At 50.8% G+C, this 57,289-nt stretch carries 47 protein-coding genes, 17 tRNA genes and 2 pseudogenes (1 of these 66 cut by a window edge); 23 read left to right on the forward strand and 43 right to left on the reverse strand.

Going from position 1 to position 57,289, the window contains the following annotated elements; translation table 11 throughout:
* The 6 genes from CX650_RS01610 to CX650_RS01635 form a co-directional block, all read right to left on the reverse strand.
* Positions 1-72: transfer RNA gene (locus CX650_RS01610), tRNA-Asn, on the reverse strand.
* A 21-nt stretch (positions 73-93) separates the two neighbouring features.
* Positions 94-169, reverse strand: a tRNA-Asn gene (locus CX650_RS01615).
* Positions 170-201: 32 nt separating this feature from the next.
* Positions 202-277, reverse strand: a tRNA-Asn gene (locus tag CX650_RS01620).
* A 52-nt stretch (positions 278-329) separates the two neighbouring features.
* A tRNA-Asn gene (locus CX650_RS01625) sits at positions 330-405 on the reverse strand.
* Between the two features lie 52 nt (positions 406-457).
* A tRNA-Asn gene (locus tag CX650_RS01630) sits at positions 458-533 on the reverse strand.
* Positions 534-585: 52 nt separating this feature from the next.
* A tRNA-Asn gene (locus tag CX650_RS01635) sits at positions 586-661 on the reverse strand.
* An 890-nt stretch (positions 662-1,551) separates the two neighbouring features.
* On the opposite strand from CX650_RS01635, the gene uvrB reads away from it, so the two are divergent.
* On the forward strand, positions 1,552-3,564 hold the full coding sequence (uvrB, locus tag CX650_RS01640; RefSeq protein WP_101094851.1) for an excinuclease ABC subunit UvrB: 2,013 nt from the start codon (positions 1,552-1,554) through the stop codon (positions 3,562-3,564).
* Between the two features lie 135 nt (positions 3,565-3,699).
* Here the strand turns inward: uvrB and rrtA are convergent, their stop codons facing one another.
* Together rrtA and queC are read right to left on the reverse strand one after the other, a co-directional pair.
* A complete protein-coding gene (gene rrtA, locus CX650_RS01645) occupies positions 3,700-4,242 on the reverse strand; it encodes a rhombosortase (protein ID WP_229799967.1) in 543 nt (180 codons plus the stop codon).
* 29 nt (positions 4,243-4,271) lie between these two features.
* Positions 4,272-5,018: a 7-cyano-7-deazaguanine synthase QueC gene (gene queC / locus CX650_RS01650; RefSeq protein WP_101094853.1), complete on the reverse strand. Its 747-nt coding sequence runs from the start codon at positions 5,016-5,018 to the stop codon at positions 4,272-4,274.
* A gap of 180 nt (positions 5,019-5,198) precedes the next feature.
* On the opposite strand from queC, the gene queE reads away from it, so the two are divergent.
* Complete coding sequence (queE, locus tag CX650_RS01655) at positions 5,199-5,867, forward strand: 7-carboxy-7-deazaguanine synthase QueE (protein WP_101094854.1); 669 nt, start codon at positions 5,199-5,201, stop codon at positions 5,865-5,867.
* Positions 5,868-5,929: 62 nt separating this feature from the next.
* Here queE and CX650_RS01660 read toward each other — a convergent pair whose 3' ends face one another.
* The 11 genes from CX650_RS01660 to CX650_RS01710 form a co-directional block, all read right to left on the reverse strand.
* Positions 5,930-6,994: a PLP-dependent cysteine synthase family protein gene (locus tag CX650_RS01660; protein ID WP_101094855.1), complete on the reverse strand. Its 1,065-nt coding sequence runs from the start codon at positions 6,992-6,994 to the stop codon at positions 5,930-5,932.
* A gap of 179 nt (positions 6,995-7,173) precedes the next feature.
* Positions 7,174-7,258: transfer RNA gene (locus CX650_RS01665), tRNA-Tyr, on the reverse strand.
* A 32-nt stretch (positions 7,259-7,290) separates the two neighbouring features.
* Positions 7,291-7,375 (reverse strand) — tRNA-Tyr (locus CX650_RS01670).
* 32 nt (positions 7,376-7,407) lie between these two features.
* Positions 7,408-7,492 (reverse strand) — tRNA-Tyr (locus tag CX650_RS01675).
* A gap of 32 nt (positions 7,493-7,524) precedes the next feature.
* A tRNA-Tyr gene (locus tag CX650_RS01680) sits at positions 7,525-7,609 on the reverse strand.
* Between the two features lie 32 nt (positions 7,610-7,641).
* Positions 7,642-7,726, reverse strand: a tRNA-Tyr gene (locus tag CX650_RS01685).
* A 32-nt stretch (positions 7,727-7,758) separates the two neighbouring features.
* Positions 7,759-7,843: transfer RNA gene (locus CX650_RS01690), tRNA-Tyr, on the reverse strand.
* Positions 7,844-7,875: 32 nt separating this feature from the next.
* Positions 7,876-7,960: transfer RNA gene (locus tag CX650_RS01695), tRNA-Tyr, on the reverse strand.
* 32 nt (positions 7,961-7,992) lie between these two features.
* Positions 7,993-8,077, reverse strand: a tRNA-Tyr gene (locus CX650_RS01700).
* 38 nt (positions 8,078-8,115) lie between these two features.
* A tRNA-Tyr gene (locus CX650_RS01705) sits at positions 8,116-8,200 on the reverse strand.
* A gap of 38 nt (positions 8,201-8,238) precedes the next feature.
* Positions 8,239-8,323 (reverse strand) — tRNA-Tyr (locus tag CX650_RS01710).
* Positions 8,324-8,448: 125 nt separating this feature from the next.
* Here CX650_RS01710 and CX650_RS01715 point away from each other — a divergent pair.
* From CX650_RS01715 to CX650_RS01725, 3 genes are all read left to right on the forward strand, one after another.
* A complete protein-coding gene (locus CX650_RS01715; protein ID WP_101094856.1) occupies positions 8,449-8,937 on the forward strand; it encodes a VC2046/SO_2500 family protein in 489 nt (162 codons plus the stop codon).
* Between the two features lie 69 nt (positions 8,938-9,006).
* Entirely contained in the window at positions 9,007-9,297 is a 291-nt protein-coding gene (locus CX650_RS01720) for a DUF406 family protein (protein WP_039033988.1), read from the forward strand.
* Positions 9,298-9,499: 202 nt separating this feature from the next.
* Positions 9,500-11,674, forward strand: a complete 2,175-nt coding sequence (locus CX650_RS01725; protein ID WP_101094857.1) for a putative bifunctional diguanylate cyclase/phosphodiesterase — start codon at positions 9,500-9,502, stop codon at positions 11,672-11,674.
* A 63-nt stretch (positions 11,675-11,737) separates the two neighbouring features.
* Here the strand turns inward: CX650_RS01725 and CX650_RS01730 are convergent, their stop codons facing one another.
* A complete protein-coding gene (locus CX650_RS01730; protein ID WP_101094907.1) occupies positions 11,738-12,217 on the reverse strand; it encodes a YchJ family protein in 480 nt (159 codons plus the stop codon).
* A gap of 609 nt (positions 12,218-12,826) precedes the next feature.
* Between CX650_RS01730 and CX650_RS01735 the strand changes: the two genes are divergently transcribed.
* From CX650_RS01735 to corA, 6 genes are all read left to right on the forward strand, one after another.
* Positions 12,827-13,402, forward strand: coding sequence for a YceI family protein (locus CX650_RS01735; RefSeq protein WP_039033990.1), 576 nt, complete (start codon positions 12,827-12,829; stop codon positions 13,400-13,402).
* 141 nt (positions 13,403-13,543) lie between these two features.
* Positions 13,544-13,894, forward strand: a complete 351-nt coding sequence (locus CX650_RS01740; RefSeq protein ID WP_039033991.1) for a DUF3802 family protein — start codon at positions 13,544-13,546, stop codon at positions 13,892-13,894.
* Between the two features lie 24 nt (positions 13,895-13,918).
* Positions 13,919-14,284 carry a SpoIIAA family protein gene (locus CX650_RS01745; protein ID WP_039033992.1) on the forward strand — a complete coding sequence of 122 codons (366 nt, stop codon included), beginning with the start codon at positions 13,919-13,921 and terminating at the stop codon, positions 14,282-14,284.
* Between the two features lie 83 nt (positions 14,285-14,367).
* Entirely contained in the window at positions 14,368-15,249 is an 882-nt protein-coding gene (locus CX650_RS01750; RefSeq protein WP_101094858.1) for a putative ATP-dependent zinc protease, read from the forward strand.
* A gap of 516 nt (positions 15,250-15,765) precedes the next feature.
* Positions 15,766-16,131: a hypothetical protein gene (locus tag CX650_RS01755; protein WP_039033994.1), complete on the forward strand. Its 366-nt coding sequence runs from the start codon at positions 15,766-15,768 to the stop codon at positions 16,129-16,131.
* A gap of 98 nt (positions 16,132-16,229) precedes the next feature.
* Positions 16,230-17,177 (forward strand): magnesium/cobalt transporter CorA, encoded by a 948-nt coding sequence (corA, locus tag CX650_RS01760; protein WP_101094859.1) that lies wholly within the window; start codon positions 16,230-16,232, stop codon positions 17,175-17,177.
* A gap of 27 nt (positions 17,178-17,204) precedes the next feature.
* Here corA and CX650_RS01765 read toward each other — a convergent pair whose 3' ends face one another.
* Both CX650_RS01765 and CX650_RS01770 read right to left on the reverse strand, forming a co-directional pair.
* The gene (locus tag CX650_RS01765; RefSeq protein WP_101094861.1) at positions 17,205-17,516 is read right to left on the reverse strand and encodes a DUF3135 domain-containing protein; all 312 of its coding nucleotides are present in this window, start codon (positions 17,514-17,516) and stop codon (positions 17,205-17,207) included.
* A 123-nt stretch (positions 17,517-17,639) separates the two neighbouring features.
* Positions 17,640-18,899, reverse strand: a complete 1,260-nt coding sequence (locus tag CX650_RS01770) for a cyclic di-GMP phosphodiesterase (RefSeq protein ID WP_101094863.1) — start codon at positions 18,897-18,899, stop codon at positions 17,640-17,642.
* 115 nt (positions 18,900-19,014) lie between these two features.
* Here CX650_RS01770 and CX650_RS01775 point away from each other — a divergent pair, with 115 nt between their 5' ends.
* Complete coding sequence (locus CX650_RS01775; RefSeq protein ID WP_101094908.1) at positions 19,015-19,713, forward strand: 2OG-Fe(II) oxygenase; 699 nt, start codon at positions 19,015-19,017, stop codon at positions 19,711-19,713.
* Positions 19,714-19,716: 3 nt separating this feature from the next.
* On the opposite strand, the gene CX650_RS01780 is transcribed toward CX650_RS01775, so the two are convergent.
* The 5 genes from CX650_RS01780 to CX650_RS01800 all read right to left on the reverse strand — a co-directional run bounded on the left by CX650_RS01780 (position 19,717) and on the right by CX650_RS01800 (position 24,137).
* Entirely contained in the window at positions 19,717-21,066 is a 1,350-nt protein-coding gene (locus CX650_RS01780; protein WP_101094864.1) for an ATP-binding protein, read from the reverse strand.
* On the reverse strand, positions 21,057-21,731 hold the full coding sequence (locus CX650_RS01785) for a response regulator (protein WP_101056831.1): 675 nt from the start codon (positions 21,729-21,731) through the stop codon (positions 21,057-21,059). The genes CX650_RS01780 and CX650_RS01785 overlap by 10 nt, the downstream gene beginning before the upstream one ends.
* A 235-nt stretch (positions 21,732-21,966) precedes the next feature.
* Positions 21,967-22,302 (reverse strand): hypothetical protein, encoded by a 336-nt coding sequence (locus CX650_RS01790; RefSeq protein ID WP_101094866.1) that lies wholly within the window; start codon positions 22,300-22,302, stop codon positions 21,967-21,969.
* 151 nt (positions 22,303-22,453) lie between these two features.
* Positions 22,454-23,206, reverse strand: a complete 753-nt coding sequence (locus tag CX650_RS01795; RefSeq protein ID WP_101094867.1) for a LysE family translocator — start codon at positions 23,204-23,206, stop codon at positions 22,454-22,456.
* 106 nt (positions 23,207-23,312) lie between these two features.
* Positions 23,313-24,137, reverse strand: a complete 825-nt coding sequence (locus tag CX650_RS01800; RefSeq protein WP_101094869.1) for an AraC family transcriptional regulator — start codon at positions 24,135-24,137, stop codon at positions 23,313-23,315.
* Positions 24,138-24,261: 124 nt separating this feature from the next.
* Here CX650_RS01800 and nadE point away from each other — a divergent pair, with 124 nt between their 5' ends.
* Positions 24,262-25,092 carry an ammonia-dependent NAD(+) synthetase gene (gene nadE / locus CX650_RS01805; RefSeq protein WP_039034002.1) on the forward strand — a complete coding sequence of 277 codons (831 nt, stop codon included), beginning with the start codon at positions 24,262-24,264 and terminating at the stop codon, positions 25,090-25,092.
* 45 nt (positions 25,093-25,137) lie between these two features.
* Here the strand turns inward: nadE and CX650_RS01810 are convergent, their stop codons facing one another.
* Positions 25,138-25,614: a DUF6942 family protein gene (locus CX650_RS01810; protein WP_101094871.1), complete on the reverse strand. Its 477-nt coding sequence runs from the start codon at positions 25,612-25,614 to the stop codon at positions 25,138-25,140.
* A 90-nt stretch (positions 25,615-25,704) separates the two neighbouring features.
* Here CX650_RS01810 and CX650_RS01815 point away from each other — a divergent pair, with 90 nt between their 5' ends.
* A complete protein-coding gene (locus CX650_RS01815; RefSeq protein WP_101094872.1) occupies positions 25,705-27,165 on the forward strand; it encodes an alpha/beta hydrolase in 1,461 nt (486 codons plus the stop codon).
* Here CX650_RS01815 and CX650_RS01820 read toward each other — a convergent pair.
* On the reverse strand, positions 27,131-29,299 hold the full coding sequence (locus CX650_RS01820; RefSeq protein WP_101094874.1) for a diguanylate cyclase: 2,169 nt from the start codon (positions 29,297-29,299) through the stop codon (positions 27,131-27,133). The genes CX650_RS01815 and CX650_RS01820 overlap by 35 nt on opposite strands.
* A gap of 286 nt (positions 29,300-29,585) precedes the next feature.
* Positions 29,586-30,614: a nucleoid-associated protein YejK gene (gene yejK / locus CX650_RS01825; protein ID WP_039034005.1), complete on the reverse strand. Its 1,029-nt coding sequence runs from the start codon at positions 30,612-30,614 to the stop codon at positions 29,586-29,588.
* Positions 30,615-30,693: 79 nt separating this feature from the next.
* On the opposite strand from yejK, the gene CX650_RS01830 reads away from it, so the two are divergent.
* The 3 genes from CX650_RS01830 (at position 30,694) to CX650_RS01840 (ending at position 33,025) form a co-directional block, all read left to right on the forward strand.
* Positions 30,694-30,906, forward strand: coding sequence for a YejL family protein (locus CX650_RS01830; protein WP_025011457.1), 213 nt, complete (start codon positions 30,694-30,696; stop codon positions 30,904-30,906).
* A 102-nt stretch (positions 30,907-31,008) separates the two neighbouring features.
* On the forward strand, positions 31,009-32,790 hold the full coding sequence (locus tag CX650_RS01835) for a DUF3413 domain-containing protein (protein WP_101094875.1): 1,782 nt from the start codon (positions 31,009-31,011) through the stop codon (positions 32,788-32,790).
* Between the two features lie 158 nt (positions 32,791-32,948).
* A tRNA-Pro gene (locus CX650_RS01840) sits at positions 32,949-33,025 on the forward strand.
* 152 nt (positions 33,026-33,177) lie between these two features.
* Here CX650_RS01840 and CX650_RS01845 read toward each other — a convergent pair.
* The 6 genes and pseudogenes from CX650_RS01845 to CX650_RS01870 all read right to left on the reverse strand — a co-directional run.
* Positions 33,178-33,317, reverse strand: a pseudogene (locus CX650_RS01845) (IS5/IS1182 family transposase); the annotation flags it as partial.
* A 299-nt stretch (positions 33,318-33,616) separates the two neighbouring features.
* Entirely contained in the window at positions 33,617-34,180 is a 564-nt protein-coding gene (locus tag CX650_RS01850) for a hypothetical protein (RefSeq protein WP_101094877.1), read from the reverse strand.
* 166 nt (positions 34,181-34,346) lie between these two features.
* A pseudogene (locus tag CX650_RS01855) lies at positions 34,347-34,739 on the reverse strand (IS3 family transposase); the annotation flags it as partial.
* A gap of 48 nt (positions 34,740-34,787) precedes the next feature.
* On the reverse strand, positions 34,788-35,441 hold the full coding sequence (locus CX650_RS01860; protein ID WP_039036134.1) for a helix-turn-helix transcriptional regulator: 654 nt from the start codon (positions 35,439-35,441) through the stop codon (positions 34,788-34,790).
* Positions 35,442-35,485: 44 nt separating this feature from the next.
* Positions 35,486-36,760, reverse strand: coding sequence for an L-cysteine desulfidase family protein (locus tag CX650_RS01865; protein WP_101094878.1), 1,275 nt, complete (start codon positions 36,758-36,760; stop codon positions 35,486-35,488).
* A complete protein-coding gene (locus CX650_RS01870) occupies positions 36,757-37,092 on the reverse strand; it encodes a hypothetical protein (RefSeq protein ID WP_101094880.1) in 336 nt (111 codons plus the stop codon). The genes CX650_RS01865 and CX650_RS01870 overlap by 4 nt, the downstream gene beginning before the upstream one ends.
* A gap of 13 nt (positions 37,093-37,105) precedes the next feature.
* Between CX650_RS01870 and CX650_RS01875 the strand changes: the two genes are divergently transcribed.
* Entirely contained in the window at positions 37,106-38,413 is a 1,308-nt protein-coding gene (locus tag CX650_RS01875; RefSeq protein WP_229799970.1) for an amino acid permease, read from the forward strand.
* A gap of 119 nt (positions 38,414-38,532) precedes the next feature.
* On the opposite strand, the gene CX650_RS01880 is transcribed toward CX650_RS01875, so the two are convergent.
* From CX650_RS01880 to CX650_RS01890, 3 genes are all read right to left on the reverse strand, one after another.
* The gene (locus CX650_RS01880; RefSeq protein ID WP_101094882.1) at positions 38,533-39,618 is read right to left on the reverse strand and encodes an AI-2E family transporter; all 1,086 of its coding nucleotides are present in this window, start codon (positions 39,616-39,618) and stop codon (positions 38,533-38,535) included.
* A gap of 228 nt (positions 39,619-39,846) precedes the next feature.
* Positions 39,847-42,684, reverse strand: coding sequence for a TonB-dependent receptor domain-containing protein (locus CX650_RS01885; RefSeq protein WP_101094884.1), 2,838 nt, complete (start codon positions 42,682-42,684; stop codon positions 39,847-39,849).
* A 657-nt stretch (positions 42,685-43,341) separates the two neighbouring features.
* Positions 43,342-46,176, reverse strand: a complete 2,835-nt coding sequence (locus CX650_RS01890; RefSeq protein WP_071476187.1) for a TonB-dependent receptor domain-containing protein — start codon at positions 46,174-46,176, stop codon at positions 43,342-43,344.
* A gap of 570 nt (positions 46,177-46,746) precedes the next feature.
* On the opposite strand from CX650_RS01890, the gene CX650_RS01895 reads away from it, so the two are divergent.
* Positions 46,747-46,944, forward strand: coding sequence for a PA3496 family putative envelope integrity protein (locus tag CX650_RS01895; RefSeq protein ID WP_093982874.1), 198 nt, complete (start codon positions 46,747-46,749; stop codon positions 46,942-46,944).
* Positions 46,945-46,996: 52 nt separating this feature from the next.
* Here CX650_RS01895 and CX650_RS01900 read toward each other — a convergent pair whose 3' ends face one another.
* The 3 genes from CX650_RS01900 to pdsR all read right to left on the reverse strand — a co-directional run bounded on the left by CX650_RS01900 (position 46,997) and on the right by pdsR (position 51,149).
* On the reverse strand, positions 46,997-48,175 hold the full coding sequence (locus CX650_RS01900; protein WP_101094885.1) for a cystathionine beta-lyase: 1,179 nt from the start codon (positions 48,173-48,175) through the stop codon (positions 46,997-46,999).
* Between the two features lie 113 nt (positions 48,176-48,288).
* Positions 48,289-50,460 (reverse strand): proteobacterial dedicated sortase system histidine kinase, encoded by a 2,172-nt coding sequence (gene pdsS, locus CX650_RS01905; protein ID WP_025009525.1) that lies wholly within the window; start codon positions 50,458-50,460, stop codon positions 48,289-48,291.
* On the reverse strand, positions 50,457-51,149 hold the full coding sequence (pdsR, locus tag CX650_RS01910; protein ID WP_025009526.1) for a proteobacterial dedicated sortase system response regulator: 693 nt from the start codon (positions 51,147-51,149) through the stop codon (positions 50,457-50,459). The genes pdsS and pdsR overlap by 4 nt, the downstream gene beginning before the upstream one ends.
* Before the next feature lie 218 nt (positions 51,150-51,367).
* Here pdsR and pdsO point away from each other — a divergent pair, with 218 nt between their 5' ends.
* The 3 genes from pdsO to CX650_RS01925 are packed head-to-tail and all read left to right on the forward strand — an operon-like array spanning position 51,368 to position 55,118.
* Positions 51,368-52,135 (forward strand): sortase-associated OmpA-like protein PdsO, encoded by a 768-nt coding sequence (gene pdsO / locus CX650_RS01915; RefSeq protein ID WP_101094910.1) that lies wholly within the window; start codon positions 51,368-51,370, stop codon positions 52,133-52,135.
* Positions 52,136-52,149: 14 nt separating this feature from the next.
* Complete coding sequence (locus CX650_RS01920) at positions 52,150-54,477, forward strand: marine proteobacterial sortase target protein (protein ID WP_101094887.1); 2,328 nt, start codon at positions 52,150-52,152, stop codon at positions 54,475-54,477.
* Between the two features lie 32 nt (positions 54,478-54,509).
* Positions 54,510-55,118 carry a class GN sortase gene (locus CX650_RS01925; protein WP_037436504.1) on the forward strand — a complete coding sequence of 203 codons (609 nt, stop codon included), beginning with the start codon at positions 54,510-54,512 and terminating at the stop codon, positions 55,116-55,118.
* Here CX650_RS01925 and CX650_RS01930 read toward each other — a convergent pair.
* Positions 55,110-56,135, reverse strand: coding sequence for a GGDEF domain-containing protein (locus CX650_RS01930; RefSeq protein ID WP_101094889.1), 1,026 nt, complete (start codon positions 56,133-56,135; stop codon positions 55,110-55,112). The two genes, CX650_RS01925 and CX650_RS01930, sit on opposite strands and share 9 nt — an antisense overlap.
* A 162-nt stretch (positions 56,136-56,297) precedes the next feature.
* On the opposite strand from CX650_RS01930, the gene CX650_RS01935 reads away from it, so the two are divergent.
* Positions 56,298-57,289, forward strand: partial view of a M28 family metallopeptidase gene (locus tag CX650_RS01935; protein ID WP_101094891.1) — the 5' portion only. The gene runs 598 nt beyond the window's last position; the window shows 992 of its 1,590 coding nt (coding positions 1-992); the start codon lies at positions 56,298-56,300; its stop codon lies off the right edge, out of view.

The following is a 57,289-nucleotide window of genomic DNA, read 5'->3' on the forward strand; positions in this document are numbered from 1 at the left end:
TCCCCTGACTGGATTCGAACCAGTGACATACGGATTAACAGTCCGCCGTTCTACCGACTGAACTACAGGGGAACAGATTTCAACTAATTAAATTGGCTCCCCTGACTGGATTCGAACCAGTGACATACGGATTAACAGTCCGCCGTTCTACCGACTGAACTACAGGGGAATNCCTATTGTTTTCAGGTGACTTGCGTAAATTGGCTCCCCTGACTGGATTCGAACCAGTGACATACGGATTAACAGTCCGCCGTTCTACCGACTGAACTACAGGGGAATAATTTATTTAGCTAGGATTAACCTATTGTTTTCAGGTGACTTGCGTAAATTGGCTCCCCTGACTGGATTCGAACCAGTGACATACGGATTAACAGTCCGCCGTTCTACCGACTGAACTACAGGGGAATAATTTATTTAGCTAGGATTAACCTATTGTTTTCAGGTGACTTGCGTAAATTGGCTCCCCTGACTGGATTCGAACCAGTGACATACGGATTAACAGTCCGCCGTTCTACCGACTGAACTACAGGGGAATAATTTATTTAGCTAGGATTAACCTATTGTTTTCAGGTGACTTGCGTAAATTGGCTCCCCTGACTGGATTCGAACCAGTGACATACGGATTAACAGTCCGCCGTTCTACCGACTGAACTACAGGGGAATCGTTATTTATTGCTTGTCTCGCTGAGAACGGAGCGCATAGTAAATCGCTCTGTGGGTAGAGTCAACTCGCAGCCCCAAAAAAAGTGTCATTAAGCTGTTAATTGCTTATCTAATGCTCATAGTGATGGATAAAACTGCTTTGTGGAGATTTTTTGCTTAAAAAATAACGGCTAAACACAGATATTCCGTGTCATTTCAATCAAAGCGGGTTTCATTGGAAGGCCAAGGTGCGTGAGTTTCGGCGGCTTTTGCCTGTCCACAGGGCTGAAATCTGACAAGCAGGAGGTTTTTGAGCAATTTACCTGGAGTCTAACTCGTCATGAAAGCGGCGCAAAAAGGTGCAATTCAGCTGCTTTGAGTTCATTTTGGTGCATCTTACCTTTCAAGGTGAGTGCCACACTTTCATATGTTCTTTTATTACAAAAGATCCAGCAACATGCATTGGCTTACACTGCTTGCCGCAATCCCTCATGGTTACAGGGTTAGACTGACTTATCCACTAAATCTGTGGATAAACCTGTGAGCTTCCCGACTTTATGGGCTGCAAACCCTTGTGGCATCTGCATTGAACTTAAATTGGTCAGTTTGAATGGTTAAAAAATAAATTCAATAAAAACAATTAGATGTGAAAGTCAAGCCGCTTGGGTTTGCTTGGTGTTTTTTGTAACAAAGCTGTAAGGAAGTATCTGCCGATCCTTGTGCATTAAATCTACCTGTTTGACTTATTTGGGTGGAATTCCCGCCTTCGACCGCCACATCTGTCGTCTTGTTGCTGAGTTTCAGCACAAGCTGCTACTGACATCATGTTGGCAGGAGTCTTGTGGCTTTTGGCTTGGCCTTATCTGGCTCAATGGGTAAAATAAACGGCTTAACCGAAGGAGCATTAAAGTGTCAGCTACGCCGTTTCGCTTGGAGTCTCAGTATTCCCCTGCAGGAGATCAGCCCACCGCCATTGCCAAATTGATTGATGGACTGGAATCCGGGCTCGCTAATCAGACTTTGCTGGGGGTAACCGGTTCAGGAAAAACTTTCACTATTGCCAATGTGATTGCTAATCAGGGGCGGCCAACTATCATTATGGCCCCCAACAAGACGTTGGCGGCGCAACTCTACGGCGAGATGAAAGAGTTTTTCCCCCATAATGCGGTGGAATACTTTGTTTCTTACTATGACTACTACCAACCGGAAGCCTATGTGCCTTCGACCAACACCTTTATTGAGAAGGACGCTTCGGTCAACGCTCATATTGAGCAGATGCGACTCTCTGCCACCAAGGCCTTGCTGGAGCGGCGTGATGTGGTGTTGGTGGCCTCGGTCTCAGCCATTTATGGTCTTGGCGATCCCGACTCTTACATGAAGATGCTGCTGCATCTGCGCCAGGGCGACATCATTGGCCAGCGGGATATACTGCAGCGGCTCAGTGAGTTGCAATACAGCCGCAACGATATTGAACTGCAGCGCGGTACCTTCAGGGTGCGCGGTGAGGTAATAGATATCTTCCCGGCCGAATCGGACCGAGACGCCATTCGGGTCGAGCTATTCGATGATGAGATAGAGCAGCTGTCGCTATTTGACCCTTTGACCGGCCAGGTACGTAAACGCATTGCCCGGGCCACGGTTTACCCCAAGACTCACTATGTGACCCCGAGAGAAAAAATATTGGCGGCCACAGAGCAGATAAAGGCTGAGCTCAGAGAACGGCGCCAGCAGTTACTGGACGCCAACAAGCTGATTGAGGCACAAAGGATCAGTGAGCGGGTGCAGTACGATGTGGAGATGATGACAGAGCTGGGTTATTGCTCCGGTATCGAAAACTACTCCCGTTATCTCTCCGGGCGTGCACCGGGAGAAGGGCCGCCGACTTTGCTGGATTATCTGCCGCCGGATGGTCTGCTGATCATCGACGAGTCCCATGTAACAGTGCCGCAGATAGGTGCCATGTACAAGGGCGACCGTTCGAGGAAAACCACCCTGGTGGAGTACGGTTTTCGCCTGCCATCGGCACTGGATAACAGACCGCTCAAGTTTGAAGAGTTCGAGTCCTTGATGCCGCAGACGATTTATGTGTCGGCCACACCGGGCAGTTATGAACTCGAACGCAGCGGCGGCGATGTGGCCGAACAAGTGGTCAGGCCTACAGGTTTGTTGGATCCCGAGCTGGAAGTGCGGCCGGTGGCGATTCAGGTGGATGATCTGCTCTCCGAGGCCAATAAACGCATTGCCGTTAATGAACGTGTGCTGGTGACCACGCTGACCAAGCGGATGGCGGAAGATCTTACCGAATATCTCGATGAACACGGGGTTAAGGTGCGTTACTTGCACTCGGATGTGGATACCGTGGAGCGGGTGGAGATCATTCGCGATTTACGTAAGGGGGTCTTCGACGTGTTGGTCGGCATCAACTTGCTCAGGGAAGGGCTGGACATGCCGGAAGTGTCTCTGGTGTGTATTCTCGATGCCGATAAAGAGGGTTTCCTGCGCTCCGAGCGCTCACTTATCCAGACCATAGGCCGCGCCGCCCGTAACATTAATGGCAAGGTGATCCTCTACGCCGATAAGGTGACCCCTTCGATGGCCAAGGCCATGGATGAAACCAATCGTCGCCGCGAGAAACAGCACGCCTTCAACCTGGCCAATGGCATAGTGCCCAAAGGTTTGGTGAAGAAGATAACAGATGTTATGGATGTGGGAGATTCCCCTTCATCGGCAGCGCCGCAGCCGGGTGCCCGTAAGGTGGCAGAGCGCAGGTCGGCTTATCAGGTGGACGCTGCCAATCTGGCGCATGAAATCGACAGGCTGGAAAAACAGATGCACCAGCATGCCAGGGATCTGGAGTTTGAGCAGGCCGCTGCACTGCGTGATGAAGTGGCAAGGCTCAGAGAGGAGCTTATCAAGGCCTAAATCCCTAAAATTGACCCATTGACAAAGAACCCGGCAAAAGCCGGGTTCTTTGTGCTGTTTATCTATCAACGGCTTTAAAAAGCCTTATTTAAAAGTCTAATTTAAAAAAACCTATTGAAATGCTTGAGCTTGGTATCAAAGTTTCGGTGCTTTATAGGTACTCTGTCGCCATAAACCAAACAGTGCGATACCGCCAATCAGGCCAACAAGATGCGCCTCAACTGCGACTCTGGCGCCAATCAGGGCGCTGACTTCAGCGGCCGCGCCTTGCCATTGCTCCCAGCCGACTTTGGCAATAACGCCAGCAAGCAGCAGGTAACCTGAACTGCGACCGCTGCGAATATCGGCCAGGGCGCCGAAGGCGAACAAGCCGTGCAGTATGCCACTTAGCCCCACATACCCCATAAGCTCAGGGTAGCAAAGATAAAGCCCTACGCCTTCAAACAGACACAGTGCCAGGGTCAATATCAATACGCCCAGGGCGTTATAGTGTTCCTTATGCAGATAAAGGATCACCCAAAACCCGGCGAGGTTCATCAGCAGGTGCCAGAAGTTAGTGTGTAGCAGATTGCCGCTGACAAGCCGCCAAAGCTCACCTTGTTCTATGGCGCTGCGGCGAAAGGCCAACAGCTCAGTGAGCGGCAGAGAATACAGCAGCAGCGCCAGGGCTGTTAACACAACACCTGAAAAATAAGCGGAACTCGGCTTCACGCTGTCTTGGCCGCCAGTATCGCCTGGATGCTGTCCGGTGTTGCCAGATACTCATCCAGCCCTTTTTGACGCAGTAAACAGGCGGGGCAGGTGCCACAGCCTTTGCCAAGAATGCCGTTATAGCAGGTAAGGGTTTCATCTCTTACCAGTGGCAGTTGCTGGTATTTATCTGCCAGTGCCCAGGTTTCGGCCTTGTTGAGCCACATGAGTGGCGTAACCAAACGCAGCTGTCTGTCCATGCCTTGTACCAGTGCAGATTCCATTGCCTTGATAAAGTCATTACGACAGTCCGGGTAGCCGGAGAAGTCGGTCTCGCAGACGCCTGTGATCACGGCCTCCGCGCCTATCTGATAGGCGTAGATCCCCGCCAGGGTCAGAAACAGAATATTGCGTCCGGGAACAAAAGTATTGGGCAGACCATTGTCCATCAAGTCGTTTGATACCGGGATATTGTCGCGGGTCAGGGCCGAGATGGCCAACTCATTGAGCAGAGTAACATCCAGCACCTTGTGACTGGCGGCGCCGAGTTTTTGCGCCAGTTGTTTGGCAACTTCAATCTCCTGGCTGTGGCGCTGGCCATAGTCGAAGGTGATGGCATGTACTTCATCATACTGGGCCAAGGCCTGAATAAGGCAGGTGGTGGAGTCCTGACCGCCGCTGAAAACGACTATCGCCTTGGAAATAGCTGGCTTAGTGCTTTGGGTCGGCTCTGCGGTTTGCGGTGCGTTTGATTCTGATGACATAAGCGATTGATTGGATGAAGACATAAGCGTCTATTCAAAGGGATGACTCAATCGTCACAGTTTACCCTAATTTGGCCGACTGTCAGCGCCGACTGGATAAAAAACGGAAAATTCGCTCATCCTTGCGCTTGGGGCTAAATTCCTCTATAAATGCCGCCCCGGCAAATATGAGGAACCCCGATGTACTACCCCGTCAACGAAGTCTTTGAAACCCTGCAGGGGGAAGGTGTATTTACCGGCGTTCCGGCCATTTTTGTGCGTTTGCAGGGTTGCCCTGTGGGGTGTCCTTGGTGTGATACCCGCCAGACCTGGGACAAGCTTGAGCACAATCAGGTGAAACCTGCCGATGTGATCCGCACCGATGGCAGTATCGGCCGCTGGGCCGAGCATGATGCCAAGTCGTTACTGGAGGCGTTTAAACTGCAGGGATTCAATGCCAGGCATATAGTGATCACAGGGGGTGAGCCTTGCCTCTATCCGCTCACTGAAATGACAGAAGCATTTAATGCCGCAGGCTTTGGCACTCAAATTGAAACCAGTGGCACCTTTGAGGTGAATTGCAGCGCAGATACCTGGGTCACAGTCTCGCCCAAGGTCGGTATGAAGGGGGGGATGCCGGTACTGCGTCAGGCGCTGGAGCGGGCAAATGAGATTAAGCATCCGGTGGCGACCGAGGCTCATATTGAGGAACTGGATCAACTGCTGCTGGGGTTGGATCTCAAAGACAAGACTATCTGCCTGCAGCCCATCAGCCAAAAGAGCCGGGCGACGGCGCTGGCGATGAAAGTCTGTATCGAACGCAACTGGCGTTTGTCTATCCAGACTCACAAGTATCTGGATATCGATTAATCCGTAGTGGTAATCGACAAAAAGCCGCATTGATGCGGCTTTTTGTTATCTGAAGCGCGTTGTTAGCAGCAGAGTTCACCCGTGGTTTCAAACAGTTTCAGTTTGTTTTGATACTGGCTGATATCCCCTATGTTGGCGGCTATCCACTCGGGGTTGTAATAAGTGTCCAGATAGCGCTCACCGGGATCGCAGATCAGGGTCACTATTGAGCCCTGGCGGTTGTTGCGTTTCATTTCGGCCGCCAGCATCAGGGCACCATAGAGGTTGGTGCCGGTTGAGGCCCCGGTCTTGCGGCCGATGATCTGTTCCAGCCAATGGATTGTCGCCACAGAGGCAGCATCGGGGATCTTCAACATGGAGTCGACAACCCCCGGGATAAAGGAGGGCTCAACTCTGGGGCGGCCTATACCTTCAATCTTACTGCCTTGCTCACAGGTGATGGCCGCATCTCTTTGTTGAAAATAGTCATAGAACACTGAGTTATCCGGGTCGACCACACACAGCTTGGTGCAAAGCCGTTGATAGCGGATATAGCGGCCAATGGTGGCCGAAGTGCCGCCGGTACCCGGGCTCATCACAATCCACTCGGGAATAGGGAAGGGCTCGCGCTGCATCTGATCGAAAATGGCATTGGCAATATTATTGTTGCCGCGCCAGTCGGTGGCCCGCTCGGCATAGGTGAACTGATCCATATAATGGCCATTCAGCTCCCGCGCCAGCCGTTCAGACTCGGCGTAGATTTCGCTGGAGTGATTGACAAAGTGACAACGGCCGCCGTAAAACTCTATCTGCTGTATCTTCTTGCGGGCGGTGGACGCTGGCATAACGGCAATAAAGGGTAGCCCCAATAGGCGGGCAAAGTAGGCCTCGGAGACAGCTGTGCTGCCGGATGAGGACTCTATGACAGGAGTATCCTGTTTGATCCAGCCGTTACACAAGGCGTACAGAAACAGTGATCTTGCCAAACGGTGCTTGAGGCTTCCGGTAGGATGGGTGCTTTCATCTTTAAGATAGATATCCACTCCGGCGACCGCCGGCAGTTCCAGTTTAATCAAATGCGTGTCGGCACTGCGCTGAAAATCGGCTTCGATTTTGGCAATTGCTTCGTTTACCCAGAGATCGGCCATTGTTGTTGTTCTTTCTTATAACAGGATGGTCTTAATCATAACCAAAGGTAATGACAATGGATAGCGAAAACTCAGGCGCATTTAGGCACAGATACAGGTTAGGTTATTGATTACTGTGGAGTTGATTAGTATAGGCGTAGATAAAACGCTTTGAGGTTTTACTAAAGAATAAAAAGAAATGGTGGAGGGAGAAGGATTCGAACCTTCGAAGGCGGAGCCGTCAGATTTACAGTCTGATCCCTTTGGCCACTCGGGAACCCCTCCACATATTTGGAGCCAGACATTGGAGTGAAAGATGGTGGAGGGAGAAGGATTCGAACCTTCGAAGGCGGAGCCGTCAGATTTACAGTCTGATCCCTTTGGCCACTCGGGAACCCCTCCACATATTTGGAGCCAGACATTGGAGTGAAAGATGGTGGAGGGAGAAGGATTCGAACCTTCGAAGGCGGAGCCGTCAGATTTACAGTCTGATCCCTTTGGCCACTCGGGAACCCCTCCACATATTTGGAGCCAGACATTGGAGTGAAAGATGGTGGAGGGAGAAGGATTCGAACCTTCGAAGGCGGAGCCGTCAGATTTACAGTCTGATCCCTTTGGCCACTCGGGAACCCCTCCACATATTTGGAGCCAGACATTGGAGTGAAAGATGGTGGAGGGAGAAGGATTCGAACCTTCGAAGGCGGAGCCGTCAGATTTACAGTCTGATCCCTTTGGCCACTCGGGAACCCCTCCACATATTTGGAGCCAGACATTGGAGTGAAAGATGGTGGAGGGAGAAGGATTCGAACCTTCGAAGGCGGAGCCGTCAGATTTACAGTCTGATCCCTTTGGCCACTCGGGAACCCCTCCACATATTTGGAGCCAGACATTGGAGTGAAAGATGGTGGAGGGAGAAGGATTCGAACCTTCGAAGGCGGAGCCGTCAGATTTACAGTCTGATCCCTTTGGCCACTCGGGAACCCCTCCACATATTTGGAGCCAGACATTGGAGTGAAAGATGGTGGAGGGAGAAGGATTCGAACCTTCGAAGGCGGAGCCGTCAGATTTACAGTCTGATCCCTTTGGCCACTCGGGAACCCCTCCACGATTTCACTTTCGTGTCTTTTTAAATTGTAGGCAAATGGTGGAGGGAGAAGGATTCGAACCTTCGAAGGCGGAGCCGTCAGATTTACAGTCTGATCCCTTTGGCCACTCGGGAACCCCTCCACGATTTCACTTTCGTGTCTTTTTAAATTGTAGGCAAATGGTGGAGGGAGAAGGATTCGAACCTTCGAAGGCGGAGCCGTCAGATTTACAGTCTGATCCCTTTGGCCACTCGGGAACCCCTCCTCAATTGCGGCCGCCATAGTAGTCAGAAACCTTTTTCATGTAAAGCCCGATTTTAAAAAAAGGGCTAAAGTTCCTGATCATTTGGTCGATTAACTAACAACGAGTTGTTTTGTTGATGTTTTTTTATGCGTACTGATGTTTCCTTAATCAATGAACTGCAATTGGGCGAACGGCTTAATCTGGCTGTTGAGTCCCATCGCCGGGGTGAGTTTGCCCTGCTTTTGGCGTTGCTGTCTCAGGATGTGCGCGATTGGCCTCAGTTTCACCTGCACGACGATATTGCACAGGATGCTGTCCTGCGGCAGCAATTTGACTTGCCTGAGCCTCAACCTTTGCTTGGGGACTTGAGTCAGGAGCCTTTGCCGGTAGACAACAGCTATCATTTTCTCAGTGACGGTGAACGTAGCTTTCAGTTGGCCCAGGCCCTGGTGCCCGAACCTTTGGTTATTCGGGGGAAGAGAGACAGCGGGATGCAGGAAGCACTGAATAATTGTGATTGGCACACAAGACTACGTACTGATGGCACCTTAAACCAACCCAAGGCGGTATTGATGGAGTTTGTTGATCAACTGTCGGAACAACGCAAACTGGCCGGTTTATATCAAACGGCGTGAGTCTTGCCTCAGTCCAGGTGTCGTCCATGGCTTATACTGATGGGTGACTCTCAGTATCGGAGACAAGAGATGAAGAGTATTGAACAGGCTCAGGCCGCCAATGTGCAGGACACTTGTGCCGAATGTGGCAGCTATGTGGATATAGGGACAGTCGTCGAAGAAGGAGACACCTTGCTTTCGTTGACTTTTCAAGGTGAGTCGGCAATGGTTGATGCCGAGGCGCTCAAGCAATTGGCCACAGACCGCTTCGCCGATGTCAAGGTAGAACTCAGCAACTCAGAGCAGACTGTGACCCTGGCGCTGACTTTTTCCTGCAGTGCCGAGAAAATGATTTTTCAGTTGGAAAACGCTTTGGCATAAGCTGTGCTTTTAGCCAAATGGTCAGTAGTGTTCTGTTCGTAAACCAAAGCTATAAAGCAAGATATAACAAGGTAAATGTAACAAAGTATGACTTGTCTTGCTGGGTATTATGTAAAAGTGTAATCTCGCGCAGAGATATGATGGCAGGCCCGCGCATTCGGCGCGGGTTTCTTTGAGCCCGAAAGGGAACCTGAGGATATGTGTGAAGCGACGTAGGTATCAGCGATTGCTGGAGTTGTTGACCAACTCGGTTGCCAAGCAACAGGGTGACTTCGCCAAGACGGCTGAACTGGCTACAGAACTCCTGTGTCAATATCTCGATGTGCAACATGCCAGTGTCTGGTCCTGGTCCAGGGATCAGCATGTACAGTTTGAAGTTGCCCGCTTTGGCTCGGGAAAGCCTCTTAAAACGCCGCGTCCATTACACCTCAATCAAATTCCATCTTATATCGACCAACTCAAGCAAAAACGCCATATTGACGCCAATGATGCGGTGGTTGATTGGCGCATGAGCGAACTTGCCGAAATCTATTTTAGCGTCAACGGTATTGCCAGTTCTCTGGATGTTGCTATCAGGATCAATGGTCATATTGAAGGGGTTTTGAGCCTGGAGCGAACCTCTACCGGGCATCACTGGAGTGATTTGGAAATCCATTTGGCATCGCAAGTGGCTGACCAGCTTGCGCTGACTCTGGCGACCCATGACGCCTACCGCAAAGACGAATTGCTGACGCTGTTTCAGTCGGCCGCTGAACAATCGGCCCAGGTCAGTATGCTGATCAATTTGCACACAGAAGCGATTGAATACATCAACAGCGCCCATGAACAGATCACCGGCATCCCAAAAGAGAAAATGCTGGGTGCCAGTCTAAAGCAGTTGTCCTTCTTCAAGCAGCAACCCAAACAGGCTGAAATGACCCTGGCCAAGGTGTTGCGTGGCGAAGTAGCGACGGGTGAAGTGATGCTTAATCGAGAGTCTGGCCAGGAATACTGGCTCAGATACCATGCCAGTCAATTTATTACCCAGCGTGGTAATCACTATGTGTTGGTATCCTGCGAAGATTGTACCGAGCAGCATAACTATCAGGCCGAACTTGAGCGCTTGGCCTGGCGTTGCAGCCTGACTGGACTATACAACCGTACCCATTTCAACCGCTTACTCGATAGAACCTATAGCGGGCAGTTGCTGCTGATCGATTTGATTGGTTTTAAACGCTTCAATGATACCTATGGACATGAACAGGGCGACGCCCTGTTGATTGAAGTCGCCCGCCGTCTGAAACATTTTGCTTCTCTTTATCCCGACTGCAGTATTGCCAGAGTAGGCAGCGATGAATTTGCATTGTTGCTTGATGATAGCGGCGATCTCGATATCGATGCCTGCTGTCATCGCCTCTATCAACAACTGCGAAACCCTATCAATATCGGCCGTGAGCAAGTGGATCCCAAGCCGGCACTGGCTGCGGTAGACATTGCCGAAGTCGCCGAGTTGGTCGCGCCGCTGACTTGCGCCGATATTGCGCTGCAATACGCCAAAAAGAAGCAGGGCACGGCCATTCAGTTTTTCAACAGCGCACTGCTCAAGGCGTTCAAGGATGATGCCCAGATAGAAAGAGATCTGCACGCTGCCATTCGGGGTAGGCAGTTTGAACTTTATTATCAACCGCTTAAAGATCTGCAAAGCTGCAGTTACATAGGCGCGGAAGCGCTGATCCGCTGGCATCATCCCAAGCGGGGAGTACTTTATCCCGGCGCCTTTATCGATATTGCCGAACAGTCGGGGCTCATCAATGCCATAGGCACCTGGGTACTGGAGGCTGCCTGTCGCCAGCTTAATTTGTGGCAGCACCACAATATCAATATTGCCATGCATGTGAACGTGTCGGCGCGGCAGTTTTTCGGCAGTAATCTTTATGAACAGGTTTGGCAGTTGCTCAACCGTTACCGCTTGAAACCCGGCACTCTTATTTTGGAGATCACCGAAACCGAATTGATGGAGGATATACGTTATGCCACCAATTTATGCCAGGAACTGGCTGACTTGGGGGTAGGGCTTGCCATTGATGATTTCGGTACGGGTTACAGTTCAATGCGCTATTTGAAACAGTTTCCCATCAGTAAGCTCAAGATCGACAGATCCTTTATCTCTGATCTCAGCATTAGCCGCGAGAGCCGCGAAATCGTCAGTGCGATTATCGCCATGGCCAAGGCGTTGAATATTTCCCTGACAGCTGAAGGGGTTGAAACCGCTGAACAGGAAAGCTTCCTTACTTCATGCATGTGTCATCAGGCCCAGGGGTTCCTGTACAGCCCGGCGCTCAGAGAGGCCGAATTCAATGCTTTTCTACAACAGAGTCAACCTGCATTGCTGCATTGATCAGCTAGTTTAAGTTTTTTAGGTTCCACACTTAAATCCGGCCTAAGTTAAATCCAGCCTAAGTTAAATTCGTTTCAGGCAGCAGTGTTTGAACTTGTTGCCGCTATTGCAAATGCAAGTGTCGTTGCGCTTGGGATAGCTGACCGCAAACTGCTTGCCCTCGGTGTAAAACCAGCGGCCGCCCTCAAATATAAATTCAGATTCTTCAAAAATAGCGTCCAACTGGCCATCGGCCAGATACCAGGCCTTGAAAGTGACTCTGGCCTTGGTTTGTCCAGCTGTCAAAGGCTCCCGCGCGACAATTTGCAGGCCCAACCACTGGGTCTTTGGCATCTGGGCCAGGGTTTGTGCGTTCAGTCCCTGGCGATAATCCCGGTGATGGGTATCGATAAGATAATCAAACTCTGCTTTAACAAAGGCGGCATAGCGGGAGCGCATCAATTGCTCTGGATTGGCGGCACTGTGCTGTTTGGTGTGAAGCGGCTGACAACATTCACTATAAGGGAGCTTGGAGTTGCAGGGGCAAAGGAGGTTCGCTGTCATCGAGGTTTTCAGTTTCAATTTGGGGCCGGTTAAACGGCTTGGGTTTGCATTGCCGGAGATCATAGCGCTTTGAGGCCTGGCTTGCATTGAAACAATTAATTTATTCGGGTGAATTTCGCAGTTTTCCGCAAGTGTTGGCAGGAACGGAGTCACTTTGTTTGAAGGGTAAGTAAACAGATTTGAAGGATAGGGTAAGCGGGAGCATGTATCGATATTCGGGGCTGGAATGGCTTGCAGAAGTGCGTCTGGGTGAAAGCCGCGTACAGGCTACTTCAGGATGAAACGACAGTCATTTCGGTTAAAAAATAGCGAACCTGTTTTATTGAATTGAACAATATGCTTTAGTAATGAGTAATCTAGGGAAGGTGCGAGTAAGTTCTCGTGGCACTATTGCCGTAAGAGCCCCGAAGGGCGTGGCTTATCGGCCTATCTGCTGTGTTGTTCTTGCAAAGGAGTAAGGCCATCTGCTGCAAGCCACGCCTTGCATTCAGGCCGGTAAGCCAATGCAGATCACAGATGGGCTTAATTGCCCTTTCTCTGGCGAAGTGTCTGTTTTTAAACATCTTAAATCCAGGCTCAGTTCACTTTATGCCCTACAAGGAAAAGAATATGCAGAAATGGATCCCTTTATTGGCGCTCGGCGCCTTCAGTAATCTGGCGCTGGCGGCTGACTGGCAGTTGGATAATGCCGATTCCAAGGTCAGTTTTATATCGGTTAAAAAAGGTGACATTGCCGAGGTACATGAGTTTAACCAGTTGAGTGGCACGCTTGCTGATAATGGCGAATTCAAGCTGGAAATTCCGCTAAGCGGGGTCAATACCGGCATAGAGATACGGGATAAACGGATGCAAACCATGTTGTTTGAAGTGGCCAATTTCCCGACCCTTACGCTGACGGCTCAAGTACCCGCTGAGTTGGTTGATAAGCTCAAGCCAGGTGAGTTGTTGAGTACTGAGATAGATGGCGTATTGTCACTGCATGGTAAGACCCAGAACAAACGTTTTGAACTGGTTGTGGCCAGGCTTGGGCCGTCGAGCCTTTTGGTCACTTCACAGAAAGCCGTCATAGTGAATGCCGAAGAGTTTGGTCTGACCGATGGGGTTGAAAAATTACGTGAAATTGCCGGTCTATCCAGCATCAGTAAGGCTGTTCCTGTTTCATTTGTTCTAAGATTAAACAAGTAACGAACGACAGCTTGATTTGAGGCAAGACTCAAGGTGGAATTTGTTTCATAATGTGACTTTCCGGTCGCGGCTTAATCGGCAATTAGACCGGAGAGTGTGCCCCTTATGGGTTGGCCTGAGACGTTGCACGCGGGAAGAAAGATGGTTACAGACAAAGACGGCTATATGCACCTCATTCAATTCCTGACTGAACACCTTGGATTGTTTGAGACCCCTGAGGGGGGATCTTTGAGCGACAGCAGCGTTATGGAGGAGTTCGAAGAGCAGCTGTCGGCACAGATTATTATGGTCTGTGGCCAAAACCCACAACTATCTTTCGTCCAACGCAACACAGTCATCCGTGAAATCGATGCCATAGTGTATGATCTGGAAGAGATCTTGGCCAAGGTGGCCAATCATAAGGCCACGGCAAAACAAACCTTATTTATCAGTGAGTTTGCCGGTTTGATCAAGAATCTGTTCGATCAGGAAATTGCCAAACTCCAGGTTTAATAATGCATAAACTGGAGGCTCAGGATGCTGACACTGCTTTCCGGGTTTGATGACAATACTGTGGCGGTTCGTGCCAGCGGTATTGTCAGTAGTGAAGATTATGATGCTGTCTTGCTACCGGCGGTTGAGTCCAAACTTAGGGAACATGTGCTCATTAAACTCTGGTATGAATACGGCGCCGACTTCGAGGGTATCTCTTTGCAGGCCGTATGGGATGATGCCTGTCTTGGGCTGTTTCATTTGCAAGACTTTTCCCGTATAGCTGTTATTACTGACAGCTCTGTGATTGAAGGAATGGCGCAAACCCTGGCGCTGATGATCCCTTGCCCGGTATTCGTGTTTCCCAGGACGGAATTGACTAAGGCTCGAGCCTGGCTCTCGGGAACCTGAAGCGTTAACATCTGTCTTATCTTTAAGTTCCGGTATTTCTGCCGGATTTTCATCTCGTTAGTTGAAATGAATGGAATAGTCCCATGCTTAAAAAACTTGGTCTTTGTTTTATGTTGCTTTCGACATCCGTGTTTGCCCAGGAAAAAACAGTTATAGGTCAGACTGAAATTATGACGGTCACCGAAGCCGGACTCAGTTTTGAGGCCCGAATTGATACCGGGGCGGCCAATACTTCTATGCATGCGGTCGGTCTCAAGGTGATAGGCGGCAGCGCCAAAAAGATGCAGGATAACGTGGGTAAAATGCTCAGCTTCACCACTGAGAATGAAAGTGGCGAGAAAAAGCAGCTCAAGGCAAAAATTGTCAAGACATCTACCGTCAGCAACTCTCAAGGGCGGGAGACGCGTTACATGGTGGAGCTGAATATCGCGTTCGGCCAACACAAGCGTAAGGTCAAGGTTAATCTCAGAGACCGCAGCCACATGGATTATAAACTGCTTATCGGCCGCAATTGGCTGGCTGATGACTTTCTGGTGGATGTGGCCGATAAACGCATTATAGGACCAGTTGCTCCTATCAGTGTGCGGGAATCCGGGCTGATTTTTCAAACCCGTATTGATACCGGCGCGGTAGAAAACTCGTTGCATGCCACAGATCTGAAAGTGGAGAATGGTGACGAGGATATGGAAAAGAATATCGGCAAGCAGCTGAGTTTTACGACAGAAAATGAAAAGGGTGAAAAGCAGCGTCTGCATGCCATGATTACCAATACCTCGTTGATTCGTAATGCTCAGGGCAGTGAAATCCGTTATATGGTGGAACTCAATATAGGTGAGCCGGGAAGGGAATATCCGGTCAAGGTTAACCTTAAAGACAGAAGCAAGATGACCCACAAACTGTTGATTGGGCGAAACTGGTTGCAGGGCCACTACCTGGTAGATGTCAGCCTCAAAGAAAATGACTGATATGCGTTGCCAATCTTCAATATTATTGATGTTATTTAATGTCGATGCATAAGACAGATACTGAGAGATCGTAACGGCTTTTGTATCAGTGGTGCTTGCCTAAAAGCCGTTGGTTATCGATTCAAGCCATAAATGGGGCTACTGCTACTGAAAGGGCGGTCGGTGGGAGAGTCTTGTTGCCGTCTTAGCTAGTACATCTTAGCCCCGTTTTTGAACATAGATTGATCTCAAACCCATCAAAGTAAGCCTTTCTGCGAGTTGCTCACTGCCGTTTGCAATATAATCCAGTATTGCTTTGCATGCGCTGGCGCCAGGCTTTAGTGCTTTATGGCTGCTGAAGCTGGCGGTGAATGGTGTCGAGACGATATGTAAGTTAGGTCATATAGTGTTAATTCAAATACTTTAAGATTTGGCAGGCAGCTTTATGATGCAGCTAACTGTCAAGGATGCGCTTTTCCTTTATAATTAATAATTTGATGCTTTGATAGATTTTTGGCTAAGAATGAGGAGTTGAGCTTGTTGACCAAAATCCTGCTGACAGCCCTGGTGTTGGCGCTGGCATGGGCCATGCTCAAACGAAGGTCAAGCCCTGAGGTAAGAAAGAAAGAGGTCGCTGAACCTTTGCCTTTGTTCAAACGCTTTTTGGTTCCTGGAGCCGTGGGTATTACCTTGATACTGGCCTGTGGCTTTTTTGCCTGGCAATGGTTTGATGGTTATCAGGTGGTTTCGGTGACCTTGGTTTCACCCAAGGAAGAACGACGGGAAGTCTATCAGGTGCGTAAGAAAGATATCTCGGCCAATGAACTGGTTACCGTGGACGGACTCAGGATCCGTCTCTCCACCGAGGAGCGTTTGATGATAGCCGAGAAAAGTGTCCCCTGACGCCACTGAACGCTTTTCATTGATGGCTTATCAGGTAAACTAGGCACATTTTTTGCCGGGCATTTCTTTCTACGGCATTGTTATCTTCAGGAGGCCCCATGATTACTGCATACACCTATCAGGATCAGCAGCTTAAAATTATTGAGCTGACCATAGAAGACGGTCTTCCGGAACAGACTCTGTGGCTGGATCTTTACAAGCCGGATGACGATGAGCGGGATTGGTTGAGCCGTTATTCTGTGGAAGAGGTGCCCGACGAGGAAGATATCAATGAGATTGAGGCCTCGGCACGTTTCTATCAAAACAAGGACGGCCTGCATATCAACTCTCTGTTTCCGCAGCGGGTTGGTCAGGATGTACGCGGGGTTAACGTTTCATTCAACCTGCGTAGCCGGTTTTTGGTCACCATACGCGAAGAGGATGTTGGTCTTATTCGCCTATTGCGCAACTATTTGCGCCTTGGGCGTATCATGGTGGCCACGCCTCAGGCACTGTTTATCGAGCTCTTTAACCTCAAGGTAGAATACCTCTCTGACTTGATTGAAGATGTTTACACTGTGCTGGAAAACGTCGGTGAGCAGGTGTTCGAGAGTAATGAACTCGATGATGTGTTTAAACTGATCACCTTGCAGGAAGACTCCAACGGCAAGATACGTTTGAGCCTGCTCGATACCCAGAGATCGCTGCGTTACATACAGAAGTATTACCGTAAGGAACTGGCTGAAGACGAACTCAAGGAAATTCGCGAGATGTTGTCGGACATCGAATCCCTGATGCCCCATAGTCAGTTTATCTTCGACAAACTCAACTTCTTATTGGATGCTGCCATGGGTTTCAGTGGCTTGCAGCAAAACAAGATCATTAAAATCTTCTCGGTTGCGGCCGTGGTCTTTCTGCCGCCAACCCTGATTGCCAGTAGTTACGGGATGAACTTCAAAGAGATGCCTGAGCTTGAGTGGTACTTTGGTTACCCTATGGCGGTGGTGATGATGTTGGCCAGTGCGGTAGGCACTTACCTGTTTTTCCGCCGCAAAGGTTGGCTGTAAATCTGGTTAAGTACTTTAGCACCTTGGTTACAGGGGCTTGCGCCTTAATGGTATAACCTGAGCCTTGTGATCTCTGTATTGGTCCGGAGCTTCCAACACGCTCGCCAACGTGGCGAACTTGTGGCGCATAATACGGATGCTGACCAGGCATCTGTGATAAGGGTTATTGCAGCGTGCCAGACTCTGTTGCAGGTGGTGTTTAATGGTTCTGAGCTGGTCCTGGTTGGAGTCGGAACCATTAATCAACTCATTACTCAAACGCTCCTGTAGCTTGTCCAATTCTTCCGGCTGGTTTTGAGCCAGCCACATCAAGGTGTCAAAATCCGGTAGTTCTGTCATTGCCGGCCTCCGCCTGTGAGGGGTGAGCCTGGTTTCAGGCTACCCAAATCCAGGTTGCAACAACAAGATTAGTTCAGTCTAACTATGATGGCGATAATGACTTTGGTTATATAAGCCGAGGGCTCAGCCTTTGCTTTCGCTGCCGAAGTAATAGCTGACCCGCTCTCTGGGATTGAGATACTTGAAGATTTTCTCCGGCAGGGCCGCCGGTGGCAGGCAGCGCACGATAGCAAGGCCTTCGGCTTCCAAGTCGATAATCGGCGCCTGATCTTTGGGCACCAGAGCGTCATATACCAGAATTCGCGGCAGCAGCAGCTTATCCAGGTTGACCGACATTACCAGCCCATATTGGCCGGAAGAAAGTTCGACCACGCTGCCGGGAGGATAGACCCCGAGGATCTTAATCATTTTGCCGACATATTCCTGATTCAGCTTTCCCTTGGAGTATTTATACAGATAGCCCAGAGCAGCATAAGGCGTCTTGGCCTTGGATTGCACTCCTGGATGGCAAAGAGAGTCATATTGGTTCACCACGGCCACCAACTGGGAAGCTTGACTCAGTTCATCGGCTTTCAAGCCTCTTGGGAAACCACTGCCATCAAGCAGTTCATGGTGATTGGTGATAACGTCCCTGGCATTTTTCGGAAATTCGACTGCCAGCTTGATGAACTCTGCGCCCATCAGCGGGTGCTGGTTCAGCAGGTTTTGCTCGGGTTTAGTCAAGGGAGCCTGCTTGCGCAGTATCTGGCTTGGCAGTTTGAGTTTACCTATGTCGTGGAATAGCGAACCCAGGCCCACGGCCTCAATATCTTCTCTGGGCCATTGCAACTCTTTGGCCACCAACATGGTGAGAATGGCAACGTTGAGTGAGTGAAAATAGATGCCTTCGTTTTTATCCGAATCGGCCATTAAATGCAGGATCAGGTTGTCGGAGGATAAAAGTTGCTCGGCAATGTCCCGCACCAAGTCCTGTGCTTCGGTAACCGCATTCAGAGGGCGGCTGCGCAGTTTGTTGACCAGATTGCGCATCCTTGCCAGTGAACGGTCGAAATGCTCCTCTGTCTTATGCAGTTCGCGACGCATTTTCTTGAGAATTTCGATCTTTTGTTGCTTGTCGCTTTCCATCTGTTGTTGCAGAGAGGTGACTTCCTGTGGATTTTCCATTGGGGCAGCTTGTTGATTGGCAGGCAGCGGCGGAGTATCACTGCGGTCCGGTACCACAAACACACTGTCTATGCCCAGCTTACGGATTAGCTCGATTTGCGCCTGTTGTTTGATACGGAAGCTACTGAAAAGAAAAGGATGATCTTTCCATGCCAGAGGAAGACGGACGAAGTTACCCACCTGCAGTTGTTGGACACTGACTCTACAGCTCTTGTTCATTCAAATCATCTTTTTTAAGCAATCGAATCATTTTATCGCAAAGAGTACGCTTTACAATTAGTTAGCTCACATGTAAGCATGTTTGGATAAAAAATATAAGCAAATCGAGATTTTTATGGACTTTATCGAAGTATATCCCAACGCTATCCCTGATGAGTTATGCGATCGTCTGATTGCCGCCTTTGAAGCTCATCCCGGTGTTACCGAGGGCCGCACAGGCCATGGTGTCGACAAGGAAAAGAAAATCAGCCGCGATCTGACATTGGATCAGTACCCAGAGTTGCAGCCACTGCGTAATGAGCTGCTGGGCCACACACTAAAGCATGCCGGACGATACTTTGATAAGTATGCCATGGCGCTGATGGGAGCCGTGGCCGTGCAGGTGGCTGATGAGTCCGGCAATGCAGTAACCCTGACACCGGATAACTATGCTCGCCTGGGAGCCCCCAGAGCTGAGGCGCTGGTACAATACCTTTATCGTAGTGGTACCATCAATTTGCAAAGGTATCAGCGCGATGTCGGCGGTTATCCCCACTGGCATTCTGAGCAGTTTCCCCAGGCCGGTCACAACGATGCCTTGCACAGAGTGGTGCTTTATATGTTCTATCTCAATGATGTGGCCGAAGGCGGGGAGACGGAATTCTTCTATCAGCAGCGCAAAATTGCGCCGAAGAAGGGCACCATGATGATAGCGCCGGCGGGATTTACCCATAGTCACAGGGGCAACCGTCCAAAGAGTGGTGACAAGTATATTGCCACTTCCTGGATCATGTTTAATCGCGCCGAGCAGCTTTATGGACCAACCCGGCGCTGAGGCTTATTGCATGGGAATCTGAATACGGAAGCAGGCGCCTTCCAGTGCTGAATCCTCAATGCTGAGGGTGCCGCCGTAACTGCTGACGATTTCATTACACACTGCAAGGCCAATTCCCTGTCCCGGTGACTGGGTATCGGCGCGCACACCGCGCTGGATGATCTTCTGTTTAAGGCTCTCATCAACACCAGGGCCGTCATCTTCCACCTGTATCTGTAGTATGTTGCCTTGATAACCGGCACTGACCCGAACGGTTGAAATACATAGGCGGAACGCATTTTCCATCAGGTTGCCGAACAGCTCCATTAAGTCGCCTTGATTACCGGGAAACTGCAGTTCGTCCTCTATTTTGGCGCTGAACTTCACCTGTTTGTCTCGGTATACCTTGAACAACATCTGTGCCAATTGCTCCACCAGAGGGGCAATCGGAGTCTGTTCCTGCTTGAGGCCCTTGCGTCCCAGCATGGCTCGCTTGAGTTGATATTTCACCAGCTGATCCATCTGGCTCACCTGTTCCATGATTTTTTCGCTGCTGGCCTGTTTATCCAGGCTGGCATCATCCGTGATGGCATGTACAGCGGCGAGACGGGTCTTGAGACTGTGGGCCAAGTCATTCATGGCATTTTGATAGCGCTGTTGCTGAGCACTGGATTGCTGCAGCAGTTGGTTGAGTGCCTGGGTGACGCCTTCCAGCTCCACCGGATAACCGCCGGAGAGTGACTTGGACTTGCCGTTGATGATGGATCTCAACTCATTTCGCATCTGTACCAGTGGCCGCATGCCCCAATAAGCGGCGCTGATCAGCAGTACCAGTGCCAGTGCCAACACCAGCGCCAGACGAATATAGGTGCGTTTGGCAAATTGGCTGTATTCCTGTTCCAGCTTGGCCGCATCCTTGAGCACCAACAGGTTGTAGTGAATACCGGCGATATCGACCGACAGTAGATAGGCAAAATAGGCACGATTGTCGGCCATGTTCAGGTAGTAGGGGGGCGCTTCGTTGCGGATTTCATTGAAACGTTCACAGGTATCAAACAGACCTCTGTCCACTGCCAGCGAAGAGGTCCATACCTGTTTGAACTTCTCGTCACAGGAGGCGATAACATAGCGCTCCTGTTTGTTGTTCTCCTCAAGCCAGGAGCTGGTATCCGGGATCAGGTCATGCTCCCTGAGCTCGGCAGCCACCTGAGGGATTTCGGCGATTAGCTGCGCCGTCTCTTCGTTGTAGCTGTTTTGCGCATGCAATATGTTGACCATCCAGGCCAAGCCAAAACCGACCACGGCTATGATAGACAACGAAGTGAGAAACATCCGCGTCAGCAGGCGTTTCTTGGGTTTTATTCTCAATTGCATGGCAGGTTGAATTTGTACCCCTGGCCTCTGATAGTCACTATTGGATTTTCGATGCCGTCACGGGTCAACTTCTTGCGCAGTCGGCTCACCATCACCTCAATGGTGTTGGGATCGCCTTCTTTGTCGCCATAAATAACGTCCAGTAAACGTTGCTTGGCGACCACTTCATGGTTGTGGCGCATCAGATATTCGAGAATTTGATATTCGAAGGCGGTGATCTCCATCGGCTCACCATTCATGGTGACCTGCTTGGCGGCGAGATCCAACGACAGGTCGCCGCTGTTGATCACCGGCTTGACGAAGCCGGCACTGCGGCGGACCAAGGCATCGAGTCGGGCCACCAGTTCCTCTTTTTGAAAGGGTTTGACCAAGTAGTCATCCGCACCGGCGTTGAGTCCTTCAACTTTGTCTTGCCAGTTGACCCGGGCGGTCAGGATCAGAATAGGGGCTTTGACGTCTTCATCCCGTAACTGTTGGATAAGTGCAATGCCGTCTTGATCCGGCAAACCCAAGTCCACAATGGCGACGTCAATAGGGTAGTTGGTTGCCTGGAAAAATCCCTCTTTGGCGGTTCCCGCCACCTGAACCTGATTCCCCAATTCTCCCAGTTGTACCTTGAGGTGGTGGGAGAGTAAGGGATCGTCTTCAACAACCAAAATTCTCATATTCTTTACGCCTTTAACTGAAATCAGAACAGTGTACGCAGTTCCCAGGAGCAGCTCAAGCCGAGGCTAAAGCAAAGGTATCAGTCATACAAGATTTAAACCTAAGACCTAACTCGCTAAAAAATAGGGCTATACACTGGCTCGAGTGTATAGCCCTATTACTTAACCTACGCTGACCTCTGATGTGGATTGTCGAGTCATTGGCCCAAGATGGAAATGTTGGCGGGTGTGACGACTAGGAGCCCCGGTTACGATTTCTGGCCAGTTTATTACCGCTCCAGGCGCTCAGCAGAGTAAACAGGGTGACCCCGCCCATAATAAATGCCAGCCTGAGCCAAGGGGCATCCATGGCCTGGCGCATGGCGACATATTCAAAGCCACTCTTGGCCCATACCAGCACGGCGCCGATCAAGAGACCGATTTGCAGAACGCGAACACCAACAGCGCTTTTCACAAACAGCAATGCCGGTGCCAGCAGGCAGATTGCGGCGGCGATGGTGTGCGAGTATCTGAGGAAATGAGCGCCCAGTAGCCAATAAGCAAGACAGAGTAAAACAACACGCCACCACATAGAGATACCTTGAATCAATTGAATTGAGGTCATTCTAGTCTGAATTTAAGGTGTATTCTATTTGCTGCTTCACAGTTTATCCCTGTAGTTAAAGGTTATAGCCCGTCTGGCTTAGGGTTTCATATGCAGCTTATTGTTTAATTTTATGGGGTTAAGCCGTTAATAGCCGCAGCAGTATGGCAACCGAGACAGTCAGGAAGATAGCGCCGCAAAGGTAATCTATATAGTGACCAAAGCGTAGCAGGCGTTGCTGCACCCGGGCGTGAGACAGCAGCATGGCCAGCATGGCAAACCAGATAACCGAGAGCAGCGGCAGTAATATAGCGGCCAACAGCTTGGTCTGATTGCTGACTTCTGGGGTGATAAGGGTGGAAAACAGCGTTAGAAAGAACACCAACGCCTTGGGGTTGAACAGGTTGGTCGATAACCCAAGCAGCAGCCCGGCAGTAGCCGACATAGTGTTATTGCGGGTGCTTTTGCCAAGGTTATTGTCTACCCTGTTGTTTAACTCCTCGGACTGCATGACTTGTGCATCATTGATTGCTTCCCGGCTGGTTGGTAATTCATTGGTTTGCGCTTCAGCGAGTGGCCTTGCCTTCAAGGCGCGTTTAAGCCAGGCCTGGGCACCAAAAGCTCCCAATCCCATCCAACCCAGATAAAGGGCGCCAAAGAGTTGCACCAGCACAAACAGGGTATGCGAGCTTTGAATGGCCAGGCTGACACCCGTGAGGCTCAGGACAGTGTGCACCAATATCGCCAGAGAGATGCCGACAGCGGCCGCCAGTGCGGTGTTGCGCTGCTCGCGGCTGGCGATTTTCAGGATCAATGCAAAGTCGGGTCCCGGGCTCGCCAATGCCAGTAGGTGAATGGTGCCCAGGGTCAGCAAAAGATGCAGATCTGTCATAGTCAACTCTATTCTGTAGTGCCTCACTAAGCCGAGGCTGAAAGTGTTTGGGTATATTTGGGTATAGGAGTAAAAAATGCTCAGCCATCAGAGAGGCGTATGGCGTTCACAGCATGCGCCGCTGAAATGCCTGCGGAGAAAGCAGGAAGGCACGTTTGAAGGCCTTGTTCAGATGGCTCTGATCGAAGAAGCCGACTTGCTGCGCCACCGAAATCACACTATCTCCCTTGAGCAGAGCTTTCTTGGCATATTCCAGGCGGATCCGCTTTAGGTAGGCATGTGGCGTCATGCCGGTTCTCTGTCGAAACTGCCTAAGCAGTTGGTATTGGCTGAGATCCAGCTCCTTGGCAAGCTGCGGCAACCGAAATGGCGCAGCGGGATCGGCATGAAAGGCTTCTCTTAACCTATCGAGTTGACTCTGACTCAAGGCGTGAGGCTGTCTCTCGGTATTGAGCTGGCGACCGTGCTGGCGCAGCAGCTTTTCCAAAAAGGCGATAACCGCGGTTTCGGAAACCAGGAGATCATTGGCGGCTATGGGTTGGGTCAGTAAATGGTGCAGCTGGCAAAATTCCCGATACAGCGCCGGATGATACAACAAAGGCGCGGCAAAACTGAAATATCCCAGGCCGAGATCCCGCGCCAGTTGCTGCAGCCAGTCATGGGGCAGGGACATTACCAGAGCACAATAGCCTTGCTGTTCGCTGCTCTGGCCATCATGGCTGCTGTCGGGATCCAGGGTCGATAACCAATGGGGTCTCAGGTGCCAGGTTTGGCCACGATAATGAAAGTCCTGGCCGCCGTGACTGACTACGCCGATATGAAAGTCCAGATGAACATGGGGCTCGAAGTGAAAATGTTGAAAACTGGCCCGACTGATCTCCAGTTCGGGATGGGATGGGGCGCGCCAGTAATGGATTTTCTCCTCGTGCATCTTGCTATCCTGGGTAAGAATTTATGTTATCTTAGCGGTCGGTTATCCAGGCCGCCTAGTAAATTATTGCACGGCCGGTATCAAAGTCAGACCTATAAACACCGATAACAGATTGGAGCCCACAGTGAAAGGACAGATCTTAAGAGAAATGAAAGTACTGAGTGCTATTGAACCTGAATATGAGGTGGAAAGACGGGTAGCATTTCTTAAGGCCAAACTGCAGGAGGCTCGCAGCCAGACGCTGGTACTGGGGATCAGTGGCGGGGTCGATTCTTCTCTGGCCGGGCGCTTATGTCAGTTGGCGGTAGATTCGCTCAATCAAGGCAAAGCCGAGGCTGAATACCGTTTTGTGGCCATGCGTCTACCTTATCTTGAGCAGCGTGATGAACATGAGGCGCAGCAGGCGTTGGCATTTATCCGCCCCAGCAAACTGGTGACTGTGAATATTCATGAGGGGGTGAGCGGCATTCATCAGCATGTACTCAGTGGCTTTGATCGCGCCGAGCTGGCGCTACCGGATGCCAAAAAGGTTGATTTTGTGAAGGGTAATGTCAAGGCCAGAATGCGGATGGCGGCCCAATACGAAGTGGCGGGGCTGCTGGGTGGCCTGGTGGTTGGAACAGATCACAGCGCCGAAAATGTTACCGGTTTCTATACCAAGTGGGGCGATGGAGCCTGCGATTTGGCGCCGCTTTTTGGCTTGAATAAGCGTCAGGTACGGCAATTGGCCGCCTTTCTCGGCGCCTCGGAAACCTTGGTATACAAAGCGCCAACGGCGGATCTTGAGTGTGACAACCCGGGTCTTGAAGACGAGGCTGCCCTGGGGTTGAGTTACGATCAGATAGACGACTTCCTTGAGGGGAAGCCGGTTTCTGCCGAGGTGGAAAGCAGGATTATAGCCATCTACAAGGCGACGCAGCATAAGCGCAGGCCTATCCCGACCATTTACGATTAACTGCTCAACTTGAATCGTAAAACGCCGCGTTGATCGCGGCGTTTTTTATGGCTGGCGTAGCGCCTGACGCAGCAGCAGAATACTGGCGTTGGGAAACTGGCGGTAATCCAGATAGGGGACTTTCCAGCGCCACTGATCCAGCCTTTGTATTCCGGGCGCACCGTTAAGACTCTGCCCGGCATCGCCGGCGATATTGAGTTGGCTGGCGGCTTGATTGCCGGCGATAAGTGCTATGCCGCTATCGGTTACCAACTCTGTCGCGCCTATCTCCAGTGCGACTTGGCAAAAGAGCCTCTGCTGCAGAAAACTACGCCAGTCGTCATCCGGGGCAAATATCTTGGCGCAGATCACCAGGATTTTGCGCCAGTGGTTGGAGTTGGCGGCTATCAAGGCCGCGGCGGCATCGTTCTGCTGCCAGTGCCAGTCAAGCGGCAGTGTTGGCGGGTTGGGTAAGTAAACCCGCGCTTTGGCCAGGTCGTTACCAATACGCGAAGGAAATGAAGGCGTTGAGTGTGCGTGCACGTTTGCTCTCTGTTAGACTTTTATGCCAATAGATCTCAGTGAAATGCCGTTTCAGCGCCGCCACTTTGGGGCAGTTCGAGGTAAAGGTCAATGAAAACTCTGCTTATCAGCTCGGGGAAACAGCTTACTATTGCGCTTTTTTATGCTTGTTTCGGTATAGGGCTGGCGCTGACTGTGACCGGGATCTGGTTACTCAATGATCGTGTTGATTTGAGTCCCTGGCATACTCACTTTCTGAGTCATGAGTTTGATCGTCACAAGGGCGTCGAAGACTTTAACGATTATCTCAAGTTGGAGCAGCAACTGTTTGCCGAGCTTGATCAGGAGCTTGGTAAACTTTCCGGTGGCATAAACTCACCGATAAATCGCTATCACAGCGGCAGCATAGCAGATCCCAAGCGCTGGGCTTTTCCCTGGAATCAAAGTTTCGAGTGGGCCAATGCCGATGCGCAGTTCGGGCTCTTGCTGCTCCATGGTATGTCAGATTCACCCTACGCCATGCATCAGTTTGCCCAGCAGTTTAAGGGGCGCGCTCATGTGTTGGCGCTGAGGTTACCGGGACACGGCACTCTGCCATCCGGCCTGGTGCGCTTGGAATGGCAGGATCTGGCCGCGGCCGTTAAGCTGGCCAGTCGCCATATGAGCCAGGTGCTCAATGGCAAACCTCTCTATGTGATAGGTTATTCCACCGGCGCCAGTCTGGCGCTCAACCATGAGTTGGAAAACCTTCATAAAGGCAGGCCTACTGATTATGAAAAGGTGGTCATGCTGTCGCCGGCCATAGGTTTGGCTCCTATGGCGGTCGGCGCGCAGTGGCAGTCGCAGCTGGGTTATATTTTGGGGCTGGAGAAACTCAGCTGGAATACTATTTCACCCGAATATGATCCCTTTAAATACAGCTCTTTCGCCGTAAATGCCGGTGATGTGGTTTATCGTCTGGCGCAGCACAATAGCCAGCGTTTACTGGCTTTACCTGAAGAGAAAAAACGCCAGTTGCCGCCGATTTTGGCGTTCCAGTCGCTGGTGGATGATTCGGTATCGACGAGAGCTGTGCTGGAGAACCTGTTCCTGCAACTGCCCAAGGGAGCCAATGAACTGGTGATCTATGATATCAACCGTAATCAGGTGAACCTCAGTATGACACCTGTGGATCCTCTGGCGGAGATCAGCGGCATACTGGCGCGAACCAATCTGACTTTCCGGGGAACATTGATTGAGAATCAGGTGGGCTTCAGTCATCTGGTGCAGGCTCGGGAGTTTGGTACTCATTCCGGAGTGGAAAAACTCAACTTTAAATGGCCCGTGTCAGTTTATTCTTTGTCTCATGTAGCCTTGCCGTTTTCTGCCAATGACAGTCTATATGGTAATCAAATGGCCACAAGCATGGACCGCATTCAAATTGGCGCCGCCGCATCCCGTGGCGAGCGCGGTGTCATCAGCATTCCCGCCGCCGATATGCTGCGCCAGCGCTGGAACCCTTTCTTTGATTATCAGATGCAGCGGATTGAAACCTTTTTCAATCAAGATCCTGAGCCGACAAAGTACAGATGACCCGGTTACGGCCCTCGCTTTTGGCTTGGTATAGGTTAGCATCGGCTTTTTTTAACCAAACCTCCAGAGACGGACTGTAGGAGGCATTGGCAATCAGGGCACCGATACTCGCAGTGACGCTGATCCGGCGTTGATCTTCGGGGTTGATGATTTCAAGATCGGTAATGGCCTGACGTATTTCATTCAGATACGGCTCTATCTTGAAAGGGTTGCACATGGGTAGCAGTAGCAATAGTTCTTCACCGCCGTAGCGGCTGATAAGATCCGAGTCGCGCTTGAACTTTGTTTTAAGCAAATCGGCGACTCGTTTCAAGGTTTCATCACCGCCCAAATGACCAAATTCATCATTGATCCGCTTGAAGAAGTCCAGATCCATCAACACCACGGCCATGGCTTCGTTATTGCGTTGGCATAGACCCTGTAAAGTGGCGAAACTCGCTTCGGCGTGGCGCCTGTTGGCAAGCCCTGTGAGCGGATCGGTTTGAGCTAACTGTTTGAGTTTGCGGTTGGATTGCTCCAGCTCCAGAGTTCGAATAATGACTTTTTCTTCCAGATCCAGCTGGTGGGCCATCAGTTGGCGTTGGTTCTCCTTGAGTTCAGTGTAGAGGTGAGTTACTTCCACAGGCACGTTTTGGTCATTGAGTAACTTATCTTCAGTAAGGCGCTTGCCCTTGTTGAGTTGCTCTGAAATCAACTCCAGCGGTTTGGTCAGGCGTTGCCCAACCACTCTGGCGACCAATAGCGACAGTAACAGGAACAGCAACAACAATGCGAAGGTGAAAATAAACTGGCGCTCCACTTCGTGCAGCAGTGGGGCGTAGGGGTCGAGCACAAAAATTTGCCAGTTGTTTTGCAGGCGATACTGGCTGTAAACATATTCCGGACTGTCGTTATCCAATGCTTTTAGGTTAAGCATGGGCAATAAAGAGCGATAATGTTTACCACTCTGGCGGTAGTTGAGTTGCTCGAGTTTGGGTAAGGCCAACGCCTTGGAGGCGTAAATAAGACGCATATTTTCATCGACAATGAACATCGACTGATTGGTCTGTTCCAGAAAGTCATTATCCAATTCGCTGAAACGATTGAGATTTAGCGAACCTTCTACTATACCGATAACTTGTGGGCCTGTGGCCAGGTACAGTGGGCTGCTGATGGCGACTATGGCATCTGAGCCAAAGCCCCGGCCGAGAAATACGGCGGAAGTGAACAGCCGCTCATTGAAAAATGCCTGCTGAAAATAGTCTCTGTCATTGATCTTCTTATCGCCCCCCTTAAGCTCCTTTAGCCCACTGACAGGGCTTGCTTGCACTATGCTGCCTTCAGAGTTGGCAATCAGCATGGTTAAAAAGCCGGGGTTGAGTTTGTGCAGCCGTGACAGCATCCGCTGCAACTCATCCGGGCTGGGAGAACTATGTTTAATAAGTTCGGCGGCGGTAGCAATGACCGACTGATGCCGCTCGAGATAATGCTCTACCACCAGGCCGATATTTTTGGCGGTTTCATGTAAGTGTTTACCCAGGATCTGTTGCTGCTTGTTGACCCAGTAATAATTAAATACCAGGGTAGAGAGTATCAGGCTCAAGTTTAGCAGCAGCAAAAAACTGTAAAAGAGCTGCTCGCCAAAGCCGCTGCGCTTGGCTGGTAGCTGACGGCCGGTCAGGCGTTTGAGCGCAGGGGTTACCAACACAATCAAGCAGCCCAGGGTGATATAGACCATGGCATTGACCGACTGCTTGATGACGACGAAGGGAATGTATTCAGAAGGTAAATCGCTGAAAAGGTGTAGATAACCATAAATAAGTGGCATGCCCAGCAACAGCCAGAAGCAGACACCGGCGTAAAATACCGGCCAGCGTTTTTTTCTGGCAAATCCCAGGGCCAATGCCTCGAGACAGAAGAGTAGATAAACGTGCGGACTGTCCCATTGCAACATCAAGGAAGTTACACTGATGGTGGCGGCGAGCAAGGCATACCAAGGCCCCAGTAAAATGGCGATTAGTACATAGAAGGTATTACCCAATACCAGCTGCACATTGGCAAACAAGGGGATGGGGAAGCTGTTACAGGCAAAGCCTATCAGGCCAGCCATCAGACTGAGCAACAGCGGTTGTCGATACCAGGGTAAGTGGGTCAAATCAGTTCCAACTCCTGTCTGGAGTTAACAAATGGTTAATGACAAATGCTAGAGCTAAATGGTTTATTTAACAATATTTTTTGAATATTTGTCTTCAGCGCTACCCAATACCTGTTTCGAATCGGTACTCGCCAAGCTTAGTTGTGGTGGTGGTTTTGCATAAAAAGGGATGGTCGGGTGGCTAAAAAGGGCAAGCCGATAAAGATGAATAGTTGAAGATAGCGGCCGGAAAAAGCATCAAGGCGCCTTTGGTATCAATGAAAGCGCCTTGATGTGTTTGACAGCCTTATTCGCCCTTGAGCCGTCGGTCCAGTTGATCTTTCAGATTGGCGGGCACGCCTTTGATCAAAATGGTATCCGATACAGGATCGTAAATGACCCGCTCACCCAGATGTGAGCTGTCAAAGCTCAGGGTCAGGCCGCCGCCGGTGCCGGAGAATTTCTTCAACTGCCTCAAGGTGGATTTATCAGCCGGAAACTCTTCTTCCAAACCGTAATCACCGCCAACGGCAAAGTCATAGAAGGAATCCATGCCGGATTCAGCCAGTTCATCGGCCAAGTCCTTAAGCATGACTTCACTGCCGCTGTCGACCTGGGAAGTACAGTATTCAAACACCCGGTCGCGGCAGGTTTGACGCTCTTCTTTGGTTAGTTCACCGCCACCGACAAAGTCTTCCACCGCCTGCATCAGGGTCTTGCTCTGCTGCTTGGGATTAACCCCTTCGACGCAGCCCATAAAGTCGAGGAAGAAGTCAGCCACCTTGCGTCCGGCTCTGCCGCGGATAAAGGAGATATATTTGCGCGACTCACTGTCGGCTTGCCACTCGGTGAGATCGATTCGCGCCGCCAACTGGATATTATTCAGATCCAGATGGTCGTTTTGTGATAACTCCATATCATCCAGCACAGTCATTGATGACTTGGCGTTCAGCAGTGCTACAAACAGGTAGTCGCTGGCCATAAAGGTGTAGCAGGCCAGTAACAAAAAGCCACCCTGGCTGAAGTCATACTTGGAGAGTTCTTCCTGCAGCAGTTTGCCAGCAGTGGCTGAGAACTCTACAAAGCCTTGCTGCCCATCGCGATAAGACTTGAGTGCTTCCTTGAAGGCGGGGTTGGCCTCGCCATCATCCCCGGGGACGCCAAAATAGCCAAAGCCTTTTCCCGCTTTACTGGAATAGCTCTGATGCAGCTCATCAAGCATGGTCTCAACGGCCTGGCTGTTCAGCAGTGGTTGAGGGCGCAGACGGCAGCTGAGCTGGCCTTCGCCATTTTGGGTGATTGCGTGAATAATCGCTTGTTCGACGTGAATACTCATAAGCCCCGATAGTGATACTCTGTTGTAAATCCGCTATTATATGCCGCTAATCCTTATCTGAGTGAATCATTTTTTATTTATGGCTATCCAATCAAAATATACCAATGCGCAAGTTGAATCCCTGATCGCCGAATTATTGGCCGTGCTGGAAAAACACCAGGCTCCGACCGATCTTGGCCTGATGGCATTGGGAAATGCGGCTTCGCATCTGTTGTCGACCAAGGTGCCCAAGGAAGCCCGTCAGCAGGTGGCGGAGCAATTTGCCAAGGCATTGACACAATCCTTGCGTTGACTTGTAACAACTGAAATGCGCTAAATAGTGGCGTTGTAAGTCAAAAAGCACATAATAGCAAACAATGTAAGATACACAGGCAACTTACAAAAGCGGATCCATATGGTCGAGCGAACAAAGCAGTTGGGCAAGGACAGGGTTTCACGCCTTATCAATTGGGGGCACTGGTTTGCCTTCTTCAATGGCTTTTTGGCCATGATAGTCGGCAGTCGATATCTGGAAAGTGTCGGCTACCCTGAAACCTGGATTGGTTGGGGCTACCTTGGCGTCAGTACCATAGGCCATTTAAGCTTCCTGGCGTTTATTGTCTATCTGGTGTTGCTGTTTCCCGTTACTCTGCTGTTGCCTTACTCGCGTATCCTTCGGGGATACGCGGCTGTGGTGGCCACCCTAGGTCTGTGTATCATGCTGTATGACACCATAGTCTATGACGACTATGGCATGCATTTGAGTCCCTTCGCTGTCGATTTGGCCTGGGCCGACCTCAATAGTTTACTGCATGGCACGTCTTATATCGTCACTCCCCTTGGGATCTTGGCACTGGAGTTGACCGCCGCCAACTTTATCTGGAAGCGGATTGAGAAAATTCAAAAGCGCAATTATGGCAACAAGGTGGTGGCCTTTATTGGGGTTTGTTTTGTCAGCAGCCATCTTATTCATATTTGGGCTGATGCTGCTGATGTCACTGAAATTACCCGTTTTGATGATGCCTACCCGCTATCTTATCCGGCGACGGCGCGCACCTTTATGGAAAATCACGGTATCGACGGCTCCAGCAGCTTGCAGGTGGATACCGAAACCAGCTTTAAATACCCAAGAACGCCGCTGACCTGCAGCGCAGAAGAACATCCCAATGTACTGTTTATTGCCATCGACAGCCTTAGGGCTGATATGACCGACGAGCAGACCATGCCGTTTTTCAGCCGCTACGGCAAACAAAACCATGCGTTTATGAATCACCTCAGCGGTGGCAATACCTACCGCAGTGGCATGTTTTCCCTGCTTTATGGTCTGCAGGGCAGCTATACGGATGCGGTGGAACTCAATTACACCAGTCCCTTGCTGAGTCAGAGCCTCAAGCAGCAGGGCTACAATCTTGGTCTGTTTATCAGCAGAAGTAATTATGCCGAGGCTCGTCCCCAGGCGATATTCCGCGATTTTGACGCTCATATTGCCGAAGACGATGGCGGCAGTGCCATGGCTGATATCCAGAATATCGATAGTTTCCAGCAGTGGCGAGCCCAGCAACAAGCGCCCTGGTTTGCGCTGCTTAATCTCAAATCGCCGGAAGATTATGACACGCCGGTAGGTTTCCTCGGGGTGCAGACGGTTAAACCCGACAGCGCTCTCAAACCGGCGCAGAAGGTGCTGTTCAATCAATATCGGCAATCGCTGAACTTTATTGACAAACAGCTGGAGCAACTCTTGTCTGCTATGCCGGAAAACACCCTGGTGATCATTACCGGCGTCAATGGCAAGGTGTTCACCAGTAACGCCGATGAGGCCAGACGGGATTTGTCACCGGCCAATGTCAGCGTGCCTTTGGTGATCCATTGGCCCGTCGGTGGCCACGCCCAGGCCAAGTACCGCACCAGCCACTATGGCTTGGTGCCGACCTTGATGAGCCAAGTACTGGGTTGTAGCAATCCGGCCACTGATTACAGTGCCGGCCGCCACCTGCTGCAGCCCGACAGCCTAACATGGGTCTATGTCGGTGACGCTCGGGTGTTTGCTATCTATCAGCAATCGGAGATTACTGTGATTGACCGTCACGGCCAATATCGTATCTATGACAAGGCTTATCAGAACCGCCTGGACAAGAAGATGAGTGCTCCGGAGCTCATCGAAGTGATGCGTGAAGGGCGGCGTTTGTACAACCATTAAGCGCTGCGGATTAAAGACTGTACGATAGAGAAAAAACAGGCCACAAACTAGGCAGTTAAACTAAAAATTCTCAGATGGAGCTTGCACAGCTTCGCGACTGTTGATAAAGTTCTGCCTCGTTGAGACGGCATACTGCGCCAGCCGCTCAAGACAAATATCGGTATGTAGCGCAGCCTGGTAGCGCACTGTCATGGGGTGTCAGGGGTCGGAGGTTCGAATCCTCTCATACCGACCAAATTAAATGCTTGATTACTAATGTAATTTAGCTAAGCCAAAAGCCCGTTATTTAGCACAGCTAATGCGGGCTTTTGGCTTTTTATAGCACATCTATAGCATTAGATTTAAAGCCTATGGATTTGTGAATTTACTTCGTAACAGCCTTCTGTATTGACCACGACCGCCGTGATGCTGCGGCAATGCCAAGTGTTAATCGCAGCATCGTCCAACCAGAAGGTGACTGCGCCACGGTTGACTAATGCCTGATTATATTGCTTCCAATTGGTGATATTGCACTTTAACTTGCCCATGACCTTAAACCTGTGATGCAAGATCTGATCATGAAGTGCCAAAAAGATTCCGCTGATTTAGGCAACAACGCCCATTTGGGGAGCGGCCTTGCTGTTTCTGTTGGAGTTATTTTACTCACTTTCGCATGACTGAATTGCTGACTCCCATTGCGGTTGCAGCCTCTTGTTTAAACTCAGCGCTGAACGTCGGTCTTGTGTTTTTTATGTTTGCCACCTATTTGCGAGAAGTAAGTCTATCACTTCGTTTATTTAGGTAACTAAATTCACTATGCCGCTACAGAAATCTATTCGTATCATTCTTATAATAACTGAAAGAAGTAGACTCTATCTGATACTTTTTTGAAAATATCAAATTGTGCGTGTTCTTGGAATGCTTCTATATTCATACTCTCACCAAAAACCAAACCGTTTATTCCTAACATCACAGAGTTCCCCCATTGAATGCGGACTGTATTATATTTGGTGTCGTTAAACACATCAGTAACGCCAATTTCAGCCATGTCTACAAGTATCTCATTTAGATTCTCTTGTGATAACGTTACATTTGGCTGAGTCATGGATAATACTTGGCTCCATTTTTCAATTTTATTCTCGGCAGCTTTTTGGGTATATGTCATCATAAAACCACCGTCCGGACTTTTCCCAAAAGTTTTGGTAATAGGATTAATGACAACTCCATTTAAAACAATTGTTTCTTCAGAAAGGTAAGAGATTTCTTTTATATTATATTGGTTGATTTTGATAATTAATGCCTCTGCATTAATTATCATGTCGGCTTTAGTAATTACATCTTCATTGTAGTTAGGACTACAAGCCACTAAAATAGAGAGTATTGGTAAAATGAAAGCTTTATTTAATTTCATTGTAAGTTACCTAGGTATATTAATATGGAATTATTTTGTATGTACAGTTTTTGTTCAGGTAGTAATGACCACCAAGACCATTTGGGAATTACCATAATTCACATTGTTACTTTCGCGCCACCGGGTATTCCAGGATTGATCTGATCCGGTAATAATGGACACTTAGCTAAGCACTATTTTTTAATTCAAATTTTTCTGGGCTCAAATACCCAAGAATACTATGCCGTCTGGTCCGATTGTAATCAACCTCAATATACTCAAATACCGCTTGTCTCATTTGCTCACGTGCCATGAGCGGCTCGTCTTGCAACGCGTCAACTTTTAATGCGTGGAAGAAGTTTTCCACGCAAGCGTTATCCCGGCAATTCCCTTTACGGCTCATGCTTTGTACTAACTGATGTTTCTGAAGCAAAGCACGGTTATCGTTTGCGCAGTATTGGCTTCCTCGGTGGTCGCTATGGACAATCACGTCAGTAGGGAAACCTCAGCGGAATAACGCCATCTTCAATGCGTCACAAGCATGCGCTGATGTCACTCTGCTTGCCATCGACCACCCCATTTCAGGCTGGCCGCATTAGCAGTAAAGTTCTGCTTCCCTAGACGTAGTCTAAGGGGCTTTTAACTCCCTCAGGTAGCGGTAAATGGTGTGCACCGAAATATCCAGCCGCTTGGCGGCCACCTGGGCGCTATCCTTGAGTTCAAAAATGCCGGCATCGAACAGACGGGTCACGATTTCACGGTTTTTTTTCGATGACGGGATCTGTTGACAATGGCGTACTTCCTGGTTGACCTTGTCTATGGTGCTGTGCAGCGTTTCCTCAATATTGACGGCGAATACTTCTGACGTACCGCAGTGTTCTGTGAGCGGGGATTGTTGCGGCAGCATGGAGCGCAACACAGACATCAAAGGCGCATCCATATCTGTGTTGATACATAAAAGGCCTATGGCCATCTGTTTTTCGTTGCGGATAACCGTGGTGATGGATTTCAGAGTTTTGCCATTACCGCTTTGGCTCAGATAAGTCTCGGAGATATCCTGGCCGCGCTTGAGTTTTTCCAATGCCAGATTGGTAATAGGTGCACCGACACTGCGGCCGGTAATATGGCCGTTGGCTATTTTGATGATTGAAGGGTGGTCTCGGTCCAGGCTGTGTAAAACCACTTCTGTGTGTTGCCCATACATGGTGGCGATACCGTCGACCACATTTTTGATGGCGTTGAGTATCTCCATGTCTTTGGGAGTTAACTTGTGAAGTTTCACCGCTATCCTTGTGTGAAAGCCCGGTTATTGCCGGGCACTGGAGCTTAGGCAGACATGATACTGATAATGGTATTGTCGGTCGACACCATGCCATCACAGATCATCTGCCCCAGATTCTTGATTGTTTGTTCGACATCGGCGGCGACTATGCCTTGCGTCGATACGGCATGTTGGTTGAGCGCCATCAAAAATGCCCGTACAGCCGCGCTGGACGAGGTACTGACCTTCATGGCACAGGAAGCTTTGGCGCCGTCACAGACCATGCCAGTGCTGTCGCTGATAACATTCTGAATGGCGTAACAGCTTTGTTCAAAACTGCCCCCGGCAAGATACACCATGGCCATGGCCGCGGCGGCACTGGTCACTGTGTTGCCGCAAAAAGCCGACAGTGGCGGGTAGTGGCACTTAATGTAAATGGCGCCGAGGTGGCTCATGATAAGTGCCCGGGCCAGCTGATCTTCACTGCAGCTGAACTTCTTGGCGGTGACCACTACCGGCACAGTCGCGGCTATGCCCTGATTGCCACTGCCAAAATTGCTCATGGCCGGTAGGGTAGCGCCACCCATGCGCGCATCCGAGGCGGCGGCCGTGTACATGACTATCGAATTGAGTAGATCGTCACTCAGCAAGCCGATATCGATATTTTTCTTCAGCGTTCGGCCCACTTCCAGACCATAGGCCGAATTCATGCCTTCGTCGGACAAGCGGGAGTTAAGATCGGACGCCGCCAGAATAAATCTTATTCGGTTAACATCTACCCCGGTGGCAAACTCATAGATTGCGGCAATGCTGATATCGACGCCGTTGCATACCGAAGCAGTACTGCCTTGGGCTGAGGCTTCGGCCTGATACAGCAACTGGCCATCGAACCATTTCTCGGTAATTCGGGTATGGCTGCCACTGATAACGATTTTAACCTGGTGTTTGTCGTTGGCAGCGGTTACCGCGCAATAAATAAACTCGTCTGCTTGAATACGGGATACCTTGACCATGCCGGCATCAATAAGCGCCTGGGCCTCGGCCACTTGCGCCGGGTTGATATTTGCCAGCACTTCAAGACCGGCATTGGCATCGCCGCCAAGGGCTCCTGCTGCTGCGGCAATGGCCAGGCCTATCTTGCCGGTACCGGGGACAAATACGCCCATGGCGTTTTTGTAGAGGTTATCCGAAACCTGAACTTCCAGGCTCAAAGGCTTGGTACCAAGCGTTTCAGTGGCGACAGCGGCGGCATAGGCTGCGGCAATGGGCTCGGTGCAGCCCAGCGCAGGGCGCACAACTTGATTGAGGATAGCTATATACTGTTGCCACTGTGGTTTCATGACTGGGTTCCGGCGAGTCTGAGTTGGGGATAGGCAAGGGCTTGGATTGCGATCACTGTACCAATATGGCCCATAATCCCTTGAGATAACTTGCAACTATTTTTGAATGCGTTTCGGCTTAACGATGCAATTATTTGCATACCAAGGCTGTTGTGCAAATTTATTTTGCCATTAATGAGACGGCAATTGTTGCTAGTGTGACTCACATCTTGTAATTGATGGCGTTTTTCATTTAATCCTTTGATATCAACAAAATTGCAAAAAAGAATGGCTGCCCAGTTAAAGAGGTGCAACTTTTTTTGCAAAAAATAACAAGCAGTATCCAATAACATTTAGGGTCGTTATATGAAAACTGACACTTTGGCACCAGAGTGGGGCGCGGTCATTACTCGGAATGATACGCAGGCATGGAAGGAGGCGACCCGGTTTGACAGTACTGATTGGGGTTGGATCATCATGTCGATCGGCATGGCCATAGGTGCAGGTATCGTCTTTTTACCTGTGCAGGTGGGTTTAATGGGACTGTGGGTGTTTCTCTTGTCTGCCCTTGTCGGTTATCCGGCCATGTATATGTTTCAAAGACTGTTTATCAATACCTTGGCCGAGTCCCGTGAGTGTCGGGATTACCCCAGCGTGATTGGTGATTATCTGGGGAAAAACTGGGGCATATTTCTCGGTGCCCTCTATTTTGTCATGTTGGTGATTTGGGTGTTTGTCTACTCGACGGCGATCACCAATGACAGTGCATCTTTCCTGCAAAGCTTTGGAGCCACCAAGAGTCTGTTGTCTGAAAACCCCTTCTATGGTCTGGGGCTTATTTGTCTTCTGGTTGCACTGGCTTCCCGCGGTGAAAGCCTGCTGTTCAAGATTTCGACCCTTATGGTGCTCACCAAGCTTGGGGTGGTCGCACTGCTTGGGCTGATGATGGTCGACAAGTGGGATATCAATAATATCGGCGCTGTGCCCACTAGCACAGATTGGATCCGCGACGCGGTAGTGATGTTGCCCTTTACCTTGACTTCGATCCTGTTTATTCAAAGCCTCAGTCCCATGGTGATCTCATACCGGGCCAGGGAGAAATCCATCAAGGTGGCGCGCTTCAAAGCGATGCGGGCGATGAACATAGCTTTCGGGATCCTGTTTGTTACTGTGTTCTTTTATGCTGTGTCTTTTACGCTGGCGTTGGGGCATGAGCAGGCGGTGAAAGCCGAGCAGGAAAATATTTCCGCACTGGCGATAGTGGCGCAGGGTATGCCCGGCCAAACGCTGAAGCTCTTGAGCCTGACACTGAATATCTTTGCGGTGATGACGGCCTATTTCGGGGTCTATTTGGGTTTTCGGGAAGCGTGTCAGGGGATCACCATGAACCTATTGCAGCGCGTTATGCCCAAGGAGAAGATCAACACCAAGCTGGTGGGCTACGGCATCATGGTATTTACCATATTGCTATCCTGGAGTGCCATTGTGTTGAACGCCCCAGTGCTGAGCTTCACCTCTATCTGTAGTCCAATATTCGGCTTGGTTGGCTGTTTGATCCCGGCCTATCTGGTTTATCGGGTGCCGGCGCTGCACAAATACAAGGGCGTTGGCCTGTACGTGATTATCGCCACAGGGATCCTACTGTGTATCTCGCCCTTCCTGGCATTCAGTTGATTGACTTGAAGTTTGGATGTTAAAGAATCGAGTGAAGAACGCCCCGCAATGCGGGGCGTTGTCAATGGCGCTATAGCAAATTGACGCCGAGGGGTTAGGCCAAAACTTATGTGAAGAGCTCAGGCCTTGTCCTGCTGCTGCAGAAAGTCGTGAAACTCTTCTTCATAGAGATGAAACAGCACTAGGGTAACGGCAAAGATGATAGGGCCGTAGATCAGGCCGATAAGCCCGAAGAGCTGCAGTCCTCCCAGCAAAGAGAAGAAGATCAGTAAGGTACTCATGCCGGCAGAGCCTTGCATCAGAATCGGCCTCAGGAAGTTATCGATAGAACCAACCACCAATATCCCCCAGGCACAGAGAAATAAGCCCCAGCCCCAATCGCCGGTCAAGGCCAGATAAAGCGCGGCCGGTACCCAGATAAGTGCGGTACCCACCACAGGGATAAAAGAGGCGAACGCCATCATGCAGCCGAGGAATAATCCGGGCAGGCCGACTATGGTCATGGCAATACCTCCGGCAAAACCTTGGGCCAGGGCGGTGAGGAAGGAGCCGAGTACTGCCGATTTAGCCACTTTTTCCACCTCATCGAGAATTTTATCCTCCTGGCTGCGGGACAGGGGGATAACGTGTCTGAGGCTGGTAATTATCTGTTCGTTATCCCTGAGGAAGAAAAACAGCACGAACAGCATCAGGGAGAAATTGACAAAGAAGCCGGTGATATTGCCAAGCAGTGCCGTGCTCAGGCCGACCAGGCGAGTGCTGAGCTCCGTAAGCGCTGCGGTAGCTTTTTGCAATATTTCCTGCGGATCTATGCTATCGAACGGCAACCATTTATTGGTCAGCGCCAGCGACGATTGTACCCAGGGATGCTCCAGCAACTCTTTGGCACCACCATGAGTCAGCCATTGATAAGCCTGAGTGGCAGAGCTGACCCCTTGCTCAATCACGGAAATCAGCATAAACAGCAGCGGGATAAGTATGATTACCGTCAGCAAAACACAGGAAAGCAGCGCGCTCAGATTGGGGTGATTGGGGAGTTTCGCTTCGATGCGCTTGTGCACGGGTAAAAACAGTAAGGAAACGATAAATCCCAGCAGAATTGCGCCCAGATAGGGAGCGACCAACAGATAACAGGCATAAGCCGCAATGGCCAAAGCGGCGAGGATTAACCAATGGCGGGGTTCGACCCGAAAACGTACGGACACGGGAATTCCTTGTTAATTCAAAAAGTATGTTGAGTTTGCCATCTGTGTGGTTGGGGCCACATGCTTGGGCCTGGATTCGAGATGGCGGCAGTTATTAAACCACGGAGCGGCAGTGCAAGAGAAGAACTGCTTGGGCCATATACTCGCTTAAATAGTCAAGCGTCAGTGGTATGTCACACCTGAAAGCCACCTGTTGTGATACAGGTGGCTTTTTCAGTAGCAATAGAATTAGAACTTGTAGTTTACCCCCACGGTGAATCGTTGACCCAGCATGTCGTAGTAAGCACCTTGGTTATACACGCCTGGCTGGCGAGGTGGGGTGCGATCAAACATGTTGAGTATCCCGGCGCGAACCTGCAAGGCATCTGTGATGTTGTAACGGCTGGTCAAATCAAAAGTGGTATAAGACGGGATGTCGTTATAGTTGTTTTGATTGGGTGACCATTCGTTATCCAACACTGTGCTACTGCGATGATTGGCGGTCAGCACGGCCGAGAAGTCATTGTAGGTGTAATCTGTGGTCAGTCGGTGACGCCAGCGTGGACGGGCCTGCTCACCTGCCGATTTAACTTCATCATCGGCGAATCCGGTCGGGTTGAATGAACGCTCTTCCAGATAAGTACTGAATAGGCGGAAGCCCCAGTCACCAAAACCGGTTTCAAGACGATAGTTGACCTCAAAATCAACGCCAGAAGTGATACTGGATGCCGAGTTAAAGGGTTTCTCGAAATAATTGACGATTTCATGAGTGGTGGGATCTCGCCTGAGTAAAGGACAGAATTGATTATTGGTTGAACTGGATTGGTAACAATACTTAACGACTGCGGCACCGCTGAAATTATTGATCACATTCTCCATATCAAACTTCCAGTAGTCCACAGTCAAGCTGAAGTTTTCCAGATAAGATGGCGTGTATATAAAGCCCAGAGTGAAATCATTCGCGACTTCGTTTTTTAACTCAGGGTTACCGACGATAAAGCCTGGTCGGGTTGAACCATACCATTCTTGGGAAGGTTCAAAGGTAGTTGGGATCCCTTGGGCTGCACAGTTAGCCAGCACATTACTTAAATATATGGGGTTAATTCTATTGCGATAACTGGCCGCGCAATAGTCATTTATTCCTCTGAATGTTTGGCTGGAAGGGTTAAATAATTCGGCTATGTTGGGAGCTCGCACTGACTTGGAACGGTTGGCTCTAATTCGAAAGTCGTCATTGAGCGCCCAGTTGAATCCCACTTTCCAGGCGTTATCTGAGCCGGAGGTAGAGTAGTCCATATAACGAAAAGCAGTTTCAAGAGTTAGATCCTGCACTAACATAATGTCTTTTAGCAATGGAACGGACAATTCAGCCGATGCTTCAGTCACATCAAATTCGCCTGACAGAGGTTGAGAGCTGTTGTTAAATAGAAGACCTTCTCGCATTGCCGGGTCTGGCAGTGTATCGGCAGTCTCTTTTCGATACTCCAAACTGAATGCGGCAGCGATAAAACCCGCAGGCAGCTCAAACAGATCACCGCTGACAGAGGCGCCGGCAACGTATTGATCGATTGATGAACGGCGAATGGCATCTGTGCTGACCCAATTGTAAGCGGCTTTATCATAAAGGCCGCGACCAAACACATTCAACGGCTTACAGCCATTGGCTCTGGCATGTTCACTACGACATACCAAGGCACCATTTTTATCGCGGATAACATCGACAGCATCCTTAAAGCGCTGCTCGAACATCTCACCGTACCACTCGGTATCGGCTTGAACATGGCCAACAGTGGCATAAACATTGTATGACCAGGTATCGGAGATTGCGCCTTCAAGCCCCAAAGCCAAGCGGGCTGTGGTTCGCTCTTGACTGTATTTTCGGTTACCAAAGTCGGACGCCAAGTAACCAACTCTGGCACCGTCACCTGGCCGCCTTTCGGACGCTTTGACCAAACTTGCAGCTTCGGACGAAAGAAAAGCATTATCTACATGAAGCGGAATAGTGAGGAATGCCGGAGAGCTTTCACCATAGGCTTCTGACTTGGCATAGCTGGCTTCCATGGTAAATTTATGATCATCATTAATGTCATAGTTCATGAAAGTAAAGAAGTTAATCCTGTCCAACGGCGTCTTGATAAAAGCGTTTTCGGCAAAGCTGTAGCCTTCGCCTCCAAGGTAATCTATCCGGCCATTGGTGAGTTTGGGCAGAGGTTGCCCCAGCTTCATTGGACGAATTTTACCGTCATCACTGAAAGTGTACTTTTCTCCGGCTCGGGTGGTGAACGCTCCGGTCTTGGTGTAGGTGGCCAGGACCTGTTGACCATGACCCCACATTATTGCTTGGGGATCATTCGGGCCGCTGGCATTGGGATTTCGCACTACAATCGGCGCTTCGCGCAAAAAGTCCCTGTCCATATGTGCAATCTGTCCCTGACGCGACCAACTGATGTTGGTTACGAAATTGGCTTTGCCAATATCAGAGCCGAAGGTCAGTGAGGCGTATTCCTCTTCACCTCCAGATTGTGTTGGCCTGGTGGTAGAGGCATCCAGCGCCAGCCCATCAAAACTGGTCTTGGTCACTATGTTAACTACACCGGCAATGGCATCAGAACCATATACTGCCGATGCCCCGCCTGTGGTGATTTCGATACGCTCAACTATGGCTGTTGGGATATTATTCAAATCTACAGCACCTGAGCCCGGTGAGCCGGCCACAAAGCGTCGGCCATTCACTAATATCAGAGTTCGATTGGAACCCAATCCTCTCAGGTCAGTGTTATTCAAACCGCTGGCAAAAACAGAGTTGTTGGTGGTTTCCGGTGACAGACCAACCAGGGTATTAGGCATCTTATGCAGAAGATCTGCGACGTTGGTAACACCGGCATCAATAAGACCGTCACCAGTGATTACGGTAACAGGGGTCGGGGCCAACTCTCCTATACGTTTAATTTTTGAACCTGTGACTTCGATACGTTCTATGGGTTCATCTTTATCTTTAGCGTAGCTGGTTCCAGAATAAACAGCACAGCCGGCAGTAACTAAAAGACAGAAGCGAATTGCTTTTGCGGTTGTAGATACAGAGGTCATGACTATCTCCTTGAGAAATTATAGTTTTCATATCTCTTCTTGTTTGTCAGATACGGAAATGACCAATTAATGATTCAATTTATTACATATGTTAGCAATAGATTAACTTGGGTGATTTTAAGAGAATTTGCTGTTCACAATTTTGCTACATAAATTTTTTGATTAAAAATTTTGCAACCGGTTAAAATCTGTCTGTATTTTTTGTTAAATGGCTTTTCATACGTTATATCTATGTTTCTATTTGGCGGTTTTTTGTTGACATTTTAAATTGTAAGCAATTATTTTTATTTGTTTTACAGTGTGTTATGCGTTATTTTTTGCGGGTTAGCACTGTCTTTATTGTTTGAAAAGCCATGAGGGGATTTTTCGGTAGGATAGGTATCTTTAATCGGGGGGACTTTGGAGAGGACATACCGGATGTGTTATTGTTAACTTCGAGGTACCGACTTTGATCCAATTTAAAAGAAAGCGCTCTTGAGTAAACAGGAATAACCGGCAGTAACCAAACTTTGCGTGTGGATATAAGCGAAGTGGCTTAAGAGGGAACCCTGATATCCAATCCACATCTATCTAACAGGGTTTTAGTTAATTAGGGAAGGTGCCGATTACTTAAAGCCACTTGCTGTTATGCAAGTGGCTTTTTCAGTAACAATAGAATTAGAACTTGTAGTTTACCCCCACAGTGAGTCGTTGACCCAGCATGTCGTAGTAAGCACCTTGGTTATACACGCCTGGCTGGCGAGGTGGGGTGCGATCAAACATGTTGAGTATCCCGGCGCGAACCTGCAAGGCATCTGTGATGTTGTAACGGCTGGTCAAATCAAAAGTAGTATAAGACGGGATATCGTTATAGTTGTTTTGATTGGGTGACCATTCGTTATCCCGCACAGTGTCGCTGCGATAGTTGGCAGTCAATACGGCCGAGAAGTCATTGTAGGTGTAGTCTGTGGTCAATCGATGACGCCAGCGTGGGCGAGCCTGCTCACCTGCCGATTTAACTTCATCATCGGCGAATCCGGTCGGGTTGAATGAACGTTCTTCCAGATAAGTGCTGAATAGGCGGAAGCCCCAATCACCGAAACTGGTTTCAAGGCGGTAATTGGCTTCAATATCAAAACCTGAAGTGATACTGGATGCTGAGTTAACCGGCTTCTCGTAGTAGTTCACTATCTCATGGGTATCGGGATCACGTTCCAGCAAAGGACAGAAGTCGTTATCTGTGCTGCTTGACTGATAGCAGTACTTAACGACTTCAGCACCGCTGAAGCTGTTGATCACGTTCTCCATGTCAAATTTCCAGTAATCCACTGTCAGGCTGAAGTTTTCCAGATAAGATGGGGTGTACACAAAGCCCAGAGTGATGTCATCTGCAACTTCGTTCTGCAGGTCCGGGTTACCTACAATAAAGCCTGGACGAGTTGAACCGTACCAGTCCTGGGAAGGTTCAAAGTCGGTCGGGATCCCTTGAGCTGCACAGTTGGCCAATACATTGTCCAGATAGTCCGGGTTGATCCTGTTCCTGAAGCTGGTAGCACAATAATCGTTGATGGTGCGGAAGGTTTGGCTGGATGGGTTGTACAGTTCGGCAATGTTAGGTGCCCGTACAGACTTGGAGCGGTTGGCCCGGATCCGTAAATCGTCATTGAGCGCCCAGTTGATGCCGACTTTCCATGCAGTATCAGAGCCGGAGGAGGAGTAGTCCATATAACGGAACGCGGTTTCCAGCGTCAGATCCTGCACCAACATCACATCCTGCAGCAGCGGGACGGATAATTCGGCTGATGCCTCGGTCACATCGAACTCACCATAAAGTGGTTGAGACTGGTTTCCAAATAATAAACCATCGCGCATTGCCGGATCCGGCAGGGTTTCAGCCGTTTCCTTACGATATTCAACGCTGAATGCAGCAGCGATAAAGCCGGCAGGCAGTTCAAATAGATCGCCGCTGACAGAGGCGCCGGCAACGTATTGATCGATTGATGAACGGCGAATGGCATCTGTGCTGACCCAGTTATAGGCGGCCTCATCATATTGGCCGCGGCCAAATATATTCAAAGGTTTACAGCCATTGGCTCTGGCGTATTCGTCACGACATACCAGATTACCGTCGGCATCTTTGATCACATCGACAGAGTCATAGAAGCGCTGCTCGAATATTTCACCATACCATTCGGTGTCGGCTTGAACATGGCCTACAGTGGCGTAAACATCGTAGGACCAGGTATCGGACAGTGCACCGTCAACACCCAGTGCCAATCTTGCTGTAGTTCTGTCCTGACTGTATTTACGGTTGCCGAAATCAGATGCCAGATAGCCTAATTTTACCCCTCCACCTGGTTTTTCTTCACCGGCCGTCACCAAAGCCGCCGCTTCAGGAGAGAGCAGGGCATTATCATCATAGAGCTTGAAATTGAGGAAGGCAGGAGAGCTTTCACCATAGGCTTCGGACTTGGTGTAGCTGGCCTCCATGGTAAATTTATGATCATCATTGATGTCATAGTTCATCACAGTAAAGAAATTGATCCTGTCCAGTGGCGTCTTGATGAAAGAGTTCTCAGCAAAGTTGTAGCCTTCACCACCGAGATAGTCCACCCGGCCGCTGGTTAGCGGCGGCAGTGGCTGACCCAGATCCATTGGCCGAATTTGACCGTCATCGCTGAAGGTATAGCGGGTGCCATTGGATTCAAAAGTGCCTGTCTTGCTGTATGAAGCCAGTACCTGTTGACCATGGCCCCACATTATTGCTTGCGGATCATTCGGGCCATTGGCATTGGGATTTCGCACCACAATCGGCGCTTCACGCAGGAATTCTCTGTCCATGTATGAAATCTGCCCCTGACGTGACCAACTGATGTTGGTCACAAAGTTGGCTTTACCCAAGTCAGAGCCAAAAGTCAGCGAGGCATATTCTTCTTCACCCCCATCTTCGGTGGGGCGTGTTGTAGAAGCATCGATAGCCAAGCCATCAAAACTGGTTTTGGTCACTATGTTGACCACCCCGGCAATGGCGTCAGAGCCATAAACAGCAGACGCGCCACCCGTAGTGATTTCGATGCGCTCAACCATGGCGGTAGGGATGTTGTTTAAATCCACGGCGCCTGAGCCTGGCGAACCGGCTACAAAGCGGCGGCCGTTAACCAGCACCAGAGTGCGGTTGGAACCCAATCCTCTCAGGTCAGTGTTATTCAGACCACTGGCAAAAACAGTGTTGTTGGTGGTTTCCGGTGACAGACCAACCAGGGTATTAGGCATCTTGTGCAGCAGATCTGCTACGTTGGTAACACCTGCTTCAATAAGGCCATCGCCTGTGATCACAGTGACCGGTGTTGGTGCTATCTCCCCTATACGCTTGATTTTTGAACCTGTGACTTCAATACGTTCAAATGTTTCAGGTTTATCTTCAGCATAACTGAAACCTGTAAAAGCGATACTGGTAGCAGCAGCCATAAGGCCGAAGCGAACGGCTTTGGCTGTTGTAGATATGGATGTCATATCTCTCTCCTTGATTATTATTGTAAATCGCCATGCTTGGCTGTGTTTTTATTTTGTTTGTCAAATGTTTCAATGACAAAGATATGATTCAATTTAAACCTAGATTTAGCAACACATGATTATGTTTATTAATTTATAATTAATTTATTTTTAACAGTTTTAAAACAAGGTGAGCTGGGTGAATTAATCGATTAAAATCAATTAATTATATTAAATACTATTGCTTTGCAAAAATATTGTGTTGCGCAGATGTTTTAATTTAAACAAATTTGTATCAGTGATAATAGTAAGCAAATGTTTCTATGCCCTTAGTAAGGTGTGTCGTGCGTTAATTAATTGAGCATGTGCATTTTGTTTATTTTTCATACGCCTGAGTTTTTGCTGAACGGAATTAAAATATGGGAACTTTCCGATAGGAACAGGCTCTTTAATAAGGCATGATGTGAGGGGCTCCGGTATATTTAACACCGGATGTATCGTTTAAATTCCGGATTACCGGCTCTGCTCCAAGTGTGTTGGAAGTGCTCTTGAGGAGACGGTAAAGAACCGGCGTGAGGTTAAGGGAAGACCATGTCATTTAATCAATCTTTGAGTAGAGGCAAGAGCGAAGCGGCCCAAGAGGGAACACTGACATCCAATAACCGGGTCAGTAAAAAAGACATACGGATAAGCGCTGCACGCAGGCGAATAGAGGATATTCGTGAGCAGATGGCCTTATCCCGTGAATTGGGCGTAGGAGTGTCGGCAGATGAGCTGGACTTTGACTGACGCTAACAGCGATAAGCTTAAAAAGCCCGCATTCAAGCGGGCTTTTTGCTGATTAAGCCTGCATCGCGGCGTGATAACGCTCGAAGGCTCGCTCGAGGTCGGCAATCAAATCGTCCGGATCTTCCAAACCTATATGCAGTCTCACCAGGGGCTTGCTGCTGTCCCACTGGGTTGCCGTGCGCAATTTCTCTATACCGGATATTGCCAGAATAAGGCTCTCGAAGCCACCCCATGAAAATCCCATCTTGAAGTGCTCCATCCCTTCGACGAAGGCGGTCATCGCCTGGCGGTTACCCTCTTTGAGCACAAAGGAAAACAAGCCGTTGGCGGCGCTGAAGTCACGCTGGAAAAACTCGTGACCCGGGCAACTGGCAAACGCCGGGTGGCGCAGGTGATCCACTTCCGGGCGCTGCGCCAGGAAATTGGCCACTTTGAGGGCATTTTTTTCATGTTGCGCCATTCTCACCCCCAGGGTTCTCAGCCCCCTGGCCGCCAGAAAGATATCGTCTGCAGAGGTGCATTGGCCCATGAGATAGCTGTTCTCCCTCAGGGTATCCCAGTGTGCTTCATTGGCGGTCGCCGTACCCAGCATCACATCCGAGTGACCCACTATGTACTTGGTAGCGGCCTGAATCGAGATATCGACGCCCATCTCAAACGGGCGACAATTGATGGGGGAGGCCCAGGTGTTGTCCAGCATGGTGACCAATTGATGCTCATGCGCGATGCGGCACAGGGTCGGCACATCCTGGACTTCCATGGTGATGGAGCCGGGAGATTCCAGAAACAGCACTTTGGTATTGGGGCGGATAAGCTCGCGGATACCGGTGCCAATCAAGGGGTCATAGTAACTGGTTTCAATCCCCAGCCCCTGGAGCAGCTTGTCGCACAGATCCCGGGTGGGCTCGTAGACACTGTCTACCATCAGCAAGTGATCACCGGCCTTCAGAAAAGACAGCAGGGCGCCACTGATGGCCGCAGAGCCTGAAGGGTAGAGCGCAGTGCCAACACCACCTTCGAGTTCGGCAATGGCCGCCTGAAAGGCAAAGTGAGTCGGGGTGCCGCGGCGGCCATAGAACATCTCCCCTTTGGCGCGATTGGCCGTGGCGTGGCGCATCTGTTCCATGCTGTCAAATACGACGGTTGATGCTCGAAACACGGGAGGATTGATCACTCCCTTGCTCCACTTTTTGTCCCGGCCGAGCGAGACCAGCTTGGTGGCTTTCTTCATGGATGCAACTCTTGTCTGTGATTGCGGGGCGAGCGCCCCTTTGAGGCATATTAACATTGAATCTTGTCATTGCCAGTGCGGCGGGCTTGAGACTTGTTCAAGTTGTCCGCAGCTTAAAGCAGCGGCAGGCTGACCCGAATTTCGACACCTGAGCCGTCGCTCAGGTTGCTGGCACTGATATGGCCGCCATGGAAGGCGGTGATAAGCCTGGCGATATAAAGTCCCAGTCCCAGATGAGGTTTGGACTGCATCGTTTGTGGCCGCACTGAGACCATGGACTCGAAGATCTGCTCGGTCATGTTTTCCGGCAACAGTGGCCCTTGGTTTTCCACCCTGAGCAGGGCCTGTTTGCCCTGCACCTTGAGGCTGATGCGGATATCGGTATCGGCTTTGCTGAACTCAATGGCGTTGGTGACCAGCTTATCCATCAGCTGGGCGACATATTCAGGCACGCCACGCATGGTCAAAGGTTCATCCGGCAACACCAGCACGAAACCTTGTTCCTTGTAAGTCATCTGATACCCGGCGACGCAGCCTGCCACAACCTTGGTCAGTGGGAATTCATCTATCTCGGCCTGGGACAGGGACTCCTCGAGCCGGGTGGCTTCGCTCATGTTGGCGAGGATCAGCCACAAGCGATTGACCCCTTCCTGGGCGCGGTCGACGTACTTGGCCGTGTCCTTGTCCAGTTGCTGCAGACTCAAGTGCTCCAATGAGCTGCGCACCACGGCCACCGGGGTTCTCAATTCGTGGGATAGTCGCGAGGACATGTTTTCCAGATAGTGGGTATATTGCCCCAACCGGTTGACGATATTGGCAAAACTGCGCGACAGGTCGCCGATTTCATCGCGCACTTTTGAAGGTGGAATGGTGTCGCGAACCCGCCCCTGGCTGTCGATGGCGCGCTCGGCCTGATCCCTGAGTTTGCGAATGCGGCTGGAGATCCCGGAGGCAAACACAAACAGTGCCAGGGTTCCCATGGCCATCACGGTCAGGATCACATTGAACAGTTTCTCCAGTGCCCGGTTACGCAGGGTACGGATACCATGGGTGGTTTCCTCGGCAACCACGGCGCCCATCACCTTATCGTCAATCCAGATGGGGCTGGCCGCCGCCAACACCACCGCCTTGTTATCCGGTGTCAGGCGCCAGGTGGAGGCCATCTGGCCATTCAGCGCCCGGCGAATATGGCTACCGCCGAGTTCGGTCGAGTCCTGCAGTGAGTCGATAAAATCCATAGGCGGCTTGGTCAGCACTGTGTAGTAGATGGGGTGTAGATAGTCGTGTTCCAGTTTGCCAAAGAAGCTTTCCGGTTGCCGCTCCTCCTCGACCGAGCGGGTCCAGACACTGGAATCGGCGCGAATATCGCCCGACTTGGCCAGCACCCGGCCATGGACATCCACCACCCATATCCGCGAGCTGTTATGCCCCATACCTTTGATAATACTTTCAATTTCCGGTGATGGTACCAGAACCGTCCCCAGCTTATCGGCGCGGTCAGTGGCCGAGGTACCAACTATGGCTTCCAGCCTGCGGCTCTTTTTGTCGTTGACATCATGAATGGCAAAACTGAGTTTACTGCCCACCATCTCCAGCGGCATTCTGAGTTCAATATTGTAACCCTTATCGGTTTTCAACCACTGGCCCTGAATGCGGACCTCTGGTGTCACCGGGGCGCTGAGCGCCGGATTTTCAGGCAACTCGAAGGCGCTGAGCCAGCCATCGTGCTTGTTGGCTATGGTGTAGCGGCGAAAACGGCCATCCGGGGCCAGGGTGGCGATAGCCAGATAGTCGTTGCGATCCACACTCAGGCTGTTGCGGCCGCGGTAAATCACCTTTGGATCCGTTACCTCGAAAAAGCCGTAAAGGTAGCCGCCATATTTACCTACCATATGGGTAAAGCTCAGCGTTGACTGGCTGTCACTCAAGCGCATCAGGGTATGCTCTTCGCCATAGGTCATGGCGCGATGGCGGTAGGCCTCCCAATCATTGAGGCGGCCATCCAGCTGAATGGGGCCGTTGAGCGGATAGGCGTAGAGATCGCGGCCCTTTTCTACTTGATTGAGGAAACTGGCCTGGCTGTCGAACAGCCTGGGTCTTTCATGTAGCGCCGTAGCCAGGGCCTGAGTGGTTCCTTCCAGGGTTTTCTCCTGGCCGTGACGCAGATATTTCTCCATCTCCCACACATACTGATAGCCAAGCCAGGGCAGGCACAGCAAAAACAGCGACAGTACCAGAGTCTTGGTTCTGAGGCCTATTGGCGGGTGATAGGAGGGAAACTTCAAGATTCGGGATCCCAGCGATAACCCATGCCATAGACGGTATCAATGCAGTCAAAGGCCGGATCGGCGGCGATAAACTTGCGCCTGATCCGCTTTACATGGGAGGTAATGGTGCTGTCATCGACATAAATCTTGGCTTCCTGCATCAATTCGGTGCGGCTGCGCACATGGCCGGGATGTTTGGCCAGGGCGTACACCATCCAGAATTCGGTCACTGTCAATTCAATCGGCTGCTGTTGCCAGTATACCTGAATTCGGTTGGCATCTATGGTGAGGGCGCCGCGCTCCATCAGGGTATCGGCCGGAGCGCTGCTGCCGGCGAGTTCGCAGCGGCGAAACAGCGCCGCCAACCGCGCCAGTAAATGGGGAAAACTGACATCTTTGCTCAGGTAGTCATCGGCACCCAGACGCAGGCCACAAACCGTATCGAAGTCGCTGTCTCTGGCGGTGAGAAAAATAATCGGCAGGGTGCCCGACATCGCTCGCAGCGACTGGCACAAGGTAAAGCCACCATCGATTTCATGCTCCAGACCTATGTCAATAATGGCCAAATCCGGTAAGCGGGTGTTGAAGGCCTGCATGGCCTCGGGGCGGTTGGCGTAAGTCTGCACAGAGTAACCCTGTGATTGCAGCACATCTTTGTAGTTTTCTCTTATTGCAGCTTCATCTTCCACTATGGCAATGCGTTTCATCTGCCTCTTGTTCCTGCCGAGCCGTGAATAGCCGTGACTATACAGGATTTTAGCCGTGAAAAAAGCGATAGCTTCCAATTGCCATTTTGTTGCCACAATTGATAGCCAAAGTGCCATTTTTGCTCCCCAGACTTGCCATTTCAATGGGGTTTAATCATCTCAACGACGAGGAACGCTGCCAACTGGGCAGCAAGCTCTACAAGACAAAAGGAATCGAGATGATGAAAAAGACCCCCATAGCCTCCCTGATCATGGCATCACTGTTGCTGACTTCTTCTCTGGCGCACGCCGACAGCCAGCCAAACTTACCGACTCAGGAGAGAGACCACAACGAAGAGTTGGTTGGCTTTGGCACAGGCGCACTGCTGGGCGCCGTGGTTGGGGGACCTGTGGGGGCCGTTATCGGTGCCTTCACCGGCGGCATAGTGGGTAAGTCTGTGGGCGATGACGAGCAGCTCAAGAGTCAGCAGCAACAGCTGGCCGAGCAAACCGAACAACTGGCGAGTCTCAGTGAGAAGCAGCGAGCGCTGAAGGAGTTATCGTTGCAATACGCCGATGCCCAGAGCCGTCTTAATGCGCTTTCCCGCGACCGGGCTACCCAGCTCGAAGAGTTGATAGTGGGTATGAATGTGCAGTTTCGTACCGGCACCGCCGAAATCGAACCCCACTTTGCCCGCCAGCTGGACGATTTGGCCTATGCCATGAGCCTGTCGCCTGAGCTGATGTTGGATCTGACCGGTTACGCCGATCGCCGTGGTAATTCTGATTACAACCAGACGCTGTCTGAACAGCGGGTCGAGGCGGTGAAAAGCTATTTGGTTAGCCAAGGCGTTGCCGAAGAGCGTTTGCAAACCCAGGCTTTGGGTGCCAGTTCTCCCCTCAGTGCCAAACAGAGCCGCGAGAGTGACTTCTTTGACCGTCGGGTCACGCTGAAATTGCAGACTCAGGGAGCTGCTCTGGCAGCCAATCAACAAAGCGGTAATTGAGAGGGAGCGACAAAATGAATATGGATATCCCTCGGCAGGAAAACGAGCAGTTTCAGAGAATGTCCGCCGCTAGTCACAGCGATTCTGATACTTATTTATGCAGGGCCGTCAACGCCCTGCAATTTTCAGGCTTTGCACTGCTGGCACTGCTGGTGTTCAATCTGGTGAGCTCGGTTGAAGCCTGGGCCGAGAATGGTCCCCAATTTGCCGAAGAGCCTGCAAGTGTCCAGGCTCAGGAAGGTACCCTTCAACTGATTGATAATCCGCAATGGCCATGTGCCGGGGTGCTCGCTTTTGGCGACACTCAGGCCCCGGCACTGGCAACCGAAGTCAGCATGAGCATCAGTGGCTGGAGTAACAGAGTCAGCGTCACCCAGTCATTCACCAATGATACCCAGGAGTGGATCCACGGCCGTTACCTGTTCCCGCTGCCCAATGAGGCGGCGGTGGACAGCATGCAGCTGAGAATAGGTGAGCGGATCATCGAGGGGGTTATTCAACCAAAGGAAGAGGCCAAGCGCACTTTTGAGCAGGCCAAGGCTCAGGGCAAGCGCGCCAGTTTACTGAGTCAGGAGCGGCCCAACCTGTTCACCACTCAGGTGGCTAATTTGGCCCCGGGGGAAACCCTTAAAGTCAGCTTCAGCTACCAGCAGGCATTGGATTACCGTAATGGTCAGTTTAGCCTGCGCTTTCCCATGACCCACACGCCCCGTTATCTGCCTCAAAGCATGCTGCAAAGCTTCAAGGGTGTGGAGGAGGCGGCGCGGTTGCTGAGTCCTGTGATTGAAGCCGCGGGCCTTGAAAAGATGTTTGCCGGTACAGATAGCGAAAGCTCTGATCTTAAAAGCCCCCAAGCGCAAAGCCCCCATGCGCACAGCGGTGGCCAGGAGAATCGTCTCAGTTTGGATATTATCCTGGATGCCGGTTTTCCCTTGCTGTCGCTGGAATCCCCTTATCATGCTATTTCCCAACAAACCCTGAGTGATGGCCGTATTCGGGTGCAGCTGCAACAAGACAATACCAAGGCCGACAGCGACTTTGTGTTGCAATGGCAAGCGGATACGGGCGCCAAGCCCGCAGCGGCGCTGTTCAGCCAGCAAGGCCAGACCCATACCCCAGCACCTTCTTTAGCGCAGGCCGAAGGCCAAGCTGCCAGGGATGAATACAGTCTATTGATGTTGATGCCTCCACAGAGCAAAGAGGTGGCCAAGCCCTTGCCCAGGGAGCTTATTCTGGTGATAGATACTTCGGGCTCCATGGGGGGAGATGCAATAGTTCAGGCCAAACAGGCACTGCTGTATGCATTGAGCAGTCTCAAACCGGAGGACAGTTTCAATGTTGTTGAATTCAATTCTGCAGTGCAGACCATGGCGGCCAACTCTTTGCCGGCGACGGCCCACAATATAGGTCGGGCGCAGCAGTTTATTCGCGCCCTGGAAGCCAACGGTGGTACCGAGATGGCCAAGGCGCTTGAGTTGGCATTGAACAATGATTTTGCCGCTCAAAATAAAGTCGGCACGCAAGGTGAGATTAAGGCGCTCAGGCAAGTGATTTTCATGACAGATGGCGCCGTAGGCAATGAACAGGCGCTATTTGAACTGATTAAAGACAGGCTCGGCGACAACCGTCTGTTTACCATAGGTATAGGCACTGCCCCCAACTCCCACTTTATGCAGCGCGTTGCCGAGCTGGGGCGGGGCAGCTTTACCTATATTGGCAAGATGCAGGAGGTGGAGCAAAAGGTGGTTGCCTTGCTGGAAAAAATCTCTGCTCCCAGGATCACAGATGTGTCGCTGCGCTACCCTGACGGCACTGTGCCGGATTACTGGTCGGCACAAATTCCGGATCTCTATCAGGGTGAGCCGGTATTGGTGAGCATCAAACAGCGTAGCAATGCCCACAAGGCAGTTATCGTATCCGGTCTTATCGATGGCCAATTCTGGCAGCAGGAGCTGGCGCTCAATGCCAAGGCTGAGCCCAAAGGGCTGGATCTTATCTGGGCCAGAAAACAGATAGCCGCGCTGGAGTTGGCCAAAGATGCAGCCAACAGTGAACGCATTGAACGCCAGGTCACAGCGCTGTCGCTGAAGTACCACTTGGTCAGTCCGTACACCAGCCTGGTGGCAGTGGATGTCACCCCGGTCAATCCGGACGCCGCGGCGACCCGGGAAGGGCAAGTGGCCAGTCATGCGCCCAAGGGCTGGCAGGGTAAGTTGCCGCAGACCGCCACCGACAGCCGGCTGATGTTGCTGCTGGGGTTGGCAAGTTTGCTGGCGGCGCTGATGCTGGCGGCTTTCCCCAGGGCCTTTGGCCGTCGTGCTTGTGAGGAGGCGGGGCGATGAGCCAGGCTGAGCAGGCCCTGACAGCAGGCGCTATGCCCTCGGTCAATAGGGGGCGCTTTAGCGATATCTGCTCAATAGTGATAGTTGTTCTGGTCGTGGCAGGTTCGGCCATGCTGTTTAAAGGAGGATATATGCAAGCCAAAGCCATGTTCGCCCAGTTCTTGATTGAAAAGGCCTGGGCCAAGAGTCTGACTGACGGCCAGGCACACAAACCCTGGTCCTGGGCCGATACCCACCCCACGGCCAAATTGTGGATAGGCAAGCATGAGCCACTCTATGTGCTGGCCGGGGCCAGTGGCCGTAACCTGGCCTTTGGACCGGCGCAGATGCTTTCGGGAGCCGGCGCCGGAGAGACAGGCAATACCGTGATTGCCGGTCACAGGGATACCCATTTCGCGATCCTGGCCGGGGCCAGGGTGGGGCAGGAGATCCGCTTGCAGGGAATGGATGGCCAGATCCATTTTTATCGAATACGTGCTACCGCAGTCGTGCATGAATCTGAGACACGTTGGTTGATGGGCAGTGATGAGCGGCTATTGACGCTGATCACCTGTTATCCCTTCGACAGCCTGAGCGGCGGCGCCGAGCTTAGATTTGTGGTGCAGGCAGAAGCCTTGCAAACGCTGGCGGTTTCAGCCTGATATCGGCATCACCCGATTGCGGCCCAAACGCTTGGCTTCATAGAGCAAGGTGTCGGCGCGTTCGGTAAGGGATTGGCGGGTATCCAGTTGCTGCCATTCTGCAACCCCGAAGGAGGCGCTGATATTGCTGATGAGCTGGCCCTTGCGCCTGTCTCTGACGCTAACCTTCTCCAGTGCCCGTCTCATGGCTTCGGCCAGTTGGCGGGCTACTCTCAGCTGACTGGTCGGCACCAGAATAGCGAACTCTTCACCACCGAAACGATACAACTTGGTGCCGTCACGGCAACTATCCTGCAGACGCTTGGCCACCGCCTTGAGCACCTGGTCCCCCAAAAGATGCCCATATTCATCGTTGAAACGCTTGAAGTGATCCACATCCACCAGAATAAGGCAGCAGCCCTTCGGCGACTGACTCAACAAGCTATCGAAGTCGGCATCGAAGGCGCGGCGGTTAAGGCAGCCGGTGAGGGCATCAAACAATATGTCTTTTTCGGTGTTTTGCAGCTGTAGCCGCAGACTGTCTATCTCCTGCTGGGCCTTGCTCAGTTGCGAGCTCAAATAATCCGTGCTGCTGCGAATATCATCCGAGTCTTTCACCAGGGCTCGGACCATGCCCATCACCTGTTCAAGATCCATGGCGTCCTGATCCAAGCGGCTGATACGGCCAAAGTTACGCTCGATTTTGGCGCGAAAACTGTCGGCATCGCAGCTGGTATCCTTGAGTGACTGAGACAGCTCGGTCGCTATCGCCTCCATACTCTGGCGCATATCTCTGACATCCAGTTCATCTTCCGGGGCCAGATGATGACGGTAGAGGAGTTCCGCCGTGGAGGGCGGACAGGTGTTGTACTGGCTGACGGCTTCATCCAGGCTGGCATTGAGTGCCGGGTTGCGCTCGCTGACATAGGCATACCAGAGCGCATAGTTGACCGGCGTTGTCGGTATCTGATGTTTTAACATCAACGGCAAGGCTTTTTTCAGGTATTGGGCGGCTTGTTGAAGCAGAGTCATGGTCATAGGGGAACTCATTGTCAATGCAATTACCTATTCAGCTTGACATAAATTAAGCCGCTTGTGGATCCAAAGGCTCACAGAATGTCACTTTGTTGCGCCGATTGCCGAATGCTGCCCCGCTGTTACAATGGCTGAACAAAATAGATAATAGCAAGGAATGAAGTCGTGAAATTTACCTCAGTCTGTGGCCTGTTGGCCACACTGTTAACGCCCGCTCTGGCGTTGGCCGCCCCCTTTGAACTGGATGAATCCAGCTATCGCCAGGATGTAAAAAACCTTGCCAGTGACGCGTTTGGAGGCCGTGCGCCTCTGTCGGCCGGTGAACAGCTGACCTTGGATTACCTTACCGAGGCCTTCAAGGAGATGGGGCTTGAGCCCGGGTTTGGCAAAAGTTATCTGCAAGCCGTTCCCATGGCCAGGATCACTGCAGATCAGAATATGCAGCTTAAGCTGGGCTCAATGAGTTTCAGCAACGGTGAGGAGTTCACCGCCCGCACTCAAAGAGTGACGCCCAAGGTGGAGCTGCAAGACAGCGAGGTGGTATTTGTCGGCTACGGTATTAATGCCCCGGAATACGGCTGGAATGACTTTGAAGGCCTGGATGTTCGTGGTAAGACCCTGATTGTGCTGGTCAATGATCCCGGCTTTGCCACTCAGGATCCCCAGGTATTCAAGGGCAATGCCATGACCTATTACGGTCGCTGGACCTATAAATATGAAGAAGCGGCTCGCCAGGGCGCCGAAGCCGTATTTATTGTGCATGAAACTGCGCCCGCCGCTTACGGTTGGGGGGTGGTGCGTAACAGCAACACCAATACCAAGTACACCCTGGTGGATAAAGACAACAACGCATCATCGGTTGGCGTGATGGGGTGGATCCAGCACGATAGCGCCAAGAAGCTGTTCAGCCAGGCGGGTCTGGACTTTGATACCTTGAAGCAACAGGCGGTCAATAAAGGCTTCAAGGCGGTGCCGTTGAAACTCAAGGCCAATCTGACCTTGAACAACAAGATAGAACTGGCGCAATCCCACAATGTGGCGGCCTTGTTGCCTGGAACCGAGCACAAAAATGAATACTTGGTGATGCACGCTCACTGGGATCACCTGGGAAAGACCATTGAAGATGGCAAGGAAGTGGTGCTCAACGGCGCTGTGGA

Source organism: Shewanella indica (assembly GCF_002836975.1).
In the GTDB taxonomy this organism is placed as follows: domain Bacteria; phylum Pseudomonadota; class Gammaproteobacteria; order Enterobacterales; family Shewanellaceae; genus Shewanella; species Shewanella indica.

What these genes read in the sequence shown, in the direction of transcription:
- CX650_RS01785 (WP_101056831.1), bottom strand. Translation starts at nt 21,731, where the DNA reads ATGAGAATTTTGGTTGTTGAAGACGATCCCTTACTCTCCCACCACCTC.
- queE (WP_101094854.1), top strand. Translation starts at nt 5,199, where the DNA reads ATGTACTACCCCGTCAACGAAGTCTTTGAAACCCTGCAGGGGGAAGGT.
- yejK (WP_039034005.1), bottom strand. Translation starts at nt 30,614, where the DNA reads ATGAGTATTCACGTCGAACAAGCGATTATTCACGCAATCACCCAAAAT.
- CX650_RS01745 (WP_039033992.1), top strand. Translation starts at nt 13,919, where the DNA reads ATGCTGACACTGCTTTCCGGGTTTGATGACAATACTGTGGCGGTTCGT.
- CX650_RS01865 (WP_101094878.1), bottom strand. Translation starts at nt 36,760, where the DNA reads ATGAAACCACAGTGGCAACAGTATATAGCTATCCTCAATCAAGTTGTG.
- CX650_RS01795 (WP_101094867.1), bottom strand. Translation starts at nt 23,206, where the DNA reads ATGACAGATCTGCATCTTTTGCTGACCCTGGGCACCATTCACCTACTG.
- CX650_RS01870 (WP_101094880.1), bottom strand. Translation starts at nt 37,092, where the DNA reads ATGTTATTGGATACTGCTTGTTATTTTTTGCAAAAAAAGTTGCACCTC.
- CX650_RS01815 (WP_101094872.1), top strand. Translation starts at nt 25,705, where the DNA reads ATGAAAACTCTGCTTATCAGCTCGGGGAAACAGCTTACTATTGCGCTT.
- CX650_RS01720 (WP_039033988.1), top strand. Translation starts at nt 9,007, where the DNA reads ATGAAGAGTATTGAACAGGCTCAGGCCGCCAATGTGCAGGACACTTGT.
- CX650_RS01775 (WP_101094908.1), top strand. Translation starts at nt 19,015, where the DNA reads ATGGACTTTATCGAAGTATATCCCAACGCTATCCCTGATGAGTTATGC.
- CX650_RS01740 (WP_039033991.1), top strand. Translation starts at nt 13,544, where the DNA reads ATGGTTACAGACAAAGACGGCTATATGCACCTCATTCAATTCCTGACT.
- CX650_RS01790 (WP_101094866.1), bottom strand. Translation starts at nt 22,302, where the DNA reads ATGTGGTGGCGTGTTGTTTTACTCTGTCTTGCTTATTGGCTACTGGGC.
- CX650_RS01750 (WP_101094858.1), top strand. Translation starts at nt 14,368, where the DNA reads ATGCTTAAAAAACTTGGTCTTTGTTTTATGTTGCTTTCGACATCCGTG.
- queC (WP_101094853.1), bottom strand. Translation starts at nt 5,018, where the DNA reads ATGTCATCAGAATCAAACGCACCGCAAACCGCAGAGCCGACCCAAAGC.
- CX650_RS01920 (WP_101094887.1), top strand. Translation starts at nt 52,150, where the DNA reads ATGAATATGGATATCCCTCGGCAGGAAAACGAGCAGTTTCAGAGAATG.
- CX650_RS01850 (WP_101094877.1), bottom strand. Translation starts at nt 34,180, where the DNA reads ATGAAATTAAATAAAGCTTTCATTTTACCAATACTCTCTATTTTAGTG.
- CX650_RS01800 (WP_101094869.1), bottom strand. Translation starts at nt 24,137, where the DNA reads ATGCACGAGGAGAAAATCCATTACTGGCGCGCCCCATCCCATCCCGAA.
- CX650_RS01930 (WP_101094889.1), bottom strand. Translation starts at nt 56,135, where the DNA reads ATGACCATGACTCTGCTTCAACAAGCCGCCCAATACCTGAAAAAAGCC.
- CX650_RS01895 (WP_093982874.1), top strand. Translation starts at nt 46,747, where the DNA reads ATGTCATTTAATCAATCTTTGAGTAGAGGCAAGAGCGAAGCGGCCCAA.
- CX650_RS01765 (WP_101094861.1), bottom strand. Translation starts at nt 17,516, where the DNA reads ATGACAGAACTACCGGATTTTGACACCTTGATGTGGCTGGCTCAAAAC.
- pdsO (WP_101094910.1), top strand. Translation starts at nt 51,368, where the DNA reads ATGATGAAAAAGACCCCCATAGCCTCCCTGATCATGGCATCACTGTTG.
- CX650_RS01925 (WP_037436504.1), top strand. Translation starts at nt 54,510, where the DNA reads ATGCCCTCGGTCAATAGGGGGCGCTTTAGCGATATCTGCTCAATAGTG.
- CX650_RS01770 (WP_101094863.1), bottom strand. Translation starts at nt 18,899, where the DNA reads ATGAACAAGAGCTGTAGAGTCAGTGTCCAACAACTGCAGGTGGGTAAC.
- CX650_RS01730 (WP_101094907.1), bottom strand. Translation starts at nt 12,217, where the DNA reads ATGACAGCGAACCTCCTTTGCCCCTGCAACTCCAAGCTCCCTTATAGT.
- corA (WP_101094859.1), top strand. Translation starts at nt 16,230, where the DNA reads ATGATTACTGCATACACCTATCAGGATCAGCAGCTTAAAATTATTGAG.
- CX650_RS01735 (WP_039033990.1), top strand. Translation starts at nt 12,827, where the DNA reads ATGCAGAAATGGATCCCTTTATTGGCGCTCGGCGCCTTCAGTAATCTG.
- CX650_RS01890 (WP_071476187.1), bottom strand. Translation starts at nt 46,176, where the DNA reads ATGACATCCATATCTACAACAGCCAAAGCCGTTCGCTTCGGCCTTATG.
- CX650_RS01660 (WP_101094855.1), bottom strand. Translation starts at nt 6,994, where the DNA reads ATGGCCGATCTCTGGGTAAACGAAGCAATTGCCAAAATCGAAGCCGAT.
- CX650_RS01715 (WP_101094856.1), top strand. Translation starts at nt 8,449, where the DNA reads ATGCGTACTGATGTTTCCTTAATCAATGAACTGCAATTGGGCGAACGG.
- CX650_RS01835 (WP_101094875.1), top strand. Translation starts at nt 31,009, where the DNA reads ATGGTCGAGCGAACAAAGCAGTTGGGCAAGGACAGGGTTTCACGCCTT.
- CX650_RS01780 (WP_101094864.1), bottom strand. Translation starts at nt 21,066, where the DNA reads ATGCAATTGAGAATAAAACCCAAGAAACGCCTGCTGACGCGGATGTTT.
- CX650_RS01900 (WP_101094885.1), bottom strand. Translation starts at nt 48,175, where the DNA reads ATGAAGAAAGCCACCAAGCTGGTCTCGCTCGGCCGGGACAAAAAGTGG.
- CX650_RS01885 (WP_101094884.1), bottom strand. Translation starts at nt 42,684, where the DNA reads ATGACCTCTGTATCTACAACCGCAAAAGCAATTCGCTTCTGTCTTTTA.
- pdsR (WP_025009526.1), bottom strand. Translation starts at nt 51,149, where the DNA reads ATGAAACGCATTGCCATAGTGGAAGATGAAGCTGCAATAAGAGAAAAC.
- CX650_RS01830 (WP_025011457.1), top strand. Translation starts at nt 30,694, where the DNA reads ATGGCTATCCAATCAAAATATACCAATGCGCAAGTTGAATCCCTGATC.
- CX650_RS01875 (WP_229799970.1), top strand. Translation starts at nt 37,106, where the DNA reads ATGAAAACTGACACTTTGGCACCAGAGTGGGGCGCGGTCATTACTCGG.